Origin of the sequence: Stenotrophomonas sp. CCNWLW162 (assembly GCF_037203745.1) — a bacterium.
Lineage (GTDB): Bacteria > Pseudomonadota > Gammaproteobacteria > Xanthomonadales > Xanthomonadaceae > Stenotrophomonas > Stenotrophomonas maltophilia_AQ.
Window position 1 is genome coordinate 1 of sequence record NZ_JBBCBL010000002.1, and the last position, 55,958, is coordinate 55,958.

Below are 55,958 nucleotides of genomic sequence, written 5' to 3' on the forward strand. Positions count from 1 at the left end.
GGGGGGGGGGGGGGGGGGGGGGGGGGGGGGGGGGGGGGGGGGGGGGGGGGGGGGGGGGGGGGGGGGGGGGGGGGGGGCGGGCGGGGGGGGGGGGGGGGGGGGGGGGGGGGGCCCGGGCGCCCCGCCCCCCCCCCCCCCCCCCCCGCCCCACCCCTGACAGTTTCCTGCGCGCGTTCAACCACGGAAAAGAAAAAAGAAAAGCAAAAGCGGGTCGCTCGCTGCGCTCGCTCTGTGTCGACCAAGGTCGACACCTACCAATCGTCGTTCGTTCCAACAACCGCCGTTACCAACAGCCGCGTGAACCTGTCGAAGGCGGGGCACTGTGGGCTTGCGGGGTGTGAGCGGCATGGATGCCGCGACCAAGCCTCCAGGGATGGATTCACGGCGTCCCCGCAATCCCACAGTGCCCCGCCATCCCACGGATAGCCCGCTTTGGTCTTGGCTTTGGCATTGGCTTTGGCCTTGGCTGTTGCCTCTGCGGGTGCAGGGCTGCAAGCCCTGCCGAAACCCCTCTTACCCCGCCATCACCGCTTCGATCTCGTCGGCGCTGCGCGCCAGGCCCTCGGTCAGCACGCGATGGCCGTCATCGGTGATCAGCACATCGTCCTCGGTGCGGATGCCGATACCGCGCCAGCGCGATTCCACCGTCGTGTCGTCCACGCCGATGTACAGCCCCGGCTCGATGGTGAACGCCATGCCCGGCTCCAGCAGGCGCGAATCGCCGGCCAGGCGGTAGTCGCCCACGTCGTGCACGTCCATGCCGATCCAGTGCCCGGTCTTGTGCCGGTAGAAGCGCTGGTACAGGCCCTCGGACAGGTTCTTTTCCAGCGTGCCCTTCAGCAGGCCCAGCCGCAGCAGGCCTTCGGTCAGGGTCTGCACCGCCGCCAGGTGGCCCATCTCATAGGCCACGCCCGGCTTGGCCTGGGCCAGTGCCGCGGCCTGTGCATCACCGACCAGGTCGTGCAGCGCGCGCTGTTCGGCACTGAAGCGGCCATTCACCGGGAACGTGCGGGTGATGTCGCTGGCATAGCCACGGTACTCGGCACCGGCATCGATCAGCACCAGTTCGCCGTCACGCGAACGCGCGTTGTTGTCGCGGTAATGCAGGATGCAACCGTTGCGGCCGGCACCGACAATGCTGCAGTACGCCGGCACCGCATCGTTGGCACGGAACACCCGTTCCAGTTCGGCCTGCAGTTCGTACTCGTGAATGCCCGCCTTCGCTGCCTTCATCGCCGCCAGGTGCGCGCGCACGCTGATCTGCGCGGCATGGTGCATCAGCGCTACTTCCGAACCGGACTTGAACAGGCGCTGCTCGTGCAGCAGATGGCCCAGCTCCAGGAACTCATGCGGCGGTTGCGCGCCGTGGCGCACCTGCGAACGAACACGGTTGACCCAGCCGATCAGCTTCAGGTCGAAGTCGGCATCGCGGCCGAAGTGGTAATAGACGCGCGAACGCCCTTCCAGCAGGCCCGGCAGGATCTCGTCCAGATCATCGATCGGATAGGCATCGTCCATGCCGTACTGCGCCACCGCGCCTTCCTGGCCGGCACGGCCACCGTCCCAGGCTTCGCGCTCGGCGTCGCGCTCGCGGCAGAACAGGATCGCCTCGCCATGGCGGCGACCGGGAATCAGCACCAGCACCGCTTCCGGTTCCGGGAAGCCACTCAGGTACTGGAAGTCCGAATCCTGCCGGAACGGGTAATGGGTATCCAGGCTGCGCACCTTCTCGGCTGCGGCGGGCAGCACCAGGATCGCGTCCTCGCCGGCCATGTCCATCAGCTGGCGGCGGCGACGCTTGTACTCGCCGGCCGCGATGCCGGTGCGCTGCTTGATATCCATCAATTCAGCCGCTGCCGATGGCGCGAGGCCAGCACCACGTCACCGTGCAGCAACAGCACCGCCACGCGGATGAACTCCTCGATCTCCGACAGTGCTTCGTCGTCATCGTCACCACCGGCCTCGAAGTCCTCGCTGGAGGCGCGGGCCAGGCTGGCCATGTCGTTCAACGCTTCTTCGCCCTCTTCGGACAGCGCCGGGCGATGGCCGCCACTGCCCAGGCCGAAGCCGCCGAGGAAGCTGCGGGTCCAGGCGAACATGGCATCGGCCTGCGCGGCCACGTCGTCGTTGTCGGTCAGCAGCAGCTCGAAGGCGAAGTCGCGGTCTTCCAGCTGCTTGATGGTGGCCTGCAGCAGCTGAGCCAGCACACTGTCGGCGGCCACCGGGGCCAGATTGTCGTCGGCCAGCACGCGCGCCGGCCAGTCATTGCCGGGGGCGCCGCCAGCGGCCAGCCAGCCACACAGCGCACCGTGCAGCTCGGCAGCGGTGGCACCCAGGCCCAGCGCCTGGCTGGCGCGGGAAACGTCGTCGACGGAGGGAAGTTCGGTCATCGTGCGGCTCGTTCGGATAAGGAAACCAGGAGCGCGCACGCGCGCGCCCGTGAGACCGCCTAGTGTAGCAACCTGACGGTCTCCTCCCCGTGGCCGCCGGGCCTTGCTGCGACAGCGCTTGACCGCCCTTGCCCCGCTTGCCTATCGTGCCCGCATGGAACCCGCCGATCCCCTTGCCCAGCTGCAGGACTTCGCCGCCCGCGTGGAAGCGTTGCTTGAACGCAACCAGCGGCTGGCCGAGGAGAACCGCAGCCTGCGCCACCAGCAGGAACAACTGGTGGCCGAGCGCTCCACGCTGCTGGCCAAGAACGAACAGGCGCGCTCGCGGGTGGAAGCAATGATCAGCCGGCTCAAATCCCTGGAGCAGCACACATGAGCGCCGAACCGGTCAGTGTCCGCATCCTCGATCGTGAATACACCGTGGGTGTCGGCGGTGATGAACGCGACAGCCTGATGGCGGCGGCGCGCCTGCTCGATGCACGCATGCGCGAGATCCGTGGCAGCAACCGCATGGCTGCGGTGGACCGCGTGGCCGTGCTGGCCGCGCTGAACCTGGCCCACGAACTGCAGCTGCTGCGCGACGAGAACGCCCGCCAGGCGGTGGCGCTGCAGCAGACGCTGGCCGACCTGAACCGGCGCCTGGACCGTGCGATTGACGGCGGTGCGTGAGAAACGCGCATAACGCGTCTTCTCATATCTGAATTGGCACGGACTGTTGCCGACGAACGGCCTATCCAGATCCTGTGTGCTGGCTATAATGGCCACGCGTTCTCTGCGGTACTCGACGGCATGTGCAAACATTCGCCTTGTCCCTTAAGAACGACACCGGGAGCGCGACAGCGCCGGGAGTGCAGGTCCGCCTTGTAGCGGGAAGCCCGATGGTTCTCCAGCGTTCCCACTTGAGCCCCCGGGTTCAAGGTCGTTTCGCATGCATCGACATTGCGGAGAATGCAATATTCCAGCAAGGGCGGCGTCTTCGGGCGTCGCCCTTGTTCTTTCCGGCACAATGACGGCTGATCCTTGCCGCACGCTGCCATGACCGACCCGCGCCAGGCCCTGCGCCACGACCTGCGGCAACGCCGCCGCGACCTTTCCGCCGGTGAGCGCATCGCCGCCGCCGAATCCCTCGCCGATGCCCTGCTGGCCCTGCCCTTCGCCCCGCGCAAAGGTACGGTGGCCGGCTACTGGGCGCTGGATGGCGAAATCGCCCTGCACCGGTGGCAGTTGCAGCTACCCGACACACTGACCTACTGCCTGCCGATTCTGGCAGGCGACACGCTGCGCTTCGCGCCGTGGCGGCCCGGACAACCGCTGACCAGCAACCGTTACGGCATCCCCGAGCCGGATGTAGCCGTGGAAGACACCCTGGAACCGGCGCAGATGGCGCTGGTGGTCACCCCGCTGGTGGGATTCGACACACAGTGCCGACGGCTGGGCATGGGGGGCGGCTGGTATGATCGCAGCTTCGCCTTCCGCCACGACCGGCCGGCGCCGCCCTGGCTGGTCGGCGCGGCGTTCGCGGTGCAGCAGGTCGAGTCCTTGCCGGTGGCGTCGTGGGACGTGCCGGTGGATGCGATCTGCACCGAAGACGGCACCCTGTTCCCCTCCGCTGCCCCCGTGAACGCATGACCGCCCGCAAGCGCTACTGGCTGATGAAGTCCGAACCGGACGCCTTCTCCATCGATGACCTGGCCAAGGTCAAGGTCGAACCCTGGAACGGGGTGCGCAACTACCAGGCGCGCAACTTCATGCGCGATGGCATGCAGGTGGGCGACGGCATCCTGTTCTACCACTCCAATACCAAGGTGCCGGGCATCGTCGGTCTGGCCACGGTGGCCAGCACGGCCTACCCGGACGACACCCAGTTCGACCCGAAATCCGACTACCACGACCCCAAGAGCACGCGCGAGAACCCGCGCTGGATGCTGGTGGACGTGGCCTTCGACCGCAAGCTCAAGCAGGTGATCGCGCTGGACGAGATCAAGCTGCACGCCGAAGCGCTGGGCGAAGGCTTCCCGCTGGTTGCCAAGGGCAACCGCCTGTCGGTGTTTCCGGTGACCGCTGCGCAGTGGAAGCTGCTGCTGTCGCTGGAAAAGAAATCCTGATTCCCTGCCTGAGAGTTCTCCCATGTCCGAAGCCAAGCGCCTGGCCGCCGAGAAAGCCATCGAGTACGTTGAAGACGGCATGATCGTCGGTGTCGGCACCGGTTCCACCGTGGCCTATTTCATCGATGCCCTGGCCCGCATCCAGCACCGCATCAAGGGCGCCGTGTCCAGCTCCGAACAGAGCACCGCGCGCCTGAAGCAGCACGGCATCGAGGTGATCGAGCTGAACCACAGCGGCAACCTGTCGCTGTACGTGGACGGCGCCGATGAGTGCGATGCCAACAAGTGCCTGATCAAGGGCGGCGGTGCCGCGCTGACCCGCGAGAAGATCATCGCCGAGGCCAGCGAGCGCTTCATCTGCATCGTCGACCCGAGCAAGCAGGTGCCGGTGCTGGGCAGATTCCCGCTGCCGGTGGAGGTGATTCCGATGGCGCGCAGCCTGATCGCCCGCCAGATCCGCGACATGACCGGCGGCCAGCCGACCTGGCGCGAAGGCGTGGTGACCGACAACGGCAACCAGATCCTGGACATCCACAACCTGCAGATCACCGATCCGGAAAAGCTGGAGCGCGAGCTCAACCAGCTGCCGGGCGTGGTCTGCGTCGGCCTGTTCGCGCGCCGTCGCGCCGATGTGGTGATCGTCGGCGGCGAGCCGCCGGTCGTGCTCTGACCTTTGCAAGGATCCTGACGATGTCACTGTTGCGTTCGCTGCTGATGCTTGCGCTGCTGGCCCTGGCCGGCTGCGCCACCGATGCGGCTCGCCACTGGGTCGAGCTGGATGGTGCGCGCTACCAGGTAGAGCTGGCCACCAACGATGAAACCCGCGCGCGCGGACTGATGTTCCGCGACCAGATGGCCGCTGACCACGGCATGTTGTTCATCCACGACCGCGAAGAAATGCAGGCGTACTGGATGAAGAACACCAAGCTTGCGCTGGACATCCTGTACTTCGACAGCGAGCGCAAGCTGGTCAGCCAGCAGCGCGATGTGCCGCCGTGCTCGGCCGGGGACATGTGCCCGCCCTACCCCAGCGGAGGCCCGGCGCGCTATGTGCTGGAGCTCAATGCCGGCCAGGCGGAGAAACTCAAGCTGAAGGACGGCACTGAGCTGACCTTCGGCCCGGGCATCGAGTAACAGGGTTCTGCCGGGCTGCGCCCGGCACCCGCCGAATCAACATCAAAGGCAAAAGCTGGGCTACCGAGGGATGGCGGGGCGGTGTGGGCCTGCAGGACACGCCGTAAACCCATCCCTGGGGGCTCGTAGGCACCATCCATGGCGCCTGCGGCCCTGCAAGCCCACACCGCCCCGCCTCTGACAGTTGGCCGGCGGCTGTTGGTAGGTGTCGACCTTGATCGACACGACAGTTCCAAGACGATGTTCTTTTCACGCGGCACCGCTTGAAACCGCCTGCGAATGACGCCAGTCTGTGGTCATGCAGGACCGGATCTCACTCCCCGACTGGGATGCACTGGCCGACCTCGAAGACGAGGCGCTGCCACTGTTGCCGACCGCGCTGCTGATCGCGCGCGACGAATACCCCGATCTGCAGCCGTCCACGTACGACGCGCTGATCCAGAGCCACGTCGATCACCTCCGCTCGGAAGTGGACAGCATCGACAACAGCCCGCTGAAGATGGCGGCGATCAACCGCCACCTGTTCGACGAGCTGGGCTACAGCGGCGACCACGACGAGTACTACGACCCGCGCAACAGCTACCTCAACCAGGTATTCGAGCGCCGCCTGGGCAACCCGATCTCGCTGGCGCTGGTGCAGATGGAAGTCGCGCGCCGGCTGGGAATCCCGCTGGATGGCGTGTCCTTCCCCGGGCACTTCCTGGTGCGCCTGCCGGTGGACGACGGCGTGCTGGTGATGGACCCGTTCAATGGCGGCCGCCCGCTGGACGTGGACGAACTGCGCGAGCGGGCCAAGTCACACCTGGGCGGGCAGATGCCCGACGACCAGGTGCTGGCGCAGATCCTCGACCCGGCCCCTGCGCGCGCGATCCTGATGCGGATGCTGCGCAACCTGCACGGCGTGTATGCCGAAGCGGGCGAATGGGACCGCGCCGCACGCAGTGCTGACCGCCTGCTGAAACTGGCCCCGGAGCAGGACGACGCGCTGCGTGATCGCGGCCTGGCCTACCTGCAGCTGGAATACCTGGCCGGTGCCCGCCATGACCTGGGGCAGTACCTGAAGCGCAACCCGGAAGCCAGCGATGCGCAGTGGCTGCGCGAGAAGCTGATCGACCTGGGTGGGCCGGTGCCGCGGCTGCATTGAGGTTGTCCGGTGTGCGGACCAACGGTCCGCACCCACCGGTAGCGCCGGGCCATGCCCGGCGGCCATTGCAATCAATCGACCTCGACCATCTCGAAATCGGCCTTGGTCACCCCGCAGTCCGGGCAGGTCCAGGTCTCGGGAATGTCTTCCCAGCGCGTCCCCGGCGCGATGCCCTCTTCCGGCAAGCCTTCCGCTTCGCTGTAAAGAAAGCCGCAGACCACGCACATCCAGGTACGCAAGGTGGTGGGGGTGGCGTCGCTCATCGGATAATCAGGACTGGATTCACGGGCCGCCATTGTCCCATCGCGGCCCACTCACCGGTAGCCATCGATGACTTCTGCTTCCCCGGCGCCCCGCGGCGTCTACCTGATCACCCCGGACGAGCCCGATACCGCGCGCCTGCTGGCCCGCACCGCGCCGCTGCTGGCCGCCGGCGCCACCTGGCTGCAGTACCGCAACAAGACCGCCAGCGACGCGCTGCGACTGGAGCAGGCCAACGCGCTGCAGGCGCTGTGCGCGGAGCACGGCGTGCCGCTGATCGTCAACGACGACCCGGCGCTGGCCAAGGCGGTCGGCGCCGCCGGCGTGCATCTGGGCGGCACCGATGGCGACATCCCCAGCGCGCGCGCCCTGCTCGGCGCGGACGCCATCATCGGCGCGTCCTGCTACGACCAGCTGGCCAATGCCGAGAAGGCCGTGGCCGCCGGTGCCAGTTACGTGGCCTTCGGCGCGTTCTTCCCGACCACCACCAAGGTCACCAGCAGCCGCGCCCACACCGACCTGCTGCGGCAAAGCGCCGCACTGGGCGTGCCACGGGTGGCGATCGGCGGGCTGACGCCGGACAATGTCGGTCCCATCATCGACGCCGGCGCCGATCTGGTCGCCGTGGTCAGCAGCGTGTTCGCCGCCGAAGACCCGGTGGCGACCCAGCGCGCCTACCTCGCCCAGTTCGCGTAATGCCCAGGAAATCCGCATGAACCACGACCAGTCCCACGCCTTGTTCTCCCGCGCCCAGCAGCTGCTGCCGGGCGGCGTCAATTCGCCGGTGCGCGCGTTCAAGTCGGTCGGCGGCGAGCCGTTCTTCGTCGAGCGCGCCGACGGTGCCTACCTGTACGACGTCGACGGCAACCGCTACATCGACTACGTCGGCTCCTGGGGCCCGATGATCGTCGGCCACAACCACACGGCGGTGCGCCAAGCGGTGAAGAAGGCGATCGACAATGGCCTGTCCTTCGGCGCGCCCTGTGCGGCCGAAGTGACCATGGCCGAGACCATCACCCGCCTGGTGCCGTCCTGCGAGATGGTGCGCATGGTCAACTCGGGCACCGAGGCCACGCTGTCGGCCATCCGCCTGGCCCGTGGCGCCACCGGCCGCAACCGCATCGTCAAGTTCGAGGGCTGCTACCACGGCCATGGCGATTCGTTCCTGGTCAAGGCCGGCAGCGGCATGCTGACCCTGGGCGTGCCGACCTCACCGGGCGTGCCAGCCGGCCTGAGCGAACTGACCCTGACCCTGCCCTACAACGACTTCGAAGCGGCCACTGCCCTGTTCGAGCAGCAGGGTGACGACATCGCCGGCCTGATCATCGAACCGGTGGTCGGCAACGCCAACTGTATTCCGCCACGCGAAGGCTACCTGCAGCACCTGCGCGAACTGTGCACGAAGCATGGCGCGCTGCTGATCTTCGACGAAGTGATGACCGGTTTCCGCGTCGCCCTCGGCGGTGCACAGGCGCATTACGGCATCACCCCGGACCTGACCACCTTCGGCAAGATCATCGGCGGCGGCATGCCGGTGGGCGCCTACGGCGGCCGCCGCGAGCTGATGCAGCAGATCGCACCAGCCGGCCCGATCTACCAGGCCGGTACGCTGAGCGGTAATCCGGTGGCGATGGCCGCTGGCCTGGCGATGCTGGAACTGATACAGCAGCCGGGGTTCCACGCCGATCTGGCCGAGCGCACCGCGCGCCTGTGTGCCGGCCTGGAAGCGGCCGCCGCCGAAGCCGGCGTGGCCGTGACCACCACCTGCGTGGGCGCCATGTTCGGCCTGTTCTTCACCAGCGAGAAGGTGGAGACCTATGCGCAGGCCACCGCCTGTGACATCCCGGCGTTCAACCGCTTCTTCCACGCGATGCTGGACCAGGGCGTGTTCCTCGCACCGTCGGCGTACGAAGCCGGCTTCCTGTCCAGCGCGCACGATGATGCGGTGATCGAAGCGACGCTGGCCGCTGCGCGCGTGGCGTTCAAGGCCGCCAAGGGCTGAGCCTCGCTCTGGCAGGTGCCAACCTTGGTTGGCACTGCCGCATCTGGTAGGTGCCAACCTTGGTTGGCACGGAGCAGTCGAGCATGGCTCGACTCTACATAAGGCATCAACCGAAGACGAACTTGCCCTTCATCATCGCGAAGTGGCCGGGGAACGAGCAGAAGAAGGTGTAGTCGCCCCCCTTCTGCAGCCCCTGGGTAGAGAAGCGCACGCGCGTGGTTTCGCCGCCGCCGATCACCTTGGTGTGTGCCAGCACACGCTTGTCGGCCTTCGGCAGGTAGCTGTCGGCCAAGGTCATGCGCATGCCCGCCATTGCCACCGGCTGGTAGTCGGCGCTGCGGGTCAGCACCCAGTTGTGGCCCATCGCGGTAGCGGCCAGCTTGCCGGTGTGGCGCAGGGTCAGGTCGACGGCGGTGCAGTCGGCCGCCACCTTGATCTCGCGGCTGCTGAAGCTCATCTGGTCAGTGCTGTCGATGCTGACCGCACATACCCGCGCCATCGCCGACGGCGCCAGCATCAGCGCGCCCAGTCCCACTGCCACCATCCAAGCCTTCATCGTTGCATCTCCTGCGGATTCAAGCGCCATTCTAGGCAGGCGCCTGCGGCCCCGTCTGCGACCGTCTGTCGCATGACTGGTCCAGGGTTTCCCGCGTGTTCACTGCAATGGCATGCTCGGCCAATGCGGATCGACCTGTTGCTGCTGGATGTGGATGGCGTGCTGGTGCAGTACCAGCGCGCGCAGCGCGTGCTGCACTTGGCCGAGGCGCTGGATGTCGCGCCGGAAACCGTGCAGGCCGCGCTGTACGACAGCGGGCTGGAGGCGCAGCACGACTGCGGCGTACTGGATGGCCCCACCTATCTGGCGCAGCTGAGCAGACAGCTGGGCCGCACCGTCGATGTGGCGACATGGACTGCCGCGCGCCAGGCCGCCAGCCATCCGCAGCACGCGGTACTGCAGCGGCTGCAGGCCCTGCAGCTGCCGCTGGCCGTACTGACCAACAATGGCGCGCTGATGGTACAGGCGTTGCCCAGCCTGCTGCCGGAACTGTTCCCGGCCCTGCAGGGCCGCGTGTTCTGCAGCGCGGATTTCGGTCTGCGCAAACCGGCGCCTGCGGTATTCCTGCGCACGCTGGAAGCACTGGACGTGGCGCCTGCGCGCACGCTGTTCGTCGATGATCTGTTCGCCAACGTGCGCGGCGCACGTGCCGCCGGCCTGCACGCGGAAACCGTGCGCGATGGCCGTGGGTTGGGCAAGGTGTTGAAGCGTTACCAGATTGCGTGAACCAATGTAGAGCCGAGCATGGGCTCGGCTCTATAGTTATCGCCGCTGGCTTCAGCGCGCGGCGATGAACGCAGCAATCGCTGCGCGCAGGCGCTTGAGGCCTTCGGCCACTTCTTCGTCGGTGATGTTCAGCGACGGCACGAAGCGCAGCACGTCCGGGCCTGCCTGCAGGGTCAGCAGGCCCTGCTCGGCAGCGTGATCGAGGATCGCACCAGCCTGGCCGGCAAAGTCCTTGCTCAGCACCGCGCCCAGCATCAGGCCCCGGCCACGCACGTCGCTGAACACGCCGAACTCGTCGTTGATGCGGGCGAAGCCATCGCGCAGCGCCTTCGACTGGCGGCTGACGTTGGCGGCGATCTCCGCCGAGGCGAGCTTGCGCAGCGCCACACGCGCGACGGCGGCAGCCAGCGGATTGCCACCGAAGGTGGTGCCGTGCGCGCCAAACTGCATGGTTTCAGCGACCTTGGGGCCGGCCAGCATCGCGCCGATCGGGAAGCCACCGCCCAGCGCCTTGGCCAGGGTGACCATGTCCGGCACCACGTCGTCCTGCCAGTGCGCGAACAGCGTGCCGGTGCGGCCCATGCCGGCCTGGATCTCGTCCAGCACCAGCAGTGCGTTGTGCTGGTCGCACAGTTCGCGCACGCGCTTGAGGAAACCGGACTTGGCCGGCATCACGCCGCCCTCGCCCTGGATCGGTTCCAGCATTACCGCCGCCACGTCGCCGGCGGCCATCGCGGTCTCCAGCTGCACCTCATCGTTGAAATCGATGTAGCGGAAGCCACCGGGCAGCGGCTCGTAACCTTCCTGGTACTTCGGCTGCGCAGTCGCGGTGACCGCGCCCATGGTGCGGCCGTGGAAGCTGCCACGGAAGGTGATGATCACCCGCTTGTCGGCCGGGCGGCCCTGGCTGGAGGCCCATTTGCGGACCATCTTGATCGCCACTTCGTTGGCTTCGGCGCCGGAGTTGCACAGGAACACGCGCTCGGCGAAGCGGCTGGCCTTCACCAGTTCCTCGGCCAGGTGCAGCGGCGGTGCGCTGTAGAACACGTTGCTGGTGTGCCACAGCTTGCCGGCCTGCTCGACCAGTGCGGCGACCAGGTCCGGATCGTTGTGGCCCAGGCCGCACACGGCGATGCCGGCGGCCAGGTCGATGAACTCACGGCCCTGGCTGTCCCACACGCGGGCGCCCTGGCCCCGCTCCAGTACCACCTGGCGGGGCTTGTAGACCGGCAGGTAATAGTGCGAAAGGGAGATCAGCGGATCGGTAGCGGCGGTCATGGCAGTCGGCAGGGTTCAGGAATCCCCATTCTCGCGCCGGAAACCCTGCGGCACAATGCGCCCATGCGACCGTTTTCCGCCCCCCAGCTGAACCCTGCCACCGAGACCGGCTGGCGCCGTCGGTGGTTCGACATCATCTACCGCCACGACACCCGTCCCTCGCGTAATTTCGACCTGATCCTGGTGGTGGCGATCATCGCCAGCATCCTGGTGGTGATGATCGACAGCGTGCAGCACCTGCATGCCGAGTGGTCCACGTGGCTGTACGTGCTTGAGTGGGGCTTCACGATCATCTTCACTGCCGAGTACCTGCTGCGGCTGGCAGTGGTCAAACGGCCGCTGCGCTACGCGACGAGTATCTGGGGCATCATCGACCTGCTGTCGATCCTGCCCGCCTATCTGTCGATGTTCATTCCCGGTGCGCAGAGCCTGCTGGTGGTGCGCGCGCTGCGCATCCTGCGCGTGTTCCGCATCCTCAAGCTGACCCGCTACATCGAGGAAAGCGGCGTCCTGATGACGTCGCTGTGGCGCAGCCGGCGCAAGGTGCTGGTGTTCCTGTTCACGGTGATCACCATCACCATCATCGCAGGTGCGCTGATGTACGTGATCGAGGGGCCGCAGTATGGTTTCACCAGCATCCCCACCAGCATGTACTGGGCGGTGGTGACGATGGCCACGGTCGGCTTCGGCGACATCGTTCCGCAGACCGTGCTTGGCCGCTTCGTGACCTCGGTGCTGATCCTGATCGGCTACAGCATCATCGCCGTGCCCACCGGCATCTACACCGCCGAACTGGCCAGCACCATGCGCGAGGCCGAGCAGGCCGCGCGCCGTGATGCGCGTGGCTGCCCGGACTGCGGACTGGAAGGGCACGAACCGGATGCGCGCCATTGCCGCAAGTGTGGTGGCCAGCTGCCGGATGCGTTCAACCATTGAGGCGCAGGCCGGCCAGCGGCCGGCACTCCCCCTTGGCGGTTACGCATGGATGCGTGCGCCGTTACTCACCGCATGCGGTTGCTGGTGGTCACCAGATCGTTGTAGGCGGCCATCACTGCGGCCTCCGTCCCCGCGGGCGCCGAGCCCACGCGACCGCTGGATGCGCGTTCCTGCTCGCGCTCACGGTCGGTGAATGCCTTGCCTGACGCAAGGCGATCGACACGACGCCCGGCATCGCGGATCAGTACGTCGGTCGATCGCTGCACATGTGCCCACAGCGGGTTGTCCTTGCCCACCCCTGCGTCCTGCATTTCCTTGACCAAGGCTTGATAGCTGGCCAGCTGCGTGCGCGCCCCCTGTAGATCCGGCGACTCTCCCTGCAGCGACGTCGCCAGGCGCTTGCCGTCCCCCACGATGCGCAGCTGGTAGTACGTCAGCGAACGGCCTTCGTCCGCCTCGATCTGCTTGAGCTGTTCAGCCCGGCGTTCTTCCTCGTTCTTTTCCAGTGCTGCATCCAGCGTCTCGCTGGCCTTGAAGAACGTCGCGTACGCCTGCATCAACGGCGCGTGCTGGGCACGCATCCCATCGCCGCCGTCGCGACGATAGTCTTCACGGGTGAAGTACCCATCGGCACTCTCAATCCGCGCATACAGCGACTGGAACGCCTTCTGATACTGGCGCACCGGCTCATCCAAGGGCGTCGCTGGTGCCTTCTCCAGTGCTTCGCTCAGCGGCTGGCCGCAATACTCGACGCGATGCGAAAGCACCTTGCCTGGCGAACGCGGCTGCGCCTCCTTGCCGGTAGGGCCGGCTTGGGGATCCTTGATCCAGCTGGTGTAAGTCTGGAAGCCGTCATGGACGGGCTGCTCCACACCGTTATAGCACTCGATGTAAGCGTTGATCTTGGCCAGGCTGGGGTCGGCCGCAGCCAGCCCCGCGACCTTGTTGCAGCCCGTCAGGCTGGCCAGCGTGCCCAGCAGAAGAAGAGGAAGCATGCGCGTGGATGTGTTCAAATCGATTCCTTGCAGAAACAGAAGCAGCGTGCATCGTCGGCCATGGCGCGGGCAGCCGCTCAGCCAACTGCCGAAGCACCTGCCATTCGGGACCCCAAGGTGTGCCATGTCGCAATCGACCTGCTCGATTGCGACATAAACGACACGACGGAAGCGCGGGTTACTGGCGGTTGCTCTGGAAAACGAGCGTGTTGTATTCCTGCATCAGCTTGTTGGCAGAGCCACGCGGCGCCATCGACGGCGAATCAAGCATGCGTCGTTCGAAATCGGTGTAAGGCTTCTTCTCGCTGACGCGCTGCAGCCGCTCCTTGCCTTCGCGCCGGAAATTCTCGGCCCCACGTTCGAAGCCTTCCCAGTCCGACTTGCCCGGTTCCTGGTCGGCAACCTTGGCGTGCGCTTCATCGGAAATGCGGTTGAAGGCATCCAGACGTTCACGGGCCTTGGCCTGATCGAAATCATCCTCGCTCATCAGATCCATGATGGCCTTGGCTTCCAGCATCATCGCCAGACGGTAGTACTCGCGGGTGCGCCCCTCGGCCTGCTCCAGCGCCTTGAGCTGCTCGCGCTGGGCAGCGTCGTTCTGACGCTCCAGCTCGGCATTGAACGTTTCGCTGGCAGCCACGAAATCCTTGAAGGCGACCATCAAGGGCGCGTGCAGCTGCTTGCCCTTGGCGAACTGGTCGTCCTCGTAGTCCTGGCGATCGTAGTAATCATGCGCGTCCTTGCTGAGCGGCACCAGCGCCTTCAGCGCCTGCTGGTAATGGCCTGCAGCCGCATCGAGATCGGCCAGCGCCGGCTTGGCAGCGATCGCCTCGGTCACCGGGGCGTCGCACTGCTTCATGTCGTAATCGCTGATCTCGAACGGTCCGTACACGTGCGTCTCGCGCCCGGTCGGGCCAGCGTCGACATCCTTGATCCAGCGCGTGTAGGACTGGATGCTGCCGTGGGTTTTCGAATCCAGCGCGTTGAAGCAGCCGATGTAGGCGTTGAGCTTGGCGGTCAACTGCTGCTGTGTGTCGGACGGGGCCGCGCTGGCGTCCGCCGTGCCGGAGGCAGCGGCGCCGCCCGCAGCTGCGGGGGCCTTGCCACCACAGGCGGTCAGGATCAACGACAGCGAAGCGGCCAGCGCCGCAACGGAAAGAGTGCGTGACATGTGCTCACATCCCTGTTGAAAACGATTACAGCCGCGCATTCTAGCGCAGCAGGCCGAGGGTCGCAGCCCTCGGCCTCTTCCCGCGACGCGCGGTCAATCCAGGAACAGATCCGGCAACAACGGACGCGACGGATCCACCGCGTAACCCGAAAGATCGGTGATACCGGCCTGCGCCAGCACTTCATCATCGATCAGGAACTGGCCGTGGAAGCCCGTCGCTTCGCGCACCAGCACCGCATGCGCGGCATCGGCCATGATCTGCGGCGTGCGGCAGCCGGCCGCATCCACGCCCGGAATCATATTGATCGCATCGGTGGCGATGACGGTGCGCGGCCACAGCGCATTCACCGCCACGCCCTGCGGACCGAATTCCGCGGCCAGACCCAGGGTGACGAAGCTCATGCCCATCTTCGCCAACGTGTAGCCGGTATGTGGTGCCCACCACTTTGGGTCCAGGCTCGGCGGCGGTGCGAGGGTGAGGATGTGCGGGTTCGGCGCCTCCAGCAGGTAAGGCAGGCAGGCCTGCGCGCACAGGAAGCTGCCGCGCGAGTTGACCTGCTGCATCAGGTCGAAACGCTTCATTGGCGTATCCAGCGTGCCACGCAGCCAGATTGCACTGGCGTTGTTGATCAGGATGTCGATGCCACCGAAGGTATCGACCGTGGCCGCCACCGCCGCCTGCACCTGCTCTTCCTCGCGGATGTCGCATTTCAGGGCCAGACCCTGGCCACCAGCCGCCGTTACCGCTTCGGCCGCGCTATGGATGGTGCCCGGCAGCTTCGGGTTCGGCACCGACGACTTGGCCGCAATGGCCACATTGGCGCCGTCGCGCGCAGCGCGCAGTGCGATGGCCAAGCCGATGCCGCGCGAGGCACCGGTGATGAAAAGCGTTTTGCCCTGCAGACTGCCCACGTTCCACACTCCAGCGTATGCAATGAGTCGCTAGTATGCCGCGCCGACGCGGAGTTCACCCGGCCTTGACGATACTCGGGCCTCCAGACAACGCACGAGGTCCACGCCATGCGCCGTTCCCGCCTGTTGCTGCCTGCCCTGGGGCTTGCCCTGCTGACTGCCTGCCAGGGCCGTTCGCCGGAACCCGGCAAGGAGCCGCCCGCCGGTGACGCGCCCAGTGCGGAGAAGGCCGCCGCCGACGGCAAGATGCGCTGGAGCGAGGCGGTGGTCTGGGATGGCGATCTCAACGCCTGCCGCCAGGGCGAAAATGCGGCCACCCGGGATTGCCTGCGCGATGCGATGCGCGCCGGTGGCGCCAGCGCCGATGCCATTACCGCCGCCGAGCAGTTGTCCAGCGGCGGTGAGCTGGCCTATGTGACCGCCTGGCACGAGAACGAAGGACTGGGCATTGCCACGGTCGAGTATCCGTTCCGCGCCAACACCAATGAGGGCACGCGACTGGTCGATGCCGGTGGCAAGCGCATCGACGTGGATGCCGTGCAATTGGACGACACGCTGCGCGCCGATCCTGCCGTACAGGAACTGCTGAAGACCAACCCGCAGGCCACGCCGTTCGCGCCAGCACAGTCGGCCGGTGCTTCGCCGCTGGAGAACGGCGGCATCCGCCTGCTGTACCGCACGCCGCTGCGCGACTGCCACGCCTGCCCGGATGTGGGGCAGTTGCAGATCGCCTACGACTTCGACGCCAAGCGTAACTTCATCGGCCAGCAGGTGGTGCCGGCAACGCCGTAAGCAGGTAGCACCGGGCCATGCCCGGCGGACACAACGCTCAATGCCGCCGGGCATGGCCCTGCGCTACCGATAGGCGCGTACCTGCTTCTGCAGCAGGTGCGGCACGATCAATCGATGTACCGGCGCCACCGGCAGCATGTAGACCCGGCCGAACGCGTTATGGGTATGCACCACGGTGGCCACTTCCAGCACGTCACCCTGCCATTGCAGGGCCAGCTGCACGCGAAGATGGCGGTCGTTGTCTTCCAGCACGATGGCATCGTCATCCAGCGACTGCAGGTTGAAGATGCCCAGCCGCTGGCCGGGTTGAGGATCCTCAACAACCTGCACCGCACGCAACGAGCCCAGGTGCTTCATGCCGAGCAGGCGCATGCCGTGGTTGCGCAGCGCCATCAGCCCATCGAACCAGCCGGGAATGGTCGCGGCCATGTCGCGGTAGGCCTGCAGGGCCGAGCGCCCATCCCGACGGGTCGTCGCCTGGCAGGCGTGCACGAAGTCGGCGCCAGCCAGCTGTGGGCGCAGGACGCTGCCCGCACCCGGCGGGCCGGTCACCACCTGCGCACGGCTCACGGCTTGGGCCCCTGCCCTTCATTGTCTTCCCAATGCAGGATGCGGCGGGTAACGAAGCGGTAGACCGGCTTGCCGGTGGCGAACCACAGCTCGCGCACCCACGAGGTGCGCTTGAGCACGCGCTTCTCCACCGGGGTGAGCGACTCGCGGCAGTACATGCGCTTGTGCTTGAGCAGGTGGCGCAGATCCTCGCGGGCCAGCAGCCGCATCCAGCGCGAGCGCGGGTTGCCGATCACCGCCAGCTGGAAGTCGATCAGCGCCGGCCGGCCATCCTCGGTGACCAGCCAGTTGGCTTCCTTGGCCAGGTCGTTGTGAGCAACGCCGTTGCGATGCAGCTGCTGCAGCAGCCGACGCGCCGAGCGGAACCAGGCCAGATCGCCGCGCGGCGGACGCTGGTACATGGCATCGCCGGCCATGAAACTGCGGTCCAGGTGGCGGCCATTCCAGGCCAGCAGCTGCGGCACATCGGCCATGCCGTGGATGTGCTGCAGCGCGCGTGCCTCGCGGCGGGCCAGCCACCAGGCCGGCAGCCGCAGCCACAGCGGTGTGGCGCCCAGATCACGGCGCACGAAGGGGCCATCGGGCCCTTTCACAAGAAGGATCTGGCCGAAACTGTCGGCCTTCAAAGCATGCGGTGGAGCGTCTGGCGTATGCGGCATGGGCCCATTCTAGGCGATGGCGCCGGTTGCAAACGGTCACGAAGCGGCTGGGAACCAGTCACCTTCACGCCCCTATAATCGGGCAATGGACTCTTCATGGATCGACGCCACGCTCGCGTGGATTGCCGCTCACCCCGTGCTGGCGGGTGCCGTTATCTTCCTCATCGCCTTCTGCGATGCGGTCATCATTCTCGGCGCCATCGTGCCGGCGCTGCCGTTGCTGTTCGCGGTGGGCGTGTTCATCGGCCTGGGCCAGATCTCCGGGCCGTACGCGGTTGCGGCTGCAGCCCTGGGCGCCTTTGCCGGCGACGGCATCAGCTACTGGATCGGCCGCCGCTGGGGTGACCGCCTGCGCGGCGTCTGGCCGTTCAGCCGCTACCCGCAGCTACTCGACCGCGGCGAGAACCTGTTCCGCCGCAATGCGTTCAAGAGCATCCTGATCGCACGCTACGTCGGCGCGATCCGCCCGTTCGTGCCAGCCATTGCCGGCATGATGAAGATGCCAGCCAGCCGTTACGTGCAGGCCAGCGGCATCGCCAGCATTTCGTGGGCGGTGCTGTTCCTGGCGCCGGGCTGGATTCTTGGCGAAGCCTATGACGCAGTCGCGGCGGTGGCCGGGCGTCTGGTGGTGGTGGTCGGCCTGCTGGCGGTGATCCTCAGCCTGGTCTGGGCCATCGTGCTGTACGGCTACCGCTGGTCGGCCGCGCGCATGGACAACTGGCTGGCGCGCCTGCTGGACTGGTCCAACCGCCACCCGACGCTGGGCCGCTACACCGTCGGCGTGCTGGATCCCAAGCGCCGTGAATCGGTGCCGCTGGCGATGCTGGCGTTGATGCTGCTGGTGCTGGGCTGGGGCTGGTTCGCGCTGCTCACCGTGGTGGTCGCGCACGGTGAACCGCTGGCGATCGACCTGCTGGTGCACCAGGCCATGCTGGCGCTGCGCAACCCGCTGGCCGACTACCCGATGGCAGCACTGGCTTCGCTGGGCGCCTGGCAGGTACTGCTGCCGGCCACGGCGGCGGCGATGGGCTACCTGATCTGGCGCCGGCGCTGGATGGCAGCCGCGCACTGGCTGGCCGCACTCGCCTTCGGCCTGGCGCTGACCATGCTGCTGGGCGCCACCGTGGATGTGGTACGCCCGGTCGATGCCAGCAGCGGTTTCGGCTTCCCGTCGGTGTCGGTGACCATGGCCACCATCACCTTCGGTTTCTTCGCGGTGCTGATCGCCCGCGAGATGCCCGGCCGAACCCGCGTCTGGCCGTACCTGGTGTCCGGCATCGTGGTCAGCCTGATCGGCTTCTCGCGCCTGTACCTGGGCGCGCATTGGCTGAGCGATGTGATCGGCGGCATGCTGTTCGGCACGTTCTGGCTGCTGGTGCTGGGCATCGCCTACCGCCGCCGCTTCAACCGCTCGTTCTGGGTAAAGCCGGTGGCCTGGTTGTTCTATGGCGTGTTCGCGGTAGCGGCGATGTGGTACGCGCCGCGCCACATTCCGGTGAAGCTGGAACGCTTCGAGCCGACCCTGCCGGCCTCGCAGGCGATGGATGCGCAGGCCTGGTGGCAGCACGACTGGTCCACGCTGCCGGCGCGCCGCAACGAATTCGACGACGACCAGCGCTGGCCGCTTGACGTGCAGGTGGCCGGGCCGCTGGCACCACTGCAGGCACAGCTGGAAGCGCGCGGCTGGAAGCGGCAGGAACAGGCCGGCTGGCAGCAGGCGCTGCTGATGCTGGACAAGAACACCGGTGCTGATGAACTGCCGGTGTTGCCGGCAACGCTGGACACCCGCGTGGAAGCACTGCTGATGGTGCGCCAGGGCGCGAAGCCGGATGAGCGCTATGTGCTGCGCCTGTGGCCTGCACCGGCACAGCTGCAGCCGGGCAACACGCCGTTGTGGCTGGGCAGCGCGCAGACCCTGCGCTACGAGCGCCACTTCGAGTGGATCGGCATGTGGCACCCGCTGCGCGGCGTCGACCCGGCGTTGAACGCGGTGAAGGACGCCGTGCAGGACCTGCCGCAGCGCGAAGACGTGCACAGCGAAACCGGGCTGCCGGTGCTGCGGTTGAAGACCACGCCGTGATGGAGCCGCCGGGCATGGCCCGGCGCTACCGCCGCGCCCTGGCAGATGCCAACCTTGGTTGGCGCTTCGGGAAAAGGCTGCCAACCAAGGTCGGCATCTACCGGTTCCGCCGCGCCCTGGTAGTCGCCAACCTTGGTTGGCGGTTTCCGGTTACGGCATCCAGCCCAGCAACTGCTGCAACCGCTGGTGCGGGTCATCCATCTGCAGCAGCTGCAGGCGCTGCTGCTCGCTCAGCGGCAGCAGTTCGGCCAGCCGCCAGCCGACCCAGCTGGCCTGGTCCAGCAGTGCCGGGCTGGCGGGCGCATAGGTCTCGCCCGCCTGCTCGATGATGTGCCCCAGCACCGTGGCCAGCAGCGCATGCTGCGGCTTCAGTTCGTCGTCGGGATCTTCCTCGCACCAATGCACATCGGCCACCACCAGGCCGTTGTCGCGCACGCGGGTGCGCTCGACATGGAAGCGGCGGGTGCCGCGCAGGCGCAGCTGCAGCACGCCGTCGGCGCCGACATCGAAGTCTTCGATGCGTACCTGCACGCCATACGCCGCAGGCGTCGCCGGTGCCCCCACTTCCTGGCCATCGAGGATCAGGCAGACACCAAAGCCCTCGCCGCTTCGGCCGCTGTCGCGGACCAGATCCAGGTAGCGGCGCTCGAACACACGCAGGCCCACCGCTGCACCCGGCACCAGCGTGGTGTGCAGCGGAAACAGCGGCAGCGAATCGTCGGCGCTCATCGGGCCTGCAGGGCGGCGAGGAAGCGACGCGGCGCGCCGTCGAAGCCACCGTTGGACATGAACACCACGTGGTCACCGCTGCGCACGCTGGACTGCAGCTGCGCCAGCAGTGCGTCGGTATCCGGCACCGCATGCGCTTCACCACGCACGGCGGCGATCACTGCCGCCGCGTCCCACGCGAGCTCAGGACGATGCAGGAACACCACTTCATCGGCAAGCGCCAGCGACGGGGCCAGCGCATGCGCATGCGCGCCCAGCCGCATCGAGTTGCTGCGTGGCTCCATCGCGACCACGATGCGCGCATCGCCGACCTTGGCACGCAGGCCTTCCAGCGTGGTGGCGATCGCAGTCGGGTGATGGGCGAAATCATCGTAGACGGTGATGCCATCGTGGCTGCCGATCACTTCCATGCGGCGCTTGACGCTGCGGAAGTGCGCCAGCGCCGGAATCACCTCGGCCGGGGCCACGCCCACCGCATGCGCGGCAGCCAGTGCGGCCAGGCCGTTGAGCACGTTGTGGCGGCCCAGCAATGACCACTGCACATCACCCAGTGCCTGCCCGCGATGGTGCACGCGGAACGCGCTGCCATCGGCGGCCAGCAGTTCGGCGTGCCATTCCAGCGAGGGATCGAAACCAAAACGCTCCACCGGGGTCCAGCAGCCCATGGCCAGTACTTCGGCCAGGTGCTGGTCCTCGCCGTTGACGATCAAGCGGCCGCGAGCCGGCACCGTGCGCACCAGGTGGTGGAACTGGCGCTGGATCGCCGCCACGTCCGGAAAGATGTCGGCGTGGTCGTATTCGAGGTTGTTGAGAATGGCCACCAGCGGCCGGTAGTGCACGAACTTGCTGCGCTTGTCGAAGAAGGCGGTGTCGTATTCATCGGCCTCGACCACGAACTCGCGGCCCTGGCCCAGCCGGGCCGAAACGCCGAAGTCCTCGGCCACGCCGCCGATCAGGAAACCCGGCGAGCGGCCGGCGCTTTCCAGCAGCCAGGTGAGGATGGTGGTGGTGGTGGTCTTGCCGTGGGTGCCGGCGACGGCCAGGGTATCGCGCCCTGGCAGGACCTGCTCGGACAGCCACTGCGCCCCGGAAATGTAGCGCTGGCCGGCATCAAGCACGGCCTCCACGGCCGCGTTGCCGCGCGACAGCGCGTTGCCGATCACCACCTGGCCGGTGCCGGCCGGCACGCTGTCGGCGCGGTAGCCCTGGTCCAGGGTGATGCCCAGCTGCTCGAGCTGGGTCGACATCGGCGGGTAGATGGCCTGGTCACTGCCGCTGACCGTATGGCCCAGTTCCCGCGCCAGGGCGGCCACGCCGCCCATGAAGGTGCCGGCGATTGCAAGGATATGTACGCTGCTCATGACCGAGGATTGTGACTGATGACGGCTGTATAGGGCCAATGTCCGACCGGGGGTAAGACAAGTCCTACACAGGATGTGAGAAAACTCCAATCTTCTGTCAGGGAAATCCCGATAGCGATGTTCTGTGAACCCGGACACAATTCGAACTGCCAGCCGCAGTACCCGAACCGGTCCTACTCCCCAAGAGGCCATCCCCAAGGGAGCTCATGCTGCGGGGCCCTGAGCAAGCCCTCTGCTGGCGCCTATCAGACGACACAGGCCTGATCCTCGCGGACCAGGCCTGTGTTTTTTTGCGCCCGGGGGCCGGCAAGGTGCCGGCCCGGCCGGTTCAACCCTTGATCGCCGCCAGGATGCGGGCTTCGATCTCGTCCAGCTCACCGACGCCGTCGACGCGGGCCAGGGTGCCACGGGCAGCGTAGAAGTCGACCACCGGGGCGGTCTGGTCGTTGTAGACCTGCAGGCGCTGACGCACCGCTTCCGGACTGTCATCGGCGCGGCCCTGCTCCTTGGCACGACCGGCGATGCGGTCGACCAGCAGCTCGGTGGCCACGTCCAGCTGCACCACCGCGTCCAGCGGCTGGCCGATCTTGGCCAGCAGGCCGTCCATCGCATTGGCCTGGGCCACATTGCGCGGGTAGCCATCCAGGATGAAGCCCTTGGCGACATCGGCCTGGGTCAGGCGCGACTCCAGCATGCCCAGCAGGATGTCGTCCGAGACCAGGTTGCCGGCGTCCATCACCGCCTTGGCCTGCTTGCCCAGCTCGGAGCCGGCAGCGATTTCCGCGCGCAGCATGTCACCGGTCGAAATGTGGGCGATACCCAGCTTTTCCTTCAGGCGCGTCGCCTGTGTCCCCTTGCCCGAACCGGGCGGTCCCAACAGAACCAATCGCATCGACCTGACTCCAACGTGTTGAAAATTAAGAAGGTTCGCGTCCCGGACGGTCCGGTATCGCTGCACCGCAATAGCGCCACTTTACCGCATACGGGTAATGTCCCTGCAATGTCCCCTCCCCCGAGCAGGTAGAAGCATGCGCAACGGTACTCTCCTTTATGCCCAGTCCGGCGGTGTCACCGCGGTCATCAATGCCACTGCCGCAGCGGTGATCGAGCAGGCCCGGGCCAAGGGCATCAAGGTCCTGGCCGCCCGCAACGGCATCCTCGGCGCCCTGCGCGAGGAGCTGATCGACACCAGCAAGGAGAGCGCCGCGGCCATCCGCGCGCTGGCCCATACCCCGGGCGGCGCCTTCGGCTCATGCCGGGTCAAGCTGAAATCGCTGGACGCCGACCGCGCCCGCTACGACCGCCTGCTGGAGGTGCTGCGCGCACACGACGTGCGCTGGTTCCTCTACAACGGTGGCAACGACTCGGCCGATACCGCGCTGAAGGTCTCGCAGCTGGCCAAGGCCTCTGGCTACGACCTGACCTGCATCGGTGTGCCCAAGACCATCGACAACGACCTGGCGGTGACCGACACCTGCCCCGGCTTCGGCTCAGCGGCCAAGTACACCGCCGTGTCGGTGCGCGAAGCGGCGCTGGACGTGGCGGCGATGGCCGAGACCTCCACCCGCGTCTTCATCTACGAGGCAATGGGCCGCCACGCTGGGTGGCTGGCTGCGGCCGCTGGCCTGGCCGGCAACGGCGATGACGAAGCACCGCACATCATCCTGCTGCCCGAACGCGCCTATGACGAGGCGGTGTTCCTGGCCAAGGTCAAGGCCGTGGTCGACCGCGTCGGCTACTGCGTGGTGGTGGCCTCGGAAGGCATCGCTACCGCCGATGGCCGCTTCGTCGCCGACGCCGGTGGCGGCAAGGATTCGTTCGGGCACTCGCAGCTGGGCGGCGTGGCCGCGCATCTGGCTGGCCGGGTCAAGGACCAATTGGGCCTGAAGGTGCATTGGGCGCTGCCCGATTACCTGCAGCGCTCGGCCCGCCACCTGGCCAGCAAGACCGACTGGGAGCAAGCGCAGGCAGTGGGCAAGGCCGCGGTGCAGCTGGCACTGAAGGGCCAGAACGGTGTGATGCCGGTGATCGTGCGCAGCAGTGATGCGCCGTATCGCTGGAAGATCGAAGCGGCGCCGTTGTCGAAGATCGCCAACCATGAAAAGAAGATGCCCGCCGGCTTCATCCGCCGCGATGGCTTCGGTATCACCGCCAAGGCACGCGCCTACCTGTCGCCGCTGATCAAGGGCGAAGCGCCGCTGCCGTATGGCAGCGATGGCCTGCCGAAGTACGTGACGCTGAAAAACGTGGCGGTGAAGCAGAAGCTGCCGGCCTTCGAGGGCTGAGTCGAAAAAGGGGACGGAGGGGATTAAGTCGCATCTGCCCCTCCGTCATCTCCAACAGCGTCAGCAGTGGGCCGGATACGACTTAATCCCCTCCGTCCCCTTTTTATGGAGGCCTGCCATGGCATTGCGTGTTGTTCGACTGGGTACACCGCGTGCGCCCGGTGAGGGGCTGCGCATCGGCACGGTGCGACGGCCGCCACGTGGCGTGCCGCGCAGTGAGTTCGCCCGGCAGGACTGGTACGACGTGTGGTTCCCGACCCTGTCGCCCAGCGCGGAACTGGTGAAGCAGGCGCATGAGGCGAAGACGGAGGCCGACTGGAATGCGTTCTTCCGCCACTACAAGGCCGAGATGAAGGCACCCGATGCGGCGCACGCGCTGGACCTGCTGGCCGCGATGTCGCAGCACAGCGACATCAGCGTGGGGTGCTACTGCGAGGACGAGGCGCATTGCCATCGCACGGCGCTGCGCGAACTGCTGGTGGCGCGCGGGGCGACGCTGGCGGAGTGATGATTGCAGGGTTGCCGGCCAGCGGCCGGCACTACCCGTGGATGACCGCGTGGGTACACCGCCCACGCAATTTCAATTGCAGGCCTTGCCCTCCATCTGCAGCTGCGCGGCGAACATCGTCACCTGCGGGATCTTGCCGGCAGCGGCCTGCTTCTTCGCCTCTTCCAGATAGATGCGCGACTGGCCCTGCCCATCCAATGCCTGGGTGCTGTTCACCGGCAGGCGCCACACCCGCACTACCGCCTGCTGCGCCGGGCATGCGGCATTGGGTACGCGGATCACATCATTGAGCTTCCAGCCCTTGTCCGCGCTCGGCTGCGCCTTGGCGTAGTCGACGAAGCGTGCGCGCGGCTGGCACTGCTCGCTGGTCCGCACCGGCGCGAAGCGATATGGCTCGGCAGCCTGGCCGGTGAATGCACCTTCCAGGCGCGCGCAGGCCTCGGGGATCTGCCGCAGCGTGTGCACCGCGCCCACCACCTGTGGCGCACCGACGGCACGCTGCAGTTCGGGGGTTTCGGCAGCCAGCGCGGGCATCGCCGGGGCCAGGACGGCAAGCATCAACAGGGACAGGCGCATGCGGGATCTCCTTCAGGACTGTGCGCAGGCTTGCAGAGGGAGGCTTAACGGGGTGCAAAGGCTCGTGGGTTCATGAATCAGTCCACGTCCCGGCGGCGGGTTCCCCGCGCATGGCGATGCGTTCGTCGTGATGGCGGCCGCGGGCCATGAGGCGCGGCCCGGCGCTACCATCCCGGGGCCGGTGCACGCATACTGCGGGCACCAGGGAATGCTGAACACCGCCATACGTCGGACGACCACCAAGGTCGGTACGGGTTGGTTCCAGGCTGCAGCCCGTCGTCCCCCTCGTGGTGCCGTTCATCGCCACTGGATGCTTGTCCATCCATTCTGCGGAGGGGTCTAATGCTGGAACGTCATGGGCTGTCATTGGCGCTGGGCTGCGCCATTCTCGCGATCCTGTACGGAATCGTCTCGGCGCGCTGGATCCTGCGCCAACCCACCGGCAATGAGCGCATGATCGCGATCGCCAACGCGATCCAGGAAGGCGCACGCGCTTACCTCAACCGCCAATACCTGACCATCGGCATCGCCGGCGTGGTGCTGTTCGTGCTGGTCGGCATCTTCCTCAGCTGGTACACCGCAATCGGCTTCGCGGTCGGTGCGGTGCTGTCCGGTGCAGCCGGCTATATCGGCATGAACGTCTCGGTGCGCGCCAACGTGCGCACTGCCGAGGCTGCACGACACGGCATCAGCGCGGCGATGGACGTCGCCTTCCGCGGCGGTGCGATCACCGGCATGCTGGTAGTCGGGCTGGGCCTGCTGGGCGTGGCCGGCTATTACGCGCTGCTGCTGCGCATGGGCCTGCAGATGGACCAGGCGCTGCATGCTCTGGTCGGGCTGGCGTTCGGCTCGTCGCTGATCTCGATCTTCGCGCGCCTGGGTGGCGGCATCTTCACCAAGGGCGCGGACGTCGGCGCCGACCTGGTCGGCAAGGTCGAAGCCGGGATTCCCGAGGATGACCCGCGCAACCCGGCGGTGATCGCCGACAACGTTGGTGACAACGTCGGCGACTGCGCTGGCATGGCAGCGGACCTGTTCGAAACCTATGCGGTCACCGTCATCGCCACCATGCTGCTGGGCAGCCTGATGCTGGCCGAAGCCGGTGCCAATGCCGTGCTGTATCCGCTGGTGCTGGGCGGCGTATCGATCATCGCCTCGATCATCGGTGCGCTGTTCGTCAAGGTGAAGCCGGGCGGTTCCATCATGGGCGCGTTGTACAAGGGCGTGATCGTGTCCGGCGTGCTGGCGGCCATCGCGTTCTACCCGATCACCACCGGGCTGATGGCCGACAACGTACACGGCCCCATCGCGCTGTATGGCTGCGCGCTGATCGGCCTGGTCCTGACCGGGCTGATCGTGTGGATCACCGAGTACTACACCGGCACCCAGTACAAGCCGGTGCAGCACGTGGCACAGGCATCGACCACCGGCCACGGCACCAACATCATCGCCGGCCTCGGCATCTCGATGAAGTCCACCGCGCTGCCGGTAATCGCGGTGTGCGCGGCCATCTGGGGTGCGTTCGCGCTGGGTGGCCTGTACGGCATCGCCATCGCTGCCACTGCAATGCTGTCGATGGCCGGCATGATCGTCGCCCTCGATGCTTACGGGCCAATCACCGACAACGCCGGTGGCATCGCCGAGATGGCCGAGCTGCCCTCGGAAATCCGCGACATCACCGATCCGCTGGATGCAGTGGGCAACACCACCAAGGCGGTGACCAAGGGCTATGCCATCGGCTCGGCGGCACTGGCCGCGCTGGTGCTGTTCGCCGACTACACCCACAACCTGCAGGCAGCCAATCCCGGCCAGGAGTTCCGCTTCGACCTCAGCGATCACACGGTGATCATCGGCCTGCTGATCGGCGGTCTGATTCCCTATCTGTTCGGTGCGATGGCGATGGAAGCCGTTGGGCGCGCCGCCGGCGCGGTGGTGGAGGAAGTGCGGCGCCAGTTCCGCGAGATCCCCGGCATCATGCAGGGTACTGCCAAGCCGCAGTACGACCGTGCGGTGGACATGCTGACCCGCTCGGCGATCCGCGAAATGATTGTGCCCTCGCTGTTGCCCGTCGCGGTACCGGTGGTGGTCGGCCTGCTGCTGGGGCCACGTGCGCTGGGCGGGTTGCTGATCGGCACGATCGTCACCGGCCTGTTCGTGGCCATTTCGATGACCACCGGCGGCGGCGCCTGGGACAACGCCAAGAAGTACATCGAGGATGGCCACTTCGGCGGCAAGGGCAGCGAGGCGCACAAGGCGGCAGTGACCGGCGACACCGTCGGCGATCCCTACAAGGACACCGCCGGTCCGGCGATCAACCCGCTGATCAAGATCATCAACATCGTGGCGCTGCTGCTGGTGCCGCTGCTGTAAGGCCCCCTGTAGAGCCGAGCCCATGCTCGGCTCAACGGGCTCGCGGGATCGGAGAACAGCCGAGCATCGGATCGGCTCTACAAGGTCACCGCCCGCGCAGGAAGAACGACACCGGCACCATCACTTCCACCGGGTCACCGGCCACTTCGGCCGGAGGCACCGGCAACGGGCTGGCGCGCCGCACGGTGTCCAGCGTCTCCTGGTCGAGCAGTTCGAAGCCACTGCTGCGGCCCAGCTTCAGGCTGGAAACCGTGCCATCGCGGGCCACTGCGAAGCGCACATAGACCACGCCCTGCTGGCGCAGCCGCTCGGCCTGGCGCGGATAGCGCCGGTGCTTCTGCAGATGCCCTAGCAGGCGCCCTTCCCAGGTTGCCTCGGCGCGACTGCGTTCGCCGGCCGTGGTCTGCGGTGCGGTGTAGCGTGCGGCCGCGTCGGCCGCCACCTGCGGCGGTGCGCTGGTCTGCGCGACGTTGGCGTCAGCGCTGTCCGGCGACGGCGTCGGCTCCGGTGTACGCGCCGGTGGCAGGTCGCCCTGCGGCTGCACCGGCGCCTTCGGCAGCTCACGCAGGGCCGGTTTCGGCACCTGCCGCTGCTGTTGCTGCTGCAGTGGCCCGGTGGCGACCTCGCGCGGCGGCACCGGCGGTGCCTGTGCCATCGGCGCCAGTTCCAGCATCAGCGCGGCAGGTGGGGCCGTCGCAGACAGCACCGGTGCGCGCGCCGCCCACCAGCAGGCCGCGCCGATCAACAGCGCATGCACCAGCAGCACGATCGCCAGGCTGGTCGCCCAGCGCCGCAGTCCACTCATCGCGTGCCCTGCTCCAGGCCGACCAGCGCCACCTTCAGGTAACCCGCCGCACGCAATGCATCCAGCGTCGCCATCAGTTCGCCGTAGGGCACACGGGTATCGGCGCGCAGGAAGATGCGCTGCTCGGTGTCACTGTGAGTGGCCACCTGCAATGCAGCCGCCAGCCCGTCGCGCGCGACGGCCTGTTCGCCAACGCGCAGCGACAGATCAGCCTGCACGGTCACATACACCGGCGCCTGTTCCAGCGGCGTGGCACTGGCGCTGCTGGCCGGCAGCTGCACCGGAACCGATACGGTGGCCAGCGGTGCAGCCACCATGAAAATGATCAGCAGCACCAGCATCACGTCGATGAAGGGCGTGACGTTGATCTCGTGCGCTTCTTCCGGCGCGTCGTCACGGTCGGACGCGGTCCTGATCGCCATCGTCGCGCCTCAGTGCACGGCACGCAGCGGCGCCGCTGCGTTACGCGGAACGGCACGATCGAGGTCACGCGACACCAGCTGCTGCACCGCCGCCGACAGATCGCCGAGCAGGCCACGCAGGCCGGCCAGCACGCGGCTGAAATGGTTGTAGACCAGTACTGCGGGAATCGCTGCGACCAGGCCCAGCGCGGTCGCCAGCAAGGCCTCGGCAATACCGGGTGCAACCACCGCCAGGTTGGTGGTGTTGCTGTGCGCGATGCCGATGAAACTGTTCATGATGCCCCACACCGTGCCGAACAGGCCGACGAACGGCGCCACCGCGCCGATGCTGGCCAGCACGCCGATGCCGCGTCGCTGCATGCGCGCGGTCTCCAGTTCGATGCGGTCCAGGCGCGAGGCAATGCGTTCCTTGATGCCGTCGCGACTATCCAGTTCCTGCGACAGGCGCAATTCGGTGCGCGCTGCGTCCAGCATGGCGAATGCGGTGCCCTGTTGAACACTGGCGTCGGCGCTCTCGCCGGGCAGGCTCGGCGCCTGCAGCAACAGCGCGAGCGCCGCCCGCAGCTGCCGTGCCTGGCGGGCCAGCTCCCAGCCCTTGGCCAACAGGACGGTCCAGGTGGCCAGCGATGCCAGCGCGAGCGCGATCATCACTGTCTTCACCACCACGTCGGCGGCCAGATACATGCCCCAGGGCGTCAGTGCAGGGGCAGCCACGGGGGCCAGGTCAGCAGGCAGCATCGTCTCGTTTTCCATCAGCATCAGGGGTCGCTGCACGGCGGCGGGCCGTGCGCGGATCATTGGCGTCGTCCACTTCCACGACCGGATTGGGCTCCAGCCGCGGTGCCGGGCGGCTGAGCACGTAGCCGGCGCTGACCGCGAAGAACAGGCCCACGCCCAGCAGCAGCCGCCACGACGGGTGCGCGCCCCAGCAGAACAGGGCGAACCCCACTGCCATGCCGGCGCTGGCAAACGCCTTGCCCTTGCGCGATACCGCACCCTGCTCGCGCCACAGACGCAGCGACGGGCCATAACGCGGATGCGCCAGCAGGCGCTGCTCGAACTTCGGTGAACTGCGTGCGAAGCAGCCCACTGCCAGGATCAGGAAGATGGTGGTCGGCATCACCGGCAGCAGCGCGCCGATCACCCCGAGCCCGACCATCACCCAGCCCAGCGCGAACCAGAGCCAGCGCATCAGCCGTGCGCCTGCACGCAGAAGGTGTCCATCAGGCGAATTCCACTTCAACGTGGCCGTGCACGCTGCGGAAGGCGGCGTCCGCCGCATCGATCACCTGCTGCTCCTGCTCGGCGCTCAGCGGCACCGCATCCAGCGCAGCGGTGAACTCACGCCAGTGGCGCGCCGCGCCATCCGGGTGCGCGGCCAGGTGACGGGCACCAAAATCGCGGTCCAGGCCGAGCTTGGCAGCCATCTTGTACAGCACGGTGCCGCCCAGGTTGGAGCCCTCGGCCACATACAGCCACCCCAATGCAGCGGGCAGCTCCAGATCGGACGGCAACGCCGCGATGTCGGCCCCCGGCAGGGTCTGCTCCAGGTCCTGCAGATCGCGTGCCACCTGTGTAAGGCGGCGGCGCTCACCGAGGTCGGGCAGCAGTGCGTCCAGCGCGGGGTTGGCATACAGCGCATCGATGCTGCGGTGGAAGCGGTACTGCACGCGCAGGAAACGGGCAAAGTTGCCGCGGTCAGCGAAGATGTCGCCGGCCATGATGCGTTTGTCCAACGCGCCGTGGCTGTCGCGGGTGGCGGCCTTGAGCCGCAGGCTGCGGCTGTCTTCAGGGGCGATGTGTGCGTTCATGGGGGAATGCCAAGGGGGTCGTCCTGCTGTAGACGTTCGCCACGGGGCTTTCCCCAAGCCCATGTGCACCGATAATGGGCCAGTCCCTTCTTCCACCCGGAACCGATGATGATCACCACCGAACCGCGCATGACCAACCTGTTCCTGCAGCTGGGCCTGGACGCCAGCGCCGAGGGCATCGCCCGCTTCATCCGCGAGCACCAGCTGGCCACCGATGTGGAGGTGGCCGAGGCGACCTACTGGAACGACGCCCAGCGCCAGTTCCTGTCCGAATCGCTGCAGGCCGACGCGGCGTGGAGCACCGTGGTGGATGAGTTGAACGAGTCGCTGCACGAAGATGCAGTGAAGGCTGCCACCGGGCTGTAAGCAGACGCCGGGCATGGCCCGGCGCTGGCGATTGCACGGCAGAAGCGGTGCGGACCAAGGTCCGCACCCACCGAGGGCGGTCGGGGCCCGATGGGGGCAGAGCCCTTTCCGCAGGAAAGGGATCCGACCCCACCACTCATCCGCGACCGATCAGTACTTCCAGGTCAGCGCCAGCCTCGCGGTACGGCCCGGGGCCGGCATCACGCCCAGCGCCAGCGGATCCAGGTAGTAGCGGTCGGTGACGTTGTCCACGCCCGCTTCCACCGACAGCTGGTCGTTGAAGCTCCAGCTGGCGAACAGGTCGACCAGGGTAGTCGGCCGGTACAGCTGCTGGATCGCCGACAGGCCCACGTTCCAGTCCTTGTCCAGCTTGCTGATCGGGCCGGCGTTGTGGACCACGCGGGTACCGAAGGTCAGGCGTTCGTCGAACAGGCGCGAGCCCAGGGTCAGGTTGACCATGTAGCGCGGCGGGTTCTGGGTGTTGGTATACGAGCCCTCGAAGCCGCCGTCCACGCAGTTGGGCGTATTGGCCAGCTCATCGTTCTTGCGCTGCGCACCATAGGCACGGCGCTCGGCGGCGATGTCCGGTGCGCAGGTCTTGGCCTTGAAGTAGTAGTGCGCGGACAGATCAGCAAACACCTTGCCGCTGTCATAGCTGGACTGGAACTCCATGCCCGAGACCTTGAACTGATCGACGTTGCGGATCAGGCCGGCCGACAGCGTGCGGTAGTCGCGGGTGATCAGATCGTCGATGCGGGTATCGAAGTAGGCCAGCTTCAGCGCCAGGCGGTCGCCGGCGGTGAACAGGTCGTAGCGGATGGTACTGGCACCGATTTCCCAGCTGCGCGCACGCTCCGGCTTCAGCTCGCCGACCGGCTTGGCGGCGGTGAACAGGCCCAGCGTGGTCTCGAACAGGCTCGGCAGCTTGGTGCCTTCGGCGTACTTCACGTAGACCATGGTGTCTTCGCTGAAGCGGTAGGCCACGCTGGCGGTCGGCGAGAACGCGGTGTCACGACGGCGGATCGGTTGCGACCAGGTCCAGCTGACCGGCACCTCCAGGTCCTGCGCCTTGCCGGCGTCGTAGAAGTTCCAGCCACCGATGTCGCCCACCGTACCCTTCTTGTACGGTGAAGCCAGCAGCGATGCCTGGGTGAAGTTGCCGTTGGCATCCGGATACCAGTTCAGCAGCGCGATGCGTTTGGCACGCCACGACGGCAGCGCCGGGTTGCCGTTGAGCAGTTCGGTGTAGCGGTACTGGCCCTGCACCTCATAGGCATCGGGCGTGGCCAAGCGGTTGCGGTCCTGCACGTCCACCCGGTTCCAGCGGCCGCCGGCCAGCAGTTCCCAGTGCTCATCGGGCTGCCACTTCAGCGAGGCCACGGCACTGTATTCCTTGCGCTCGGCGTTGCGCAGGAAACGGTTGTTGATCAGATCGTCGTGCATGACCGGCCCCGAACTACCCGGCGCGATGTCTTCGTCGCTGTAGGACAGGCCGTAGTCGAGGGTGAACGCGCCGGCACGAGTGTCGAACTTCGAGGTATTGCTGGCATCCAGGCCGAAGCGCTTCTGTCGCAGCGGATTGCGGTAGGCATCCTTGTAGCCGGGGTCGCCACTGAAGCTGGGCGCGTCGTACCACTCGGTGCGTCGATCGAAGTACCACGGGGTGATGCCGGTGAGGCTGTTGTACATCACGCTGTCGGTGTCGGTGTAGGCGGCATTGACGCGCAGGTCGATCAGCTCGCTGTCCGGGTTGAAGCGGTAACGCAGGGTGTAGCTGTCCATGTCAACGTGGCCCGGATCCCACTGCGGGATGCGGTCGCGATCCACACGGATGATCTGCGATGCCATGATCTCGCCGGCGGTGCCTTCGTAGCGGCGATAGCCTGCTTCCAGCGTCTGTGCATCGTCGATGCGCCAGGTGCCCTTGAGCAGCGCCGACTTCGAGCGCGCCGAGGTATTGAAGACCTCGGTACGCGGCGGATTCAGCGGTGCCAGCGTGCGCCGGGTCTGCGGGAAATCGTCGTAGCCGTGCTTTCCGGAGAAGTAGTTTCCATTGTCACGGTAGGCATAGGCGGCGACCAGATCGAAACGATCCCAATGACCAGCCGCGGCGACGTTGAAGAACTGGCTGCCGGTGGCACTGCGATCGCTGCGCGGCGCGGCACTGTAGGAAGGCAGGTTGTTGGCACTGGCGTTGGCCAGGCCACCACGCACGCGTACGCCGAAGTCACGGCCTTCGCGCAGCACGTCGCCGATCTTCAGCGTTTCCATCTCGACCACGCCGCCGATGCCACCGGAGGCATTGGCCTGCAGGCTCGGGCCCTTGGTGATGGTCAGGCTGGAGATCAGGTCCGGATCGAGGTAGCTGCGCTGCGACTGGCCTGCGTAGCCTCGGTAGGTGTCCATGCTCGACTGGCCACCGTCGATGATCACCGGCACGCGGCCCTGGCCCTGGATACCACGGATGTTGACGTCGAAACCGTTGCCCACGCGCGGATCACCGGCGGTGACGCCGGCCACGCCCTTGACGATGTCGCCGTTGGAGGTACCGCGGAAGCGCTCCAGATGCGTGCGATTGAGCGTGGTGGTGGAGCCCACGCTGCGGTAGCTGTCGAGCAGCCGCGCCTCATCGCTGGCCGCGCCACTGTCGACGCGGTCGCCGGCCACGCTCAGCGTGTCGGTGACGATCACGCCGCTGTCGGCCTGCGCTGGGGATGCCGCCTCCAGGGTGACCGCATCGGCGCCGACCCGGCGCACCGCCAGGCCACTGCCCTGCAGCAGGCGGGCCAGGGCCTCATCGGAAGACAGGTTGCCACTGACCGCGTGCGAGCTCACGCCCTGGGCCAGCGTAGCCGGATACACCACCTGCACCCCGGACTGGCGCATATAGCTGCGCAGCGCTTCATCCAGCGGCTGCGCGGGAATGTCGAAACGCTGCATGGCCGCATGGCCGTTGTTGGCGTTCTGCGCCAGTACGGACGATGGTGCAGCGCTGGCGAGGCCGGCAGCCAGCAACGCGATGCACAGGCGGGACGGGCGCAGCACGCGGCCCGGGCGATGGGAGTCGAACATGGGGGAACCTGTCAGGTAATCGGAGCCGCGGGCGCGGCGTCATCCGCGGCAGGCGCGGACACGGCGACGTACGTGGCGGCGGCGGGTACGTTCGCGGGGTAAGACGGATGGGGTGGCGACAACCCCAAGAGGGATTTGCAGTTGAAGGTGTATCCCGGGTTGTCGCGGTGGGTGCCTACCGTTGGTCGGCACACGGGCAATGGCGAGGATCTACGGGTGGACGATGGCGATCCCGAGCGGCAGGCGGGTGACCTGCAAACCTGCCGTTGCCGCCAGCGCGTCCAGCGCCTGTTCCGGACGATCGATGCGCAACGCCGCACTGACCGCCGGCAACCGCGACAGATCACCGCGTACGAAGGTCGGGCCGGCACGATAGCGCCCCACCCCTCGCACCGCGTCGGCGACGCTGGCCTGCTCCAGCAACAGCTCACCCTGCCGCCAGGCGCCGACGCTGTCAGCGGCCACGTCATCGAGCCGCGTCACGCCACTGCGCTCGCCATAGACCGCACGCTGCCCCACCTGCAGATAGGTCCAGCCACCGTCGGCCGGGCTGGCCACACGCACCCTGCCCTGCCCGACCTGGGTTTCCACCCGGTCATCGCCTCGCGCAACGGTGAACGCGGTGGAGATATCCTCAACCACGCCATTGCCGGCACGCACGCTGAAACGCCGCTGCGCGTCCGGACTGACCTCGAACCAGGCGCGGCCACGCAGCAGCTCGATCTGGCGCGCATTCGCATCGAAGCGCACGGCGATCGCGCTGTCGGCATCCAGCACCGCGCGACTGCCATCGGGCAGCTGCACGTTCTGTACGACATGCGTGCTTCGATGGTCGGCCTGCGCACGCAGCCAGGCTTCCGGCCACACCACCAGCATCGCCAGCGCCGCAGCGGCGGCCATCGCCCACCGCAGGCGCTGCGGCCGGCGCCGCACGATCGTCGCGGCCTGTGGCGGACGCGGCCCGGCACTGCGCCACAGCACACGCTCGTGCTCGAAGGCACGACGATGCCCCGGCAGTGCCAGCCAGCACTCGAAGTCGCGCATGCGCGCATCACTGATGTCGCCCGACGCCAACCACGCGATCCAGCCCCGGGCCTGTTCGGCCAGGGCATCGTCGTTGGCGGCGGGCAGCGTGTTCGGCGGGCTCATCGGCTGGCAGAGAGGCGCATTCAAGCGCGGGCAGAGAAACTAGACCGCATGCACGGTCCAGTAATCAAGACGTTTCAGCGAAGGCCTGCCCCAAGCCGGGTCGATCATCGGCCGCTGCGCGCCCAGGCCAGGCGTTGCAGCGCGGAGCGCACGTGGTTTTCGACAGTGGTCACCGACACGCCGAGGCGGCGTGCGATCTCGGCCTGGGTCAGGCCCTGCAGGCGGTTGAGGCGGAAAATGGTGCGGGTCGGCTCCGGCAGGTGGCCGGCGGCATCCAGCACCCGCTGCAGTTCGTCCTGTGCCATCGCCTGCTCTTCGGTCGAGATCACCTCGTCCGGCCCCCACAGGTAATGGTCTGCGAGCAGGCGGTTGCGGCGGGTCGATTCGCGGCCGTGGTCAGTGGCCAGGTTGGCGGCCAGCCGGTACAGATAGGCCCGTGGGTTGTCGATGGCCTGGCTGTCGTCGACCCCACGCGCCTTGAACCACACCGCCTGGATCACGTCTTCGGCGCCGTTGTCGCCCCCCAGGATGCGCTGCACCCGGCGCAGCAGTGCCGGCCGCTCGCGGATCAGCAGTTCGGTGAGGGTGGCGGCATTGGAGGACATGCGCGAGGCCGGGAGGACAGACGGAAGGCGCCGCGCATGCTACTCCGTAAATACGAATCAGTCACGTTCTCATCAGTGAATGCACTCGGTCAATCCGTCGTAGGCGCTTTGCGACGTGCCTGGCAGCGGATCGTGCAGCGGATTGCGAGCCGTCAGGGCGGCATGGAAGGCCTCCACCGCCGTGCCCGGCATGAGCGGCAGCCGGCACAGCCAGGTCGGCTGCCGGGCCACGATCGCACCGTCATTCCGCGATACAGCCAGGTCACTGGCGGCAAATGCCCAGAGGCACTCGTGCACCGTGCCACGCACCGCATCGACCGAGCAGCGCAGGCGCAGGGCACGGATGTCGCTGTACTCGCCCTCGCAGAAGGTGTCGCCACAGATGGCGTCGAAACCATGCTGCAACCGGCCTTCCAGGGCGAAGAAGCGGTCCCAGTTGGCCTCCTGGTGCGGGTAGTCGATCAGATCGACATAGGGAAACGCCTGTACCGACGGCGCCATCAGCAGCGCGCAGGTCAGGCCGATCGGCAGGGCAGACACTTTCATGCGGGAGCTCCTCGGGAAGAGGGTTCCAGCCTGCACCCGGCGTCCCGACAACCCCATCGGGCAACACCTCCCGCAAGGGTGGGCCACTGCCGCGCCGTGCTGTCGGCCCCGCCCCCTGCACAGCGCCCGGCAAAGGCATAAAATGGGGGGCTATCCGTCTATATCCCCCACCTGGAGCACGACCATGGGTCTGGAACTCGTCTCGCCCGGCAAGAACCCGCCGGAAGAAATCAACGTCATCATCGAGATCCCGAAGGACTCGGAGCCGGTGAAGTACGAAGTGGACAAGGAAACCGGCGCGATCTTCGTCGACCGTATCCTGTCGACCCCGATGCGCTACCCGTGCAACTACGGCTACGTGCCAAGCACCCTGTGCGGCGACGGCGACCCGGCCGACGTGCTGGTGGTGCTGCCGCTGCCGCTGGTACCGGGCTCGGTGGTGCGCTGCCGTCCGGTCGGCGTGCTGAAGATGAGCGATGAGGCAGGCAGCGACGAGAAGATCCTGGCCGTGCCGGTCTCGAAGATCTTCAGTGGCTACGCCCACGTGGAAGACATCGCCCAGGTGTCCAGCCACTGGCTGGAGCGCATCGGCCACTTCTTCGAGCACTACAAGGACCTGGAGAAGGGCAAGTGGGTCAAGCTGGACGGTTGGGGCGGCGCCGCTGAGGCCAAGCAGATCCTGATCGAGGCGCACCAGCGCCATCTCGACAGCAAGGCCTGAGCCTGAACCGGATCGCTCCGGCGCAGGCCGTCGGAGCGATGCGGGTCACGTTTCATGACTGCGGCACATCACACGTGCCGCCGTATTAGGTAAATTGCGTCACTTCACACGTCGTCGACATCCATCGTCGAGACAGCCAGGGGAATGTGTCGTGCGTATTCTGCTTGTTGGGGATGCAGCCAGCCTGCCGGCCGAGCTGACCGAATTCATTGCCGATCTTGGGGAAGACTGGCAGCCGCTGACCGCCACCGATGGCCAGACCGCGATGACCGCGGTGGCTACGCAGGGCGTGGATGCGGTGATTGTCTGTCCGCAGTTGCCGGACCTCAATGCAACCACGTTGCTCGGCCAGATCCGGACGCTGCGCCCGGAAACCATCCGTATCGCACTGGTGGATGCCCAGCATGGCAACCGTCCGCCGCCGGCGCGCCTGATCGGTGTCGCCCACCGCTTCCTGCCACTGCCGCTGGCGCCGGAAGTGCTGCTGGAGGCACTGACCAGCCTGGAAGAGCTGCGCGAGGTACTGGACAGCCCCCGCCTGCGCGGTGCCATCGGCCGCATCGAGAAGCTGCCGTCGCCGCCGCACCTGTACCTGAGCCTGACCCAGGCGCTGGAACACGACGACGATGCCGACAGCGCCGACGTGGCCAAGCTGGTTGCCGCCGATCCCGCGATTGCCGCCAAGGTGCTGCAGCTTTCGAACTCGGCGTTCTTCAGCCAGGGCCGCACCATTGCCGACCTGCGCACGGCGGTGACACGCCTCGGCCTGTCGACGCTGCGCGACCTGGTATTGGCCAGCGAAGTGTTCTCGGCACCGACGTTGTCCACGGCCGAACGCAACTCGCTGCAGCAACGTGCCCTGCTCGCCTCGCGGCTGGCCGCACGCCTGCTGCCCGAATCCAGTGCCGAACTGGGCGCAACCGCCGCGCTGCTGGCCGATATCGGCCTGCTGCTGCCGGGTGTACGCAACGAGCGCACCGAGCCGTCGCTGGCTGGCGATACCCGCCCAGGCCACGCCGAAGCTGGCGCCTACCTTCTTGGTCTGTGGGGACTGCCGATGCCGATCATCGAAGCGGTGGCGTTCCACCTGCAGCCACAGCGTGCCAGCACCCGCAGCTTCTGGGTAACCGGCGCGGTGCATGTGGCGCTGGCACTGGTCAATGGCGACCCGGTGGACGAGGACTACCTGCAGCGCGCGGGCGTACTCAACAAGCTGCCGCAGTGGCGCGAGCATGCCAATGCGTTGATGGGACTGATTCCAGGAGAGGCCTGAGTCTCTCCATCACACTGGCAGGACCAATAAAAGGCGCGCCTGCAAAGGCGCGCCTTTTATGCATCAACGCGCGCCGCAGGCGTCCTGCACGCAATGACGATACTGCAGATCGCACAGCACCTTCGACTTGCCTGCGGCCAGGCACTGCTGCCGGAACTCTTCGCAGTAGAGTCCACCACCGCAGACGCCACCGGTCTGGGCGAACACCGCCCCCACCAATGTTGCATAGATCAGTGCAGCAGCAGACAGTTTGTGCAACAGCGTGCTCTTCATCGCTCTCTCCATGTGCAGGCGTCCGGAAGTGGACCCCTTAACTGTGTTGATTACGACACAGCAGGATCGTGACTTCGCTCACCTTCCAACATGCTTCGGAGTTTCCCTACAAAAAAAGAGGGCGGACCTTGCGGCCCGCCCTCCTGTTACTGCGATTGCACTTCGAACTATCAGAAGCGCTGGGTGTACTTCATGTACAGGAAGCGACCGACATCGAAACCGCCGTAGTAAGCGAAGCTCGAGTTCGGTGCCGAGTACATCAGCGGGCCCTTGTGCGCGAACAGGTTGTTCGCACCGAGGGCGATGGTGGCATCCCACGGTGCCTTCCAGCTGACCTGCAGGTCGTGGAAGGTATTGGAACCGGTACGACGCACCGGAGCCTTTTCGCCGTAAGCGTAACGATCCGGATCGGTGCAGCCGATCGAGATGCACGACTCACGCAGGCCCGAGTAGTAACGCGCGGTGTAGTTCACACCGAAATCACCGTACTGCCAGTTGACGCCCAGGTTCGAACGGACACGGAACACGGTGGTGTCGCCGGACTCACCGACGCGGCCCATCATGATGTTGTCGCCGGCGCTGTTCTGGGCCTGCTCGTCGTACTTGGCGGTGTAGCTGGTCTGCCAATCGATGTTGAACTGACCGATGGCCAGTTCCGGCAGGCGGTACTTGACGCCGACGTCGTAACCTTCGGTCTTCATCTTGCCGAGGTTCGCGGTGCCGTAGGTGATGCCGCTGATGTGGCCATCGGCCGCACGGGTCACGCTGCCGCAACGGGCCGAGTTACCCAGCACGTAGCAGTCACGCAGGATGCGGTCGACGCTGTCAGCGATGATCATGTCGCTGATTTCGTACTTGTACCAATCCAGCGACAGGTCCAGGCCCTGCACCCAACGCGGGCTCCACACCACACCGAAGGTGGTGCTCTTGGAGGTTTCCGGCTTCAGGTTCGGGTTGGCACCGGAGACGAACTGGTCGCCCGACTGGCACGGCAGGGTGGCGCACGGCACGTTGCCCTGGCCCAGCTGCACGTAGTTGGCCGGAGCACCGCCGGCCAGGCAGGCCGCGTTGCCAGCAACACTACCCGGAGCACCAACGGCGCACGGATCGATGTAACGCTCGAAGCTCGAGCTCAGGCCACCGTACAGATCGTTGATGGTCGGAGCGCGGAAGCCCTGGGCGTAGGTGCCGCGGACCAGCAGTTCATCCAGCGGACGCCAGGTCAGGCCGAACTTGCTGTTGGTGGTGCCACCGAAGTTGCTGTAGTCCGAATAACGGCTGGCAACGTTCAGGGTCAGTTCCTTGGCGAACGGCTTGTCCGCAAGGATCGGCACGTTCAGTTCCAGGAAGACTTCGTTCAGGTCGTACTGACCCTTGGTCGGCTTCTGGCCCAGGCCGGTGGACATGCCCGACTGCGCGAAGGCGTCCGGCACGTAGTTGCCTTCTTCCTTGCGGTGCTCGACACCCAGAGCAAAGCCCAGGTCGCCGGCCGGCAGGGTCACGATCGAACCGGCCAGGTTGGCGTTGAAGCTGGTGGTCTTGGTCTCACCACGGGTGGTGTAGGTCGGGAACAGGAAGTCCTGCAGTTCCTGGTTGGCCAGCGAGCCCTGACCATTTGCGCCGTACGGCAGCAACGGGTTCCACGGGCGGCAATCGCCCAGGATCGGCTTGGCCGCGGTGCCGCAGCGTGCCACGCCGCCAGCATCGATGAACGAGGTGCCCATCGCCTGCCCGGCGCTGATCAGACTCATGTCACCACGGTTGCGCTTGATGGTCTCGTTGCGGTTCCACAGTGCGCCGACATCCCAGTCGAAGGTCTTGCCGCCGAGCTCGAAGAAGCCGCTGATGGTCGGAGCGAAGCGCAGGGTCTTCATCTGGCTGTCGGTGGTGCGCGGCACTTCCCACAGGCGGCGACGGACATTGACGTCCTGGCCGACCGGGTTGAAGGCGCTGTCACCGGCCAGCGGCTGGTCCCAGGCGCTGGACTGGAACGGATAGCCTGCGATCTGCTGGAACGTCTGGCGCTCGTTGTAGAGCACGTCGGTGTTCAGGCTGATCGAATCGGTGAAGTCGTAGGTACCGTTGATGTACAGCGACTTGCGCTTGACACCGGTCAGCAGGGTCATCTGCTCGTTGGAGTTGGCGTACTCCGCCGGGGTCATGACGTGGTAGTCATTCGGGTTCTTCGGATCGCCACCCGGGTTCAGGGTCTTCCACACGGCGGTCTTGGAGTCGGAGCAATCGACCTGGGTCGGATTGCACCAGCTGCCGAACTGGCTGATCGGGCTGCCATCGGCGGCGACCGAGTTCGGGCCCTTGGCGCCATCACGGCTGTACCAACGGTCCTTGGCCCACACCGGGTCCATCTTCGAGTACTCGGCCGACAGGGTCAGGCTGCCGCGCTCGCCGCGGGCGCCGAGGGTCATCGAGTACTGCTGGGTATCGCCGTCGCCGTCGCTGTACTGGCCGACGTAGACATTGGCTTCGCCACCATCGAAGTTCTTGCGGGTGATCACGTTGACCACGGCAGCGATCGCGTCCGAGCCGTAGATCGAGGAAGCGCCGTCCTTCAGGACTTCAATGCGCTCCACGGCCGACATCGGGATCTGGCTCAGATCCTGCAGGCCCGAGGTGGTCGCGCCGAGGCGCTTGCCGTTCATCAGCACCAGGGTACGCGCGGCGCCCAGGTTGCGGATGTCGACGTAGTAGCCGCCCACGTTCTCGCCGGAAGCCAGCGATTCAGAACGCGAGATGGCCGGGGAACCGGCCGAGGTCAGGTTGCCGAGCACGTCTGCGACGCTCGAGAAGCCCTGCTTTTCCAGGGATTCACGGGTCATCGTCAGGATCGGCTGCTGCGTCTCCATGTTGGCGCCACGGATACGCGAGCCGGTGACCGAAATGCGGTCCAGGTCGGTGGTGCCCTTTGCTTCCTGAGCCGAAGCAAAGGCCGGCGCCAGCGCCAGCGCGATGCCGGCCGGCAGCAAGCCGAACCGCACTGCGGGATTACGAACGTTCATCAATCTCTCCAAGGTACGTGTTAGCAGCGTGTTAAAACACCCCAGCACGTTACGATTGCGTTGCAGCGCTGTATTTGCGCGAACCAACCGGAGACTTTGCAGAATGTGGCGGGAGCAAGCCGCCGTTCTCCCTGAAGCGCGAAGCCGACTGGCCGTAGCGGGCACGGAACGCACGCGCGAAGCTGCAGCAGTTGTCGAAACCACTGGCCGCAGCGACCTCACCGACCATCATGTCGGTGTCACGCAGCAGATCGGCGGCCCGCTCCAGGCGCAGCCGCGCCGACAGCGACTGCGGGCTTTCCTCGTACAGGCTCTGGAAGGTCTTGGACAGGTACCAGCTGGAGAAATTGGTCAGCTCGGCCAGCTCGCCGATGCGCACCACCCGGTGGCTGTTGCCTTCCAGGTACAGGCGGGCACGCTGCATGCGGCCGAACACCTGGCGCTTGCGGCTGCGCGAGCGGCCCGGGCAGCGCTGCACGTTGTCGGCCAGTCCGCGCTGCAGGCCCGCCAGGTGCAGCAGCAGCGGGCGCAGCGCCTGGGCCGGCTGGCCGCTGGCCAGCGCATCGCGCCACAGCCGCAGGGCAACACGGGCGTCGCCGCGGTTCATCCGGCCACGACCGGCATACAGTCCGCAGTCGGCCATCTCGGTCAGCACGCGAAGGGCTTCGACGGTCAGGTTCAGGCCAATGCACAACCCGTTGCGACCTGCCTGCACCAGTGGACGCGATTCCTTCTCGAAGGCGATCCACTCCCCCTGGCGCAGGCGGAAACGCCCTTCCTTGGCTTCCACCCAGGAACTGCCACGTACCTGCATCCAGACAGTGAAGCTGCTGCCAGCGGTCTGCAGGCTGCCCAGCCGTGCCACACCGAGGCAGGTCGGGGCGACATCGTCGGGCGAGCGATCCAGGGAGACGGTTTGGCCGCGATCGGCCAGCGAGAGTTGACGCATGGGGGCACCACGGATTTGCCTAGTACAGGACTCCGTTTTGCCAAATCAGGCGGCACCGCGTCAGGAAAGTCCGACGAGATCGCCACGAATTCGCGGCGAGGTCCCGACGAAAAAATTACGAAGGCCCATTTCCCTTGAACAACAGCAACTTGGAGAAAGCCGGGAACAGCGCGGGCGGGCGTTCAGGCAACCGCATCACACCGATGTCGGCACCATCGCTGACCGCCATCGCCACGAACAGGTCACGTCCATCGGTACTGGCGCTGAGCCCGTTGCCGGCACTGAGCCGTTCTGCGTCCAGGCAGCGCTCCGGTTCCTCGCGACCGACCTGGATCCGCACCAGAGTCGTGCCACAGCTGGTCGATGTGCCCAGGTAACCGATGCTGCTGTTGCCGGCCACGGTCCAGGCCCGGTATCGCCAACGGCTGGGCCGGTCATCACTGATCTGCTGCACGCTGGCTGGCGACAGCGCCGCGTCCACCGACCACAGCCCGCCAGCGGCCAACCGCGTGAACAACACCCGGCCACTGTTGCGGTCGAATCGCGCCTGCGAAACACCATCGATGCTGGCCAGCAGGCGCCATGGCTGCACACTGCGATCGAACAGGCTCAGCCGGGTGCGCTGGTCGGTATCGCGCTCGACCACCAGCAGTTGTTCCGGCGTGGCTCCATACAAGGCCTGCAGGGGCTGCTCGGCCGGGACCGGCAAAGGGTGCAGGCGTTCATCACGCGGGGCGATTTCATAGACCACGGTCCGTCCATGCTGGTCGCGGCCGACCACCAGCAACTGCCGACTGTCGGCCGACCAGTCCGGCGCCTGCCGCGCTTCCGGCCGCAGCCCTTCAATGGGTCGCAGCGAATCAGGGCGCTGCATATCCGCCCACCACAGCGCGAAGCTGCCGGAGCGATCGGAGGTGAAAACCAGCTGCCGCCCATCCGGCGCGGCCATCGGCTGCCCATCGCGGCCACTGGAAGCAAACAGGCGCTCAGGCGCGCCATTGCCCTGCATCGGCACCTTGAACACGCCGAACTGAGCGCGCCGGTGAACGAAGGCCAGCATGCCACCGCGGCGCGACACTGCCGGCCACTGTGCATCATCCAGACCGGCATCACGCAGCGTATGCCGCTCGACATCCAGGTAGTAAAGCCGCGCTTCGCTGTCGACGCGGCGACCAAACACGATGGTGCGGCCATCGTCCAGCCAGGCCCAGCCACGCAGCTCGGCCGCTTCGTTGGTCAATTGTTCGGGCACACCACCACTGGCCGGCATTCGCCACAGATCACCCAACTGCGGATTGCGCACGAACACCAGCCACTGTCCGTCGGGCGAATAGCGCGGTGCGTAGTCAAAGTCATCCTGGTCGACGCTGTATTCCAGCGCGCGCCACTGGCCGCTGGCCAGATCCAGCACTCGGATGCCGCGATGTGCGTAGCGCCCGACCATACTGCCAAACACCAACCCGCGGCCATCGGGGGTCCAGTCGAAACTGAGCAGCTCGGTGCCATCGCAACGCGTGGCCTGGCGCACTGCACCGCCGGTGGCGCTGGCGACCAGCACCTGGCAGCCACCATCGGCAGAGAAACGCGCGAAGGCGATCTCGCGCCCATCCGGCGACCAGTTCGGGAAACGATCGACCGCGCCGGCCGGTGGCACCAGGAGCTGCCGTGCCGGTGCGTTGCCGGAGGTCTGCACCTTGATCGCGCCACCGCCAGTGCCATCTTCGTTGGCGCCTTCATAGGCCACCAGCGAGCCATCAGGTGAGAGCGTGGGATAGGTTTCAAAGCCGCTGGTCGCAGTGATCAGCCGATAGGGTCGTTCTGGACTGCCAATCACTCGCGTGCCGTTCTCCACGGCGGCGTCCACCGCCGAACTGCTGGCCGGTGCCCGGCGAAGCAGCAGCGCGGTCAATACCAGCAACGCAACCAGCATCACCACACCCACTAGCAGCAGCACGCGACGACGGACATGACGCCAACGGCGACGTTTCTCCTGCACATGCGCAGGCACCACGGCAATCGCCGCAGTGGCTGCCTGCACTTCCACGGGCTCGTCATCGGGCATCAGCGATGAGACCGGCTCGACATCGTCCAGCACCTGCACGGGCACCAGCAGGCGATAGCCGGTCTTGGCGATGGTCTCGATATAGGCCTGACCATTGTCGTCGTCGTTGCTGAAGGCCTTGCGCAGCTGCGTGACGGCCTGGGTCAGCACATCGTTGGTCGGCAGCGTGTCCGGCCACACTTCGGCAAACAGTTCATCGCGGGTGACGACACGACCCGGCTGCCGCAGCAACGCGCGCAGCACGCCCAACGCCTTCGGCGTCAGCCGGCGCGGGCGACGCGCACCGACGACCTCGACTTCGCGCGAGGACAGAGTGACGGTGCACTCTCCTATCCGGATCCGATCGAATCCGGGGGGCTGGAATTCGCTGCTGTTCATTTTCCGCTACACAGTGGAGACAGGTCCCGGGCAGTGTTCGCCTTCGATACCGTCCCGTCCTGGGAACAGCGAAAAGCCAGACTCCGCACAAAGCATCGGCGCATACCGCAAAAACAATGAAGCGCGCGAATACTAGCCTATGCCGGTTACCTCGCCTATCGCGTGGTCGACATCAGGCTCTCTCTCGCCGACGCATTCACATAATTCGCAACACCATTCGCGCCCTTTTGGGCGCGAAATTTTTATCTGGCGTTCATTTTCAAACGCGCCTCAGCATGGTCAATCCGACCAGTCGCGAAACCACCAAAGCCACGTACATCACGCCGGAAAACTGCTCCAGCATGACCAATGCGCGTGCCTGTGGATGCAGCGGCACGACGTCGCTCAAGCCCACCCCTGACAGCAAGCTGAAGCTCAGATAAAGCAACTCCATCCAGGTGCGCTGCGCCCCCCCGCCCGTGCCCTGGAAACTGCCCGGATACCACTGCTGGCACACAGAGAAAGCAAAGGCGAATGCCCAGGCCAGCAACGTGAACGTTGCGCCGGCTGCGAACAGTTCATCGCGCGTGACCTTATGGTCCTGGAGCATGTAGGCGATCAACGCCCCGGCCGTGTAGAAGTACAGCAGGCTCTCCAGCAACTGTGCGGTGGTCAGCAAGGCGCTACGGTCCAGCAGCGCCCCAGCCAGCGAGAACACCACTGCAGGGATCGCCAACAGCAGCGCCAACCAGGTGCCCAGCGGACTGCGCTGCACCACCCACAACGCCAGGCCGAGCACCGCCATGCCGAACATGCCCAGTGCCGCACGGCCACTGGCGGTGTCATCCAGCGCCGGATACAACAGCACCGCCAGCAGTTGTGCGCCCAGCAGCCAGGCGGACGGAATGCGGCGGGCGATGGCCAGCCAGCGGGTAGTCAAGGCAACAGGCATGGCGTCCCTTCCCCGGGGTGATGGGCGGAGGATAACCGGGACGGATGTGAGGCTCCGGTAGCGCCGGACCATGCCCGGCGGCTTTCCTGGACCACCGCGTCGCCTGGCATGGCCGGGCGCTACCCGCTCGGGATCAGCTCTGGTGGTAGACCTCGGCACCCGCGGCGCGGAACGCCTCCGACTTTTCCTTCATGCCCGACTCTGCGTACTCGCGCACGTCCTGGGTGATCTTCATCGAGCAGAAGTGCGGACCGCACATCGAGCAGAAGTGGGCCAGCTTGTGCGCGTCCTTGGGCAGCGTCTCGTCGTGGAATTCCTTGGCCTTCTCAGGATCCAGGCCAAGGTGGAACTGGTCTTCCCAGCGGAATTCGAAACGCGCCTTGCTCAACGCGTTGTCGCGCACCTGCGCGCCCGGATGGCCCTTGGCCAGATCGGCCGCATGCGCGGCGATGCGATAGGCCATGATGCCGTCGCGCACATCCTGGCGGTTGGGCAGGCCCAGATGCTCCTTCGGCGTCACGTAGCAGAGCATGGCGGTACCGAACCAGCCGATCATCGCCGCGCCGATCGCGCTGGTGATGTGGTCGTAGCCGGGTGCGATATCGGTGGTCAGCGGGCCCAGCGTATAGAACGGCGCTTCACCACACTCGCGCAGCTGCTTGTCCATGTTCTCCTTGATCAGCTGCATCGGCACATGGCCTGGGCCTTCGATCATGGTCTGCACGTCGTGCTTCCAGGCGATCTTCGTCAGTTCGCCCAGTGTCTCCAGCTCACCGAACTGCGCGGCGTCGTTGGCATCGGCGATGCAGCCCGGGCGCAGCCCATCACCCAGCGAGAAGGTCACATCGTAGGCCTTCATGATTTCGCAGATGTCTTCGAAGTGCGTGTAGAGGAAGTTCTCCTTGTGATGTGCCAGGCACCACTTGGCCATGATCGAACCGCCGCGGCTGACGATGCCGGTGACCCGCTTGGCAGTAAGCGGCACGTAGCGCAGCAGCACCCCGGCGTGGATGGTGAAGTAGTCCACGCCCTGCTCGGCCTGCTCGATCAGCGTGTCACGGAAGATCTCCCAGGTGAGTGCTTCGGCTCGGCCGTCGACCTTTTCCAGCGCCTGGTAGATCGGCACCGTGCCGATCGCCACCGGCGAATTGCGGATGATCCACTCGCGGGTTTCGTGGATGTGCTTGCCGGTGGACAGGTCCATCACTGTGTCACCACCCCAGCGGATCGCCCACACCAGCTTCTCCACTTCCTCGGCGATGCCCGAGGACACCGCGCTGTTGCCGATGTTGGCGTTGATCTTGGTCAGGAAGTTGCGGCCGATGATCATCGGCTCGCTTTCCGGGTGGTTTATGTTGTTGGGCAGCACAGCGCGGCCGCGTGCGATCTCATCGCGCACGAACTCCGGGGTGATGATCTTCTGGATCGAGGCACCAAACGCTTCGCCCGGGTGCTGCTGCAGCAGGCCGGCATCGCGGATCGCGTCCAGCCGCTGGTTTTCGCGGATGGCGACGAACTCCATCTCCGGCGTGATGATGCCGCGGCGCGCGTAGTGCATCTGGGTGACGTTGGCACCTGCGCGCGCACGGCGTGGCAGGCTGCGCGCGGGGAAGCGCACCGCATCAAGCTTCGGGTCATGCTCGCGGTCGCGGCCGAACGACGAGCTCAGGCCGTCGAGCTGCTCGGTATCACCACGTTCCTCCACCCAACCGCGCCGCAGCGCCGGCAGACCGGCCGACAGATCGATGCGCACCTCCGGATCGGTGTACGGGCCCGACGTGTCATAGACGGTGACCGGTGCATTTTCTTCGCCACCGAACAGCGTCGGCGTGCGGGTCAGCGCGATCTCGCGCATCGGCACCAGCAGGTCCGGGCGCGAGCCGGGCACGTGAATCTTGCGCGAACCGGGAATCGGCCGGGTCACGGATTCGGAGAGTTGCTGGGCCTGTTGCTGCAGGGCGGAGAGCTGTGCGTTCATCGGGCATCGTCCAGAAAGGTCAGGGACGAAGCGGCGGCGCACTGCTGCCGCGCGCGGACGGTCCTTGGGCGGAGTCCGGGCACGGCTGCACTGCAAAGCTTCCCTACGCCGGTATGAGCCGGATCAGGTTCCAAGGGACTGTCTCAACCGTGGCCACCAGGCCGCGGTACCCCCGCTTCTTGGCATGCATTAGAGCATAGAAACCACTGCATCTCCTGGCGATTCATCCACGCATGGCGTGGCGCTGCTCCATCGGCATTAACAGAACCGTGACATCGCATTCAGTAACGTGCACGCGCATCGTGCCGCTGCAGCCGGTGTTTCCGTTGCCGTCTTCGCGGCCCCTGCCCGGCTCGTGCTGCATGCCGCCGGCCCCCTCGCAGCAAGCTCTGCTCGCTCCCCTCAATCCCTTGATCGGAGAAGCTCCTTCATGGTGTTTCGCGTTTCCATCGCGCTGGTTCTACTGCTGGTGCTGCTTGCCGGTGTTGCACCGGGGCCCTTCAATACCGTGGTGCAATCGGCGCTGGCCGATGTCATCCGCAGCGTCGGCTGGCTGTACCTGCTGGTCGTATTCCTTGCGCTGACGTTCCTCATGTACCTGGCCTTCGGTCGCTTCGGCAACCTGCGAATCGGTGGCGAGGACGCCGAGCCCGAATTCTCCCGCGCCAGCTGGATGTCGATGCTGTTTGCTGCCGGCATGGGCATCGGCCTGGTGTTCTGGGGTGCGGCCGAACCCATCTCGCATTTCAGCAAGCCCCCTGAAGGCCTCGCTCCCGAGAGCATGGACGCGGCGCGTGCGTCGATGCGCTACGTGTTCTTCCATTGGGGGCTGCACCCGTGGGCGATCTACGCCCTTATCGGCCTGGCGATGGCCTGGTTCCAGTTCAACCGCAACGGTCGCGGCCAGGTCAGCGACATGCTGCAGCCGATCATCGGTCGCCACCACCGCGGCTGGATCGGCAGCGTGGTCAACATCTCTGCGGTCGTGGCCACCGCGGTCGGCGTGGCCACCGCGCTGGGCTTCGGCACTGTGCAGATCGCCGCGGGCGTGCAGCGCGTGTTCGGCCTGCATGCGGGCATTCCTCTGCAGCTGAGCATCATCGCAGTCGCATTCGTGCTGTACATGGCGTCCACCCTCAGCGGCGTCGGCCGTGGCATGAAGTGGCTGTCCAACTTCAACCTGGCGCTGGCAGTGGTCCTGCTGACACTGGTGCTGGTGTTGGGCCCGACCGGTGCGATCTTCAACACCTTCACCACCACACTGGGCTCCTACCTGAACCAGCTGGTGACGATGAGCCTGCGCATGTCGCCGTTCTCGTCCAGCACCTGGGTCGCGGACTGGACGATCTTCTACTGGGCGTGGTGGATTTCCTGGGCACCGTTCGTCGGTTCGTTCATTGCGCGCATCTCGCGCGGGCGCAGCGTTCGCGAGTTCGTCATCGGCGTGGTATTGGCGCCGACACTGCTGGGCTTTTTCTGGTTCTCGGTATTCGGCGGCACCGCGATCTGGATGCAGATCTTCGGCCAGGCCGACCTGGTGCAGGCGCTGGGCAGCGGATACGAAACGGTGTTGTTCACCATGTTCGACAGCATGTCGCTGCCGCTGCTGCTGTCGTGCATTGCGCTGGTGCTGCTGATGATCTTCTTCGTGACCTCGGCCGATTCGGCGGTACTGGTGCTGGCCAGCATGTCCACCGACGATGCCGGCGAGCCACTGCGGAAGCACAAGGTAGCGTGGGGCGTGGGCATTGCATTGATCGCCGGTGCGTTGCTGCTGGCGGGCGGGCTGGAGGCACTGCAGGGCATGATCACGATTGCGGCGTTGCCATTCGCGCTGCTGATGGTGCTGGTGATGGTGTCGCTGTACCGGGTACTGGACCAGGAGTACACGCGCGAGCGGCGGCAGGCGCAGCGCCAGCGGCACATGATCGATGCGTGGATCGCACGCGAGATGGCGGCGCAGGAGGAAACCCAGGCGGAGGCCGCGCGCGCGCACGATCAGGATTGAGGGGGTTTCGCAGCCTGCGGCTGCACCGCTTTTTTCAAGCACGGCAACGGCAAAAGCGGCTCTGGGATGCTAAGGGTTTGGCGGGGAGGGGGCCGATGGCGGGACACGCCGCAAGTACGTCCCTGTAGGCTCGGCCACGGCATCCATGCCGTGGACGGTCCCGCCATCGGCCCCCTCCCCGCCTCCGACAATTTCCCGGTGACGGCAGTAGATCCACGCCATGCGTGGATGAAGGTGTATCGGAAAACAAGAAGGGGTCGGATCCGTTTTCCTACGGAAAACGGATCCGACCCCAACCGTCAGCACGTGGCTGTTGCCGCCTTTGCTTTTGATCTTCTTCTTTCTCTTCCTGCGGTGGCGGCCGCAGGAAACTGTCAGAGGTCGGGTGGGTGGGCTGGGCGGGGGTGTCAGCCGCATGGATGCGGCTGCCAAGCCTACAAGGACGTACTTGCGGCGTCCCCCGACCAGCCCACCCGCCCGACCCAACAAGCGATCCCGCTTCTGAACCCTCCGCAGAGGGGGCTCAGCCCGGTGGCCGGGAAACCTCAATACCCCGCCGCCTGCCCATCCTTTCGACTCTCCGACGCACCGTAATACACCCCGGTCTCGGGATCGCGCATGATCGCCTGGTACCCGCCATACGGACCATCGGCGAACACGATGCGATGCCCCTTGCGCATCAACGCACGCACCGTCTCGTACGGGAAGCCGGTTTCAAGATTCACTTCGCCACCATCGCTCATTGCCGTGGCCTGTCCGGTCGGTTCGGTCGAGCCTTCATGCTGGATGCGCGGCGCATCGCCGGCTTCCTGCAGGTTCATCCCGAAGTCCACCAGGTTCATCACGATCTGTGCGTGGCCTTGCGGCTGCATCGCGCCCCCCATCACGCCGAAGCTCGCGTACGGCTTGCCGCCCTTGGTGATGAAGGCCGGAATGATGGTCTGGAACGGGCGCTTGCCCGGCGCGTAGCCGTTGGGATGATTTTTCTGCAGCACGAACATCTCGCCACGGTCCTGCAGGATGAAGCCCAGCCCCGGCGGCGCCATGCCGCTGCCCATGCCGCGATAATTGGACTGGATCAACGACACCATCATGCCGTCGGCATCGGCCACGGTCATGTAGATGGTGTCGCCCTGCTCCAACTGCTTCGGCGTGCCCGGCTGCACTTCCTTCAACGCCTTGTCCATCGAGATCAGCGCGCGGCGCTGCGCGGCGTACTCCTTGGAAATCAGCTTCTGCACCGGTGCCGGCTGGAACGCCATGTCGGCGTAGAAACGCGCGCGGTCGGCGAAGGCCAGCTTCTTCGCTTCAACGAACAGGTGCACATGCTCCGGTGAACCAAACGGAATCTTCGAGAAGTCGTAGCCTTCCAGCACATTGAGGATCTGCAACGCGGCGATGCCCTGGCTGTTCGGCGGCAGTTCCCACACGTCGTAGCCACGGTAGTTGCTGCTGACCGGCTCGACCCACTCGCCATGATGGTCGGCCATGTCCTGGTAGCTCAGGTAGCCGCCGTTCTTCTTGAAGTAGTCACCGATGGTGTGGGCGATGTCGCCCTTGTAGAAGGCATCACGGCCGCCGTCGGCGATCTTCTGCAGGGTGTCGGCAAGGTTCGGGTTCTTCCACATCTCGCCCTTGCGCGGGGCGTGGCCGTTGATCGTGAACTGTTCCTTGAAGCCCGGGTACTGCGACAGCTTGGGCACCGAGCGGTCCCAGTAGTAGGCGATCACTTCAGCCACCGGGTGACCGTCGCGGGCGTAGCGGATGGCCGGTGCCAGGTTGTCGGCCATCGGCTTGCGGCCGAAGCGGTCGTGCAGTGCGAACCAGCCGTCGACAGCGCCCGGTACCGACACCGGCAGTGGACCGGTGGCCGGGATGTCCTTCAGGCCACGGCGCTGGAACTCGGCCAGGGTGAGCGACTTCGGCGAGCGGCCCGAGCCGTTGTAGCCGTACAGCTTCTGCGTCTTCGGGTCCCAGACGATGGCGAACAGGTCGCCGCCGATGCCGTTGCCGGTCGGCTCCATCAGGCCAAGGGCGGCGTTGGCGGCGATCGCGGCATCCACCGCCGAGCCGCCCCCTTTCATCACGTCCAGCGCGATCTGGGTGGCCAGCGGCTGCGAAGTGGCCGCCATCGCGTGCGGGGCGATCACCTCCGATCGGGTGGCGAAGGTATGACCGGTAATGCGGTCAGCGGCAAAGGACAGCGCGGGTACGGCAGCCAGCACGGCGGCGGCGAGCAGGGAACGGGCAAGGCGTCGGGACACGGTCGGGTTCCGATGGAAGGGTGGTTCCCCGATCTTCGCCGCTGCGGCCTTCACGTGGTATCGGGCAGAGGTCATGGACGTTGATTCTGGGGTGGGTGCTGGCCTGGGTCCGCACTGTTCCCGACTTCTGTGAATCCGGTGCGGACCAAGGTCCGCACCCACCAAGGTGAAAATCCGCCGGAATCCGCGCAAAAAACCCGCTGAAAGGAGTGAATTTGGGTTCACCGAAACACTTTCATCGGCAACCATCCTTGTGCTGCAAGCGATTGAACTGGATGCAGCGGCAACCGATGGAAATTCCATCGCAAGGGTTGACATCGCCGAAACGGCTGTGTTTCTCTCGATCACATGTTGCATCACAACACGCCACCGCGAACCCACATCGAAGCCGCCGACACCGGCGCCGCCTCGCTGCGTTCGATTCTTGTGCTCGTACTTATTACCCAACCAACAGGTGCGGGACGAGCCAGCGTGTAAGCAACAAACACACCGGAACTCTTCAAAAACCCGCACCCGTCCAGGTGCGGGTTTTTTCATTTCAGGACCTGGTTTCAGACGCAACCACCATGAACAACGCCACCTTCAAAACCAGGACCAGCACCACCGCGACACCTCGTGGTGGCTGTGCCTGTGCGATGCATGGTGCCTCCCCCACCGCTTTCCCCTGACCGGCCGGTACGTCACTACGACGACCGGCCGTTCTTTTTTCTTCCCACCGCAAGGAACCTCCCCCATGAGCACCAACGACCTGCCCCAGACCAAGATCGCTGTCATCGGCTACGGCAGCCAGGGCCGCGCGCACGCGCTGAACCTGCGTGAATCCGGCTTCGATGTGGTGGTAGGCCTGCGTCCGGGCGGCCCCACCGAGGTCAAGGCACAGGCCGACGGCTTCACCGTGAAAGCACCGGCCGATGCGGTGAAGGATGCCGACCTGGTCGCCGTGCTGACCCCGGACATGGTGCAGAAGAAACTGTACGACGACGTGCTGGCGCCGAACATGAAACAGGGGGCCGTGCTGCTGTTCGCGCATGGCCTGAACGTGCACTTCGACATGATCAAGCCGCGCGAGGATCTGGACGTGGTGCTGGTCGCACCCAAGGGCCCCGGCGCGCTGGTGCGCCGCGAGTACGAAATCGGTCGCGGTGTGCCATGCATCTGGGCGGTTTACCAGGACAAGAGCGGCAAGGCCGCCGAGTACGCCCTGGCCTATGCCGCCGGCCTGGGCGGCGCCCGCGCCAACCTGATCCAGACCACCTTCAAGGAAGAAACCGAAACCGATCTGTTCGGCGAGCAGGCGGTGCTGTGCGGCGGCGCTTCGGCACTGGTGCAGGCTGGCTTCGAGACGCTGGTGGAAGCCGGTTACCAGCCCGAAATCGCCTACTACGAAGTGCTGCACGAACTGAAGCTGATCGTCGACCTGTTCTACGAAGGCGGCATCTCGCGGATGCTGGAGTTCATCTCCGAGACCGCGCAGTACGGCGACTACGTCAGCGGCCCGCGGGTGATCGACGCCGGAACCAAGGCGCGCATGAAAGAAGTGCTGAAGGACATCCAGGACGGCACCTTCACCAAGAACTGGGTGGCCGAGTACGAAGCGGGCCTGCCGAACTACAACAAGTTCAAGCAGGCCGACCTGGAGCACCCGATCGAGAAGGTAGGCAAGGAACTGCGCGCCAAGATGGTCTGGTTGCAAGGACAGGCCGCGTAACAACGCGGCACCCCCACCCGCTCTGCAAGGTTCCCCCATGAACTCTCCCACACACCGCAGCGCGCCGCCCAACGGCGCGCGCTGGCTGACCCAGGCGCTGGAGGCCGAGGGTGTCCGTACGCTGTTCGGCTATCCGGGCGGCACCATCATGCCGTTCTACGACGCGCTGGTGGATTCGTCGCTGAAGCACATCCTGGTGCGCCATGAGCAGGGCGCGGCACTGGCCGCCAACGGCTTTGCGCGCGCCAGCGGCCAGGTCGGCGTCTGCGTGGCGACCTCCGGGCCGGGCGCGTCGAACCTGGTCACCGGCATCGCCGATGCGATGCTCGATTCGGTGCCGATGGTCTGCATCACCGGCCAGGTCGCCACGCCGCTGCTGGGCACCGATGCGTTCCAGGAACTGGACGTGTTCGGCCTGACGATGCCGATCGTCAAGCACAGCTGGCTGGTGCGCAGCGTCGATGACCTGCCGCGCGTGGTGGCCGATGCTTTCCGCATCGCCCGCGAAGGCCGTCCCGGCCCGGTGCTGATCGATCTGCCCAAGGACGTGCAGCTGGCCGATGCCAGCCACCTGCCGGCGCATGTGCCGGCCCATGTGGAACCGCCGCCGGCCCCCGCCGACGCGGCCATCGCCGAGGCCATCGCGGCTCTGGCGGCGGCCGAGAAGCCGGTGGTTTACGCCGGTGGTGGCATCGCCCTGGGCGATGCCGTGCAGGACCTGCGCGAATTCGTCGAAGCCAGCGCCATCCCCACCGTGATGACCCTGCGTGGCCTGGGTGCGCTGCCTCCCCAGCACCCGCAGTCGCTGGGCATGCTGGGCATGCACGGCACCCGCGCGGCGAACATGGCCGTGCAGGAAAGCGATCTGCTGCTGGTGCTGGGTGCGCGCTTCGATGATCGGGCGACCGGCAAGCTGGCCGAGTTCGCACCGTTTGCCCGCGTGGTGCACATCGATGCCGATGCGTACGAGATCTCCAAGCTGCGCAGCGCCGATGTCGCCGTGCCCGGCAACGTCGGCCACGCCATCCGCGCCCTGCGTGCGGCCTTCCCCTCCCCCAAGGCCCACCAGGACGCATGGCGCAAGCGCTGTGCACAGCATCGCGATCGCTTCGCCGCACGCTACGACGCACCCGGCCAGCACATCTATGCGCCGGCGCTGCTGAAGCGCCTGAGCGAACTGGCGCCGGCCGATACGGTGGTGGCCTGCGACGTCGGCCAGCACCAGATGTGGGTTGCGCAGCACTGCCGCTTCACTCATCCGCGCAACCACCTGACCAGCGGTGCACTTGGCACGATGGGCTTCGGCCTGCCGGCGGCGATGGGCGCGCAGTTCGCCTGCCCCGAGCGCACGGTGGTGCTGGTGTCCGGCGATGGCAGCTTCATGATGAACGTGCAGGAGCTGGCGACCATCGCCCGCTGCCGCCTGCCGGTGAAGATCATCCTGCTGGACAACAGTTCGCTGGGCATGGTGCGGCAGTGGCAGGAACTGTTCTTTGCCGAGCGTTACAGCGAGATCGACCTGTCCGACAACCCGGACTTCGTCGCCCTGGCCAAGGTGTTCGGCATCGCCGCCACCCGCATCGATGCACGCGATGACGTCGAAGGTGGGCTGGCCGCGCTGCTGGCCGAACCGGGCCCGGCGCTGCTGCACGTGGCCATCGATGCACGCGCCAACGTGTGGCCGCTGGTGCCGCCGAACACCGCCAACAGCACGATGCTGGAAAGCAACCCCGCCCATGCCCGCCAGGAGATCCCCAATGCAATACCGGCTTGACCTGGTGCTGCACCCGGCCGAAGGAGCGCTGCTGCGCGTGATCGGCATGGCCGAGCGTCGCGGCTTCGCACCGTGCGCGATCAGCGGTGCGCCGGTGGCCGCCGATGATGGTCGCTGGCACCTGCAGCTGGTGGTGGATGGCCAGCGCCCGGCGGAAACGCTGTGCCGGCAGATGGAAAAGATCTACGACTGCGTGTCGGTGCAGATGACCGCACTGGAAGGAGTATCCGCATGAACACCCGTACCGTTTCCAACACGGTGCCGGTACGGAGGCGTCTTCTTCGCCGCCCGTCCCCGCACGCGGTG

At 66.4% G+C, this 55,958-nt stretch carries 53 protein-coding genes, 1 other RNA gene and 1 riboswitch; of the genes, 24 read left to right on the forward strand and 30 right to left on the reverse strand.

Annotated features, from left to right (window positions below; translation table 11 throughout):
• Positions 1-513 precede the first annotated feature (513 nt).
• Together V9K93_RS05055 and V9K93_RS05060 are read right to left on the reverse strand one after the other, a co-directional pair.
• A complete protein-coding gene (locus V9K93_RS05055; protein WP_337302400.1) occupies positions 514-1,836 on the reverse strand; it encodes an aminopeptidase P N-terminal domain-containing protein in 1,323 nt (440 codons plus the stop codon).
• Between the two features lie 5 nt (positions 1,837-1,841).
• Positions 1,842-2,390, reverse strand: coding sequence for a YecA/YgfB family protein (locus V9K93_RS05060; protein WP_046988283.1), 549 nt, complete (start codon positions 2,388-2,390; stop codon positions 1,842-1,844).
• 154 nt (positions 2,391-2,544) lie between these two features.
• Here V9K93_RS05060 and V9K93_RS05065 point away from each other — a divergent pair, with 154 nt between their 5' ends.
• From V9K93_RS05065 to V9K93_RS05100, 8 genes are all read left to right on the forward strand, one after another.
• A complete protein-coding gene (locus V9K93_RS05065; RefSeq protein ID WP_005410898.1) occupies positions 2,545-2,766 on the forward strand; it encodes a TIGR02449 family protein in 222 nt (73 codons plus the stop codon).
• Complete coding sequence (locus V9K93_RS05070) at positions 2,763-3,059, forward strand: cell division protein ZapA (protein WP_006467013.1); 297 nt, start codon at positions 2,763-2,765, stop codon at positions 3,057-3,059. Before V9K93_RS05065 ends, V9K93_RS05070 begins: the two co-directional genes overlap by 4 nt.
• A 97-nt stretch (positions 3,060-3,156) precedes the next feature.
• A non-coding RNA gene (gene ssrS / locus V9K93_RS05075) (6S RNA) lies at positions 3,157-3,342 on the forward strand.
• 83 nt (positions 3,343-3,425) lie between these two features.
• Positions 3,426-4,019: a 5-formyltetrahydrofolate cyclo-ligase gene (locus tag V9K93_RS05080; protein ID WP_046988282.1), complete on the forward strand. Its 594-nt coding sequence runs from the start codon at positions 3,426-3,428 to the stop codon at positions 4,017-4,019.
• Positions 4,016-4,495: an EVE domain-containing protein gene (locus V9K93_RS05085; protein WP_012512007.1), complete on the forward strand. Its 480-nt coding sequence runs from the start codon at positions 4,016-4,018 to the stop codon at positions 4,493-4,495. Before V9K93_RS05080 ends, V9K93_RS05085 begins: the two co-directional genes overlap by 4 nt.
• A gap of 22 nt (positions 4,496-4,517) precedes the next feature.
• Positions 4,518-5,165: a ribose-5-phosphate isomerase RpiA gene (gene rpiA / locus V9K93_RS05090; RefSeq protein ID WP_046988281.1), complete on the forward strand. Its 648-nt coding sequence runs from the start codon at positions 4,518-4,520 to the stop codon at positions 5,163-5,165.
• A gap of 20 nt (positions 5,166-5,185) precedes the next feature.
• A complete protein-coding gene (locus tag V9K93_RS05095; protein WP_337302157.1) occupies positions 5,186-5,629 on the forward strand; it encodes a DUF192 domain-containing protein in 444 nt (147 codons plus the stop codon).
• Between the two features lie 298 nt (positions 5,630-5,927).
• On the forward strand, positions 5,928-6,773 hold the full coding sequence (locus V9K93_RS05100; RefSeq protein ID WP_010484022.1) for a SirB1 family protein: 846 nt from the start codon (positions 5,928-5,930) through the stop codon (positions 6,771-6,773).
• A 71-nt stretch (positions 6,774-6,844) separates the two neighbouring features.
• Here V9K93_RS05100 and V9K93_RS05105 read toward each other — a convergent pair whose 3' ends face one another.
• Complete coding sequence (locus V9K93_RS05105; protein WP_014038358.1) at positions 6,845-7,069, reverse strand: rubredoxin; 225 nt, start codon at positions 7,067-7,069, stop codon at positions 6,845-6,847.
• Between the two features lie 34 nt (positions 7,070-7,103).
• Here V9K93_RS05105 and thiE point away from each other — a divergent pair, with 34 nt between their 5' ends.
• Both thiE and hemL read left to right on the forward strand, forming a co-directional pair.
• Positions 7,104-7,730, forward strand: a complete 627-nt coding sequence (gene thiE / locus V9K93_RS05110; protein WP_046983016.1) for a thiamine phosphate synthase — start codon at positions 7,104-7,106, stop codon at positions 7,728-7,730.
• A gap of 16 nt (positions 7,731-7,746) precedes the next feature.
• A complete protein-coding gene (hemL, locus tag V9K93_RS05115) occupies positions 7,747-9,036 on the forward strand; it encodes a glutamate-1-semialdehyde 2,1-aminomutase (protein ID WP_337302158.1) in 1,290 nt (429 codons plus the stop codon).
• Positions 9,037-9,142: 106 nt separating this feature from the next.
• Here the strand turns inward: hemL and azu are convergent, their stop codons facing one another.
• A complete protein-coding gene (azu, locus tag V9K93_RS05120) occupies positions 9,143-9,592 on the reverse strand; it encodes an azurin (RefSeq protein ID WP_006389875.1) in 450 nt (149 codons plus the stop codon).
• Positions 9,593-9,715: 123 nt separating this feature from the next.
• Here azu and V9K93_RS05125 point away from each other — a divergent pair, with 123 nt between their 5' ends.
• A complete protein-coding gene (locus V9K93_RS05125; protein WP_295376936.1) occupies positions 9,716-10,318 on the forward strand; it encodes an HAD-IA family hydrolase in 603 nt (200 codons plus the stop codon).
• Positions 10,319-10,369: 51 nt separating this feature from the next.
• On the opposite strand, the gene V9K93_RS05130 is transcribed toward V9K93_RS05125, so the two are convergent.
• Positions 10,370-11,596, reverse strand: coding sequence for an acetylornithine transaminase (locus tag V9K93_RS05130; protein ID WP_006467246.1), 1,227 nt, complete (start codon positions 11,594-11,596; stop codon positions 10,370-10,372).
• A 63-nt stretch (positions 11,597-11,659) separates the two neighbouring features.
• On the opposite strand from V9K93_RS05130, the gene V9K93_RS05135 reads away from it, so the two are divergent.
• Positions 11,660-12,532 carry an ion transporter gene (locus tag V9K93_RS05135; protein WP_136639602.1) on the forward strand — a complete coding sequence of 291 codons (873 nt, stop codon included), beginning with the start codon at positions 11,660-11,662 and terminating at the stop codon, positions 12,530-12,532.
• A gap of 65 nt (positions 12,533-12,597) precedes the next feature.
• Here the strand turns inward: V9K93_RS05135 and V9K93_RS05140 are convergent, their stop codons facing one another.
• The 3 genes from V9K93_RS05140 to V9K93_RS05150 form a co-directional block, all read right to left on the reverse strand.
• Complete coding sequence (locus tag V9K93_RS05140) at positions 12,598-13,527, reverse strand: YiiG family protein (RefSeq protein WP_211195217.1); 930 nt, start codon at positions 13,525-13,527, stop codon at positions 12,598-12,600.
• Positions 13,528-13,705: 178 nt separating this feature from the next.
• A complete protein-coding gene (locus V9K93_RS05145) occupies positions 13,706-14,698 on the reverse strand; it encodes a YiiG family protein (RefSeq protein ID WP_046983023.1) in 993 nt (330 codons plus the stop codon).
• Between the two features lie 93 nt (positions 14,699-14,791).
• Complete coding sequence (locus V9K93_RS05150; RefSeq protein ID WP_046983024.1) at positions 14,792-15,610, reverse strand: SDR family oxidoreductase; 819 nt, start codon at positions 15,608-15,610, stop codon at positions 14,792-14,794.
• Between the two features lie 108 nt (positions 15,611-15,718).
• Here V9K93_RS05150 and V9K93_RS05155 point away from each other — a divergent pair, with 108 nt between their 5' ends.
• Positions 15,719-16,402, forward strand: coding sequence for a hypothetical protein (locus V9K93_RS05155; RefSeq protein ID WP_046983025.1), 684 nt, complete (start codon positions 15,719-15,721; stop codon positions 16,400-16,402).
• Positions 16,403-16,465: 63 nt separating this feature from the next.
• Here the strand turns inward: V9K93_RS05155 and V9K93_RS05160 are convergent, their stop codons facing one another.
• Positions 16,466-16,972 carry a DUF2867 domain-containing protein gene (locus tag V9K93_RS05160; RefSeq protein ID WP_337302159.1) on the reverse strand — a complete coding sequence of 169 codons (507 nt, stop codon included), beginning with the start codon at positions 16,970-16,972 and terminating at the stop codon, positions 16,466-16,468.
• Complete coding sequence (locus V9K93_RS05165) at positions 16,969-17,631, reverse strand: serine/threonine-protein kinase (protein ID WP_006389922.1); 663 nt, start codon at positions 17,629-17,631, stop codon at positions 16,969-16,971. Before V9K93_RS05165 ends, V9K93_RS05160 begins: the two co-directional genes overlap by 4 nt.
• A gap of 85 nt (positions 17,632-17,716) precedes the next feature.
• Between V9K93_RS05165 and V9K93_RS05170 the strand changes: the two genes are divergently transcribed.
• Positions 17,717-19,711 (forward strand): bifunctional DedA family/phosphatase PAP2 family protein, encoded by a 1,995-nt coding sequence (locus V9K93_RS05170; RefSeq protein WP_337302160.1) that lies wholly within the window; start codon positions 17,717-17,719, stop codon positions 19,709-19,711.
• 150 nt (positions 19,712-19,861) lie between these two features.
• Here V9K93_RS05170 and V9K93_RS05175 read toward each other — a convergent pair whose 3' ends face one another.
• From V9K93_RS05175 to V9K93_RS05185, 3 genes are all read right to left on the reverse strand, one after another.
• Complete coding sequence (locus V9K93_RS05175; protein ID WP_136639597.1) at positions 19,862-20,440, reverse strand: LON peptidase substrate-binding domain-containing protein; 579 nt, start codon at positions 20,438-20,440, stop codon at positions 19,862-19,864.
• Positions 20,437-21,801: a UDP-N-acetylmuramate:L-alanyl-gamma-D-glutamyl-meso-diaminopimelate ligase gene (gene mpl, locus V9K93_RS05180; protein ID WP_046983028.1), complete on the reverse strand. Its 1,365-nt coding sequence runs from the start codon at positions 21,799-21,801 to the stop codon at positions 20,437-20,439. The genes V9K93_RS05175 and mpl overlap by 4 nt, the downstream gene beginning before the upstream one ends.
• 328 nt (positions 21,802-22,129) lie before the next feature.
• Positions 22,130-22,693 (reverse strand): adenylate kinase, encoded by a 564-nt coding sequence (locus V9K93_RS05185; RefSeq protein WP_012512023.1) that lies wholly within the window; start codon positions 22,691-22,693, stop codon positions 22,130-22,132.
• Between the two features lie 136 nt (positions 22,694-22,829).
• On the opposite strand from V9K93_RS05185, the gene V9K93_RS05190 reads away from it, so the two are divergent.
• Together V9K93_RS05190 and V9K93_RS05195 are read left to right on the forward strand one after the other, a co-directional pair.
• Entirely contained in the window at positions 22,830-24,086 is a 1,257-nt protein-coding gene (locus tag V9K93_RS05190) for a 6-phosphofructokinase (protein WP_337302161.1), read from the forward strand.
• Between the two features lie 118 nt (positions 24,087-24,204).
• Positions 24,205-24,594: a DUF488 domain-containing protein gene (locus tag V9K93_RS05195; protein WP_046983030.1), complete on the forward strand. Its 390-nt coding sequence runs from the start codon at positions 24,205-24,207 to the stop codon at positions 24,592-24,594.
• A gap of 72 nt (positions 24,595-24,666) precedes the next feature.
• Here V9K93_RS05195 and V9K93_RS05200 read toward each other — a convergent pair whose 3' ends face one another.
• Positions 24,667-25,170 (reverse strand): hypothetical protein, encoded by a 504-nt coding sequence (locus V9K93_RS05200; RefSeq protein ID WP_046983031.1) that lies wholly within the window; start codon positions 25,168-25,170, stop codon positions 24,667-24,669.
• A 342-nt stretch (positions 25,171-25,512) separates the two neighbouring features.
• Here V9K93_RS05200 and V9K93_RS05205 point away from each other — a divergent pair, with 342 nt between their 5' ends.
• Positions 25,513-27,540, forward strand: coding sequence for a sodium-translocating pyrophosphatase (locus tag V9K93_RS05205; RefSeq protein WP_136639593.1), 2,028 nt, complete (start codon positions 25,513-25,515; stop codon positions 27,538-27,540).
• An 85-nt stretch (positions 27,541-27,625) separates the two neighbouring features.
• Here the strand turns inward: V9K93_RS05205 and V9K93_RS05210 are convergent, their stop codons facing one another.
• Genes V9K93_RS05210 through V9K93_RS05230 form a run of 5 tightly spaced genes read right to left on the reverse strand, consistent with a single transcriptional unit; the run spans position 27,626 to position 30,578 of the window.
• On the reverse strand, positions 27,626-28,345 hold the full coding sequence (locus tag V9K93_RS05210; RefSeq protein ID WP_337302162.1) for an energy transducer TonB: 720 nt from the start codon (positions 28,343-28,345) through the stop codon (positions 27,626-27,628).
• Positions 28,342-28,767, reverse strand: coding sequence for a TonB system transport protein ExbD (gene exbD, locus V9K93_RS05215; RefSeq protein WP_046983035.1), 426 nt, complete (start codon positions 28,765-28,767; stop codon positions 28,342-28,344). Before exbD ends, V9K93_RS05210 begins: the two co-directional genes overlap by 4 nt.
• A 9-nt stretch (positions 28,768-28,776) precedes the next feature.
• Entirely contained in the window at positions 28,777-29,505 is a 729-nt protein-coding gene (gene exbB, locus V9K93_RS05220) for a tonB-system energizer ExbB (protein WP_046983036.1), read from the reverse strand.
• Entirely contained in the window at positions 29,492-29,959 is a 468-nt protein-coding gene (locus tag V9K93_RS05225) for a YbaN family protein (RefSeq protein WP_136639591.1), read from the reverse strand. The genes exbB and V9K93_RS05225 overlap by 14 nt, the downstream gene beginning before the upstream one ends.
• A 31-nt stretch (positions 29,960-29,990) precedes the next feature.
• The gene (locus V9K93_RS05230; RefSeq protein WP_046983038.1) at positions 29,991-30,578 is read right to left on the reverse strand and encodes a biliverdin-producing heme oxygenase; all 588 of its coding nucleotides are present in this window, start codon (positions 30,576-30,578) and stop codon (positions 29,991-29,993) included.
• 108 nt (positions 30,579-30,686) lie between these two features.
• On the opposite strand from V9K93_RS05230, the gene V9K93_RS05235 reads away from it, so the two are divergent.
• Entirely contained in the window at positions 30,687-30,944 is a 258-nt protein-coding gene (locus V9K93_RS05235; protein WP_046983051.1) for a DUF2789 domain-containing protein, read from the forward strand.
• A gap of 150 nt (positions 30,945-31,094) precedes the next feature.
• Here V9K93_RS05235 and V9K93_RS05240 read toward each other — a convergent pair whose 3' ends face one another.
• From V9K93_RS05240 to V9K93_RS05255, 4 genes are all read right to left on the reverse strand, one after another.
• Entirely contained in the window at positions 31,095-34,016 is a 2,922-nt protein-coding gene (locus tag V9K93_RS05240; RefSeq protein ID WP_337302163.1) for a TonB-dependent receptor, read from the reverse strand.
• Positions 34,017-34,226: 210 nt separating this feature from the next.
• Positions 34,227-35,165, reverse strand: a complete 939-nt coding sequence (locus V9K93_RS05245) for a FecR family protein (RefSeq protein ID WP_337302164.1) — start codon at positions 35,163-35,165, stop codon at positions 34,227-34,229.
• A 104-nt stretch (positions 35,166-35,269) separates the two neighbouring features.
• Positions 35,270-35,770, reverse strand: coding sequence for an RNA polymerase sigma factor (locus V9K93_RS05250; protein WP_046983041.1), 501 nt, complete (start codon positions 35,768-35,770; stop codon positions 35,270-35,272).
• A gap of 72 nt (positions 35,771-35,842) precedes the next feature.
• Positions 35,843-36,316: a hypothetical protein gene (locus V9K93_RS05255; RefSeq protein ID WP_337302165.1), complete on the reverse strand. Its 474-nt coding sequence runs from the start codon at positions 36,314-36,316 to the stop codon at positions 35,843-35,845.
• Between the two features lie 184 nt (positions 36,317-36,500).
• On the opposite strand from V9K93_RS05255, the gene ppa reads away from it, so the two are divergent.
• Positions 36,501-37,037, forward strand: coding sequence for an inorganic diphosphatase (gene ppa / locus V9K93_RS05260; RefSeq protein ID WP_005410935.1), 537 nt, complete (start codon positions 36,501-36,503; stop codon positions 37,035-37,037).
• 151 nt (positions 37,038-37,188) lie between these two features.
• Positions 37,189-38,310 (forward strand): HDOD domain-containing protein, encoded by a 1,122-nt coding sequence (locus V9K93_RS05265; protein WP_337302166.1) that lies wholly within the window; start codon positions 37,189-37,191, stop codon positions 38,308-38,310.
• A 63-nt stretch (positions 38,311-38,373) separates the two neighbouring features.
• Here the strand turns inward: V9K93_RS05265 and V9K93_RS05270 are convergent, their stop codons facing one another.
• The 6 genes from V9K93_RS05270 to thiC form a co-directional block, all read right to left on the reverse strand.
• Positions 38,374-38,583, reverse strand: coding sequence for a hypothetical protein (locus V9K93_RS05270; protein ID WP_046983044.1), 210 nt, complete (start codon positions 38,581-38,583; stop codon positions 38,374-38,376).
• Between the two features lie 170 nt (positions 38,584-38,753).
• Positions 38,754-41,600, reverse strand: a complete 2,847-nt coding sequence (locus tag V9K93_RS05275) for a TonB-dependent receptor plug domain-containing protein (RefSeq protein ID WP_046983045.1) — start codon at positions 41,598-41,600, stop codon at positions 38,754-38,756.
• A gap of 49 nt (positions 41,601-41,649) precedes the next feature.
• The gene (locus V9K93_RS05280; RefSeq protein ID WP_337302167.1) at positions 41,650-42,549 is read right to left on the reverse strand and encodes a helix-turn-helix transcriptional regulator; all 900 of its coding nucleotides are present in this window, start codon (positions 42,547-42,549) and stop codon (positions 41,650-41,652) included.
• A 115-nt stretch (positions 42,550-42,664) separates the two neighbouring features.
• Positions 42,665-44,989: a winged helix-turn-helix domain-containing protein gene (locus V9K93_RS05285; RefSeq protein ID WP_337302168.1), complete on the reverse strand. Its 2,325-nt coding sequence runs from the start codon at positions 44,987-44,989 to the stop codon at positions 42,665-42,667.
• Between the two features lie 259 nt (positions 44,990-45,248).
• The gene (locus V9K93_RS05290; protein WP_136639586.1) at positions 45,249-45,920 is read right to left on the reverse strand and encodes an ion channel; all 672 of its coding nucleotides are present in this window, start codon (positions 45,918-45,920) and stop codon (positions 45,249-45,251) included.
• A 133-nt stretch (positions 45,921-46,053) separates the two neighbouring features.
• Positions 46,054-47,898, reverse strand: a complete 1,845-nt coding sequence (gene thiC / locus V9K93_RS05295) for a phosphomethylpyrimidine synthase ThiC (RefSeq protein WP_046983048.1) — start codon at positions 47,896-47,898, stop codon at positions 46,054-46,056.
• Positions 47,899-47,980: 82 nt separating this feature from the next.
• Positions 47,981-48,082, reverse strand: a riboswitch (TPP riboswitch).
• A gap of 246 nt (positions 48,083-48,328) precedes the next feature.
• On the opposite strand from thiC, the gene V9K93_RS05300 reads away from it, so the two are divergent.
• Positions 48,329-49,906 carry a BCCT family transporter gene (locus tag V9K93_RS05300; RefSeq protein WP_295376869.1) on the forward strand — a complete coding sequence of 526 codons (1,578 nt, stop codon included), beginning with the start codon at positions 48,329-48,331 and terminating at the stop codon, positions 49,904-49,906.
• A 545-nt stretch (positions 49,907-50,451) separates the two neighbouring features.
• On the opposite strand, the gene ggt is transcribed toward V9K93_RS05300, so the two are convergent.
• Entirely contained in the window at positions 50,452-52,170 is a 1,719-nt protein-coding gene (gene ggt, locus V9K93_RS05305) for a gamma-glutamyltransferase (RefSeq protein ID WP_253078757.1), read from the reverse strand.
• Positions 52,171-52,903: 733 nt separating this feature from the next.
• On the opposite strand from ggt, the gene ilvC reads away from it, so the two are divergent.
• The 3 genes from ilvC to V9K93_RS05320 are packed head-to-tail and all read left to right on the forward strand — an operon-like array spanning position 52,904 to position 55,887.
• Positions 52,904-53,878 carry a ketol-acid reductoisomerase gene (gene ilvC / locus V9K93_RS05310; RefSeq protein WP_046985437.1) on the forward strand — a complete coding sequence of 325 codons (975 nt, stop codon included), beginning with the start codon at positions 52,904-52,906 and terminating at the stop codon, positions 53,876-53,878.
• A 37-nt stretch (positions 53,879-53,915) separates the two neighbouring features.
• Positions 53,916-55,652, forward strand: a complete 1,737-nt coding sequence (gene ilvG / locus V9K93_RS05315; protein ID WP_313251771.1) for an acetolactate synthase 2 catalytic subunit — start codon at positions 53,916-53,918, stop codon at positions 55,650-55,652.
• Positions 55,636-55,887: an ACT domain-containing protein gene (locus tag V9K93_RS05320; RefSeq protein WP_012512039.1), complete on the forward strand. Its 252-nt coding sequence runs from the start codon at positions 55,636-55,638 to the stop codon at positions 55,885-55,887. Before ilvG ends, V9K93_RS05320 begins: the two co-directional genes overlap by 17 nt.
• Positions 55,888-55,958 lie beyond the last annotated feature (71 nt).

Bases quoted from the DNA above. Each gene is read 5' to 3' on its own strand.
- V9K93_RS05195 (WP_046983030.1), top strand. From the start codon at position 24,205: ATGGCATTGCGTGTTGTTCGACTGGGTACACCGCGTGCGCCCGGTGAG.
- V9K93_RS05100 (WP_010484022.1), top strand. From the start codon at position 5,928: ATGCAGGACCGGATCTCACTCCCCGACTGGGATGCACTGGCCGACCTC.
- exbB (WP_046983036.1), bottom strand. From the start codon at position 29,505: ATGCTGCCTGCTGACCTGGCCCCCGTGGCTGCCCCTGCACTGACGCCC.
- V9K93_RS05095 (WP_337302157.1), top strand. From the start codon at position 5,186: ATGTCACTGTTGCGTTCGCTGCTGATGCTTGCGCTGCTGGCCCTGGCC.
- azu (WP_006389875.1), bottom strand. From the start codon at position 9,592: ATGAAGGCTTGGATGGTGGCAGTGGGACTGGGCGCGCTGATGCTGGCG.
- V9K93_RS05285 (WP_337302168.1), bottom strand. From the start codon at position 44,989: ATGAACAGCAGCGAATTCCAGCCCCCCGGATTCGATCGGATCCGGATA.
- V9K93_RS05245 (WP_337302164.1), bottom strand. From the start codon at position 35,165: ATGAGCCCGCCGAACACGCTGCCCGCCGCCAACGACGATGCCCTGGCC.
- thiC (WP_046983048.1), bottom strand. From the start codon at position 47,898: ATGAACGCACAGCTCTCCGCCCTGCAGCAACAGGCCCAGCAACTCTCC.
- mpl (WP_046983028.1), bottom strand. From the start codon at position 21,801: ATGAGCAGCGTACATATCCTTGCAATCGCCGGCACCTTCATGGGCGGC.
- V9K93_RS05140 (WP_211195217.1), bottom strand. From the start codon at position 13,527: ATGCTTCCTCTTCTTCTGCTGGGCACGCTGGCCAGCCTGACGGGCTGC.
- V9K93_RS05205 (WP_136639593.1), top strand. From the start codon at position 25,513: ATGCTGGAACGTCATGGGCTGTCATTGGCGCTGGGCTGCGCCATTCTC.
- V9K93_RS05130 (WP_006467246.1), bottom strand. From the start codon at position 11,596: ATGACCGCCGCTACCGATCCGCTGATCTCCCTTTCGCACTATTACCTG.
- hemL (WP_337302158.1), top strand. From the start codon at position 7,747: ATGAACCACGACCAGTCCCACGCCTTGTTCTCCCGCGCCCAGCAGCTG.
- V9K93_RS05185 (WP_012512023.1), bottom strand. From the start codon at position 22,693: ATGCGATTGGTTCTGTTGGGACCGCCCGGTTCGGGCAAGGGGACACAG.
- V9K93_RS05275 (WP_046983045.1), bottom strand. From the start codon at position 41,600: ATGAACGTTCGTAATCCCGCAGTGCGGTTCGGCTTGCTGCCGGCCGGC.
- V9K93_RS05255 (WP_337302165.1), bottom strand. From the start codon at position 36,316: ATGAAAGTGTCTGCCCTGCCGATCGGCCTGACCTGCGCGCTGCTGATG.
- V9K93_RS05230 (WP_046983038.1), bottom strand. From the start codon at position 30,578: ATGAACGCACACATCGCCCCTGAAGACAGCCGCAGCCTGCGGCTCAAG.
- V9K93_RS05280 (WP_337302167.1), bottom strand. From the start codon at position 42,549: ATGCGTCAACTCTCGCTGGCCGATCGCGGCCAAACCGTCTCCCTGGAT.
- ilvG (WP_313251771.1), top strand. From the start codon at position 53,916: ATGAACTCTCCCACACACCGCAGCGCGCCGCCCAACGGCGCGCGCTGG.
- V9K93_RS05135 (WP_136639602.1), top strand. From the start codon at position 11,660: ATGCGACCGTTTTCCGCCCCCCAGCTGAACCCTGCCACCGAGACCGGC.
- V9K93_RS05290 (WP_136639586.1), bottom strand. From the start codon at position 45,920: ATGCCTGTTGCCTTGACTACCCGCTGGCTGGCCATCGCCCGCCGCATT.
- V9K93_RS05225 (WP_136639591.1), bottom strand. From the start codon at position 29,959: ATGCGCTGGCTCTGGTTCGCGCTGGGCTGGGTGATGGTCGGGCTCGGG.
- V9K93_RS05165 (WP_006389922.1), bottom strand. From the start codon at position 17,631: ATGCCGCATACGCCAGACGCTCCACCGCATGCTTTGAAGGCCGACAGT.
- V9K93_RS05175 (WP_136639597.1), bottom strand. From the start codon at position 20,440: ATGAGCGCCGACGATTCGCTGCCGCTGTTTCCGCTGCACACCACGCTG.
- V9K93_RS05250 (WP_046983041.1), bottom strand. From the start codon at position 35,770: ATGTCCTCCAATGCCGCCACCCTCACCGAACTGCTGATCCGCGAGCGG.
- rpiA (WP_046988281.1), top strand. From the start codon at position 4,518: ATGTCCGAAGCCAAGCGCCTGGCCGCCGAGAAAGCCATCGAGTACGTT.
- V9K93_RS05320 (WP_012512039.1), top strand. From the start codon at position 55,636: ATGCAATACCGGCTTGACCTGGTGCTGCACCCGGCCGAAGGAGCGCTG.
- V9K93_RS05080 (WP_046988282.1), top strand. From the start codon at position 3,426: ATGACCGACCCGCGCCAGGCCCTGCGCCACGACCTGCGGCAACGCCGC.
- V9K93_RS05200 (WP_046983031.1), bottom strand. From the start codon at position 25,170: ATGCGCCTGTCCCTGTTGATGCTTGCCGTCCTGGCCCCGGCGATGCCC.
- ppa (WP_005410935.1), top strand. From the start codon at position 36,501: ATGGGTCTGGAACTCGTCTCGCCCGGCAAGAACCCGCCGGAAGAAATC.
- V9K93_RS05085 (WP_012512007.1), top strand. From the start codon at position 4,016: ATGACCGCCCGCAAGCGCTACTGGCTGATGAAGTCCGAACCGGACGCC.
- ilvC (WP_046985437.1), top strand. From the start codon at position 52,904: ATGAGCACCAACGACCTGCCCCAGACCAAGATCGCTGTCATCGGCTAC.
- V9K93_RS05210 (WP_337302162.1), bottom strand. From the start codon at position 28,345: ATGAGTGGACTGCGGCGCTGGGCGACCAGCCTGGCGATCGTGCTGCTG.
- V9K93_RS05105 (WP_014038358.1), bottom strand. From the start codon at position 7,069: ATGGCGGCCCGTGAATCCAGTCCTGATTATCCGATGAGCGACGCCACC.
- V9K93_RS05270 (WP_046983044.1), bottom strand. From the start codon at position 38,583: ATGAAGAGCACGCTGTTGCACAAACTGTCTGCTGCTGCACTGATCTAT.
- V9K93_RS05190 (WP_337302161.1), top strand. From the start codon at position 22,830: ATGCGCAACGGTACTCTCCTTTATGCCCAGTCCGGCGGTGTCACCGCG.
- V9K93_RS05240 (WP_337302163.1), bottom strand. From the start codon at position 34,016: ATGTTCGACTCCCATCGCCCGGGCCGCGTGCTGCGCCCGTCCCGCCTG.
- V9K93_RS05235 (WP_046983051.1), top strand. From the start codon at position 30,687: ATGATCACCACCGAACCGCGCATGACCAACCTGTTCCTGCAGCTGGGC.
- V9K93_RS05170 (WP_337302160.1), top strand. From the start codon at position 17,717: ATGGACTCTTCATGGATCGACGCCACGCTCGCGTGGATTGCCGCTCAC.
- V9K93_RS05065 (WP_005410898.1), top strand. From the start codon at position 2,545: ATGGAACCCGCCGATCCCCTTGCCCAGCTGCAGGACTTCGCCGCCCGC.
- V9K93_RS05060 (WP_046988283.1), bottom strand. From the start codon at position 2,390: ATGACCGAACTTCCCTCCGTCGACGACGTTTCCCGCGCCAGCCAGGCG.
- thiE (WP_046983016.1), top strand. From the start codon at position 7,104: ATGACTTCTGCTTCCCCGGCGCCCCGCGGCGTCTACCTGATCACCCCG.
- V9K93_RS05125 (WP_295376936.1), top strand. From the start codon at position 9,716: ATGCGGATCGACCTGTTGCTGCTGGATGTGGATGGCGTGCTGGTGCAG.
- V9K93_RS05070 (WP_006467013.1), top strand. From the start codon at position 2,763: ATGAGCGCCGAACCGGTCAGTGTCCGCATCCTCGATCGTGAATACACC.
- V9K93_RS05300 (WP_295376869.1), top strand. From the start codon at position 48,329: ATGGTGTTTCGCGTTTCCATCGCGCTGGTTCTACTGCTGGTGCTGCTT.
- V9K93_RS05155 (WP_046983025.1), top strand. From the start codon at position 15,719: ATGCGCCGTTCCCGCCTGTTGCTGCCTGCCCTGGGGCTTGCCCTGCTG.
- exbD (WP_046983035.1), bottom strand. From the start codon at position 28,767: ATGGCGATCAGGACCGCGTCCGACCGTGACGACGCGCCGGAAGAAGCG.
- V9K93_RS05145 (WP_046983023.1), bottom strand. From the start codon at position 14,698: ATGTCACGCACTCTTTCCGTTGCGGCGCTGGCCGCTTCGCTGTCGTTG.